Source organism: Varibaculum timonense (assembly GCF_027694345.1).
Lineage (GTDB): Bacteria > Actinomycetota > Actinomycetes > Actinomycetales > Actinomycetaceae > Varibaculum > Varibaculum timonense_A.
In genome coordinates this window covers 230,379-278,505 of record NZ_JAQEVU010000002.1, presented here as the reverse complement: position 1 = coordinate 278,505, position 48,127 = coordinate 230,379, and the positions used below count along the sequence as shown (strand labels likewise).

Here is a 48,127-nt window from a genome sequence, read left to right as displayed (position 1 = left end):
CAACCCCAAGAAAAACGGACACATCTCCTGAAACCACACACTGTCACCCCGACCATTTATTTTTACTGCCAGTACCGTTTTCAGAGTGGCTGGTTATGATAGAAACATGACTGAAATTTCTAAAATCATTAGCGGACGCTGGAGTCCGCGCGAATACGACCCGGATTTTGTTTTGAGCCAAGAGCAAATGAATCAGCTGTTAGAGGCAGCGCGTTGGGCGCCCTCGGCAATGAACACCCAGGAATGGTGGTTTGTGCCGGGAATTCGCGGCGACAAAAACTACGAAGTGTTACGCCGGGCAGTAGCCGGTTTTTCCGATTGGGCACTTGATGCTTCCGGGCTGATTCTAAATATCCATCGGGATTATCCCTCTCGTCACGGCCTGGATTTCGGTCCCTACGATTTGGGCAGCGCAGTACAAAATATGTTGCTCCAAGCTGAGGTCATGGGGCTGCATATGCGGCCTTTCGCCACTTTTGACCGGGAGCTAGTTAGCCGGCAGTTCCAGATTTCCGCTCCCTACACGGCGTTTACTATGTGCAGCGTAGGTAAAGAACCAGCTGGCCTGACTAAAGAGCGGGAACGCAAACCCTTAGAACAGTTACTGTGGGAAAACCACCAGGATTAAGCCTTTAGAGCGAGGCCTCGCACTCATCAAATACCGAGTTGTAGTCCCGTCCCGCACCAGATAGGGACTGCAAATAGCTGCGCGCAAGTTTAGCATTCAGTTCATCTGCGGTCATTTCATCGGCAGTTTTAAAGTCTTCTGAAAGCTCCATACATAGAGTATTACCACGATTTACTTGGCGTTGCCGTATTCACCGGGAACATCTTTTAGAAATAGTTACGGGTTGGTCGGGGATTATTATCCCCGCCCAACCCGTTTGGATTAAGCAGTATTATTTATCCAGGAATTTGAAGGATAAATACTGCTATTTGGCGTACCGCCACGCAACTAGACCTACGCCCGCCACGGTTACTAGCAGCGATAGCGCCGCCAAAGAACCGGCAACGCCACCAGTTACTGGCATTGGCTTAGCGGTTTGTTTTCCGCCAGTCTTAGATTTTGCGTTATCAGCAGGTGCTATCGGGCATCCTTTAGCATCTACTTTGACTCCAGCAGCCGTATTGGGACATTTATCCTTAGCATCAATAATGCCATCTTTATCGGAATCAGTCTGCGCAGGATTAGTTCCCGGCTTCATCGGCTTATCAGTACCTGGCTTCTCCGGATCTGGTTGTCCCGGATCGGGAGTACCCGGATCAGGGTTACCCGGATCTTTAGCAGTCACCGTAATTTTCATATCCAAAGTCAAAGTAGACTGGTCTGGGAAAGTCACGGTTACCTGCGGATGGTATTCACCGGCGGGCACTGCCTCGTCGGGATTCAATTTCCATCCGCCGGGATTATCGGCATCTTCACTAATCCAGGGGAATTTGGTTTTACTATCTGCCGTCAGCTGGAAAGTAGTGTTCGGTGGTAGTTTACCTGCCTTTGCCGTAGGGGAAGCTACCTTACCGCTTTCCCCGGCCATAACCGCTGCATCAGCGTAAGCCAAGTCCTGGTAGGTTTCGTTATCTTTCGGGGTTACGACCGGTTTTTCGGCAATCTTTAGGGTCAGCTCAGCGCTGACCGTTTCTTCAGTTCCCTTGTCACTGGTGTACTTCAAGGTAACCGGAACGGTTTGATCACTGGCAGCTTTCGGAGTGCCAGAGACTATACAAGCGTTCTGGTCTTGGTTCAAAGCTAGCGACAAGCCTTCCGGCAAGGTGCCAGTGCATTCCATCAAGTTCAAATTACCTAAGTTCTCGATTGGTAAAGAAACCTCGTTAATCGCGGTATCAGCGGTTCCGGTAACCGTAGCATTTTCCATCCGGGGGGGAACTGCGCAGCCTTTATTATCGGTAGTTGCGCCTTGCGGACTCTGGGGACATTCATCCTTGGCATCTGGATAACCGTCACCGTCACTGTCTTTATCCGCGATATCGATAGTTGCTTTAGCGGTAACCGAAACAATAGCGTTCTTGCCATCTGTGTAGCTTAGCTTAACGTCTACCTCGCTTTGTCCGGCTTTAGTAGGGGTACCACTAATCACGCAAGCATCATCATCAACCCCGAGTCCCACACTTAGACCAGCGCTTTTAGCTGCATCAACAAATTCGCAAGCCTTTAAGGCTAGTTTGCCCTCGTTAGTAATTGCCATCTTGGTGTTGGCGATTTGCGTTCCCACCTTACCAGTTACGGTTGCAGCTTTTAGGGTAGGCGGAACCGGGCAACCGTTAGTCTCATCAATTTTGACTCCCGCCGGAGTATTGGCGCACTGATCTTTAACAGCCCCAGTTTCGTCCCTGTCCGGAACTCCATCTTTATCGCTGTCTTGCAAAACCGTTATTTTACCAGCGTCGATAGTTTCAAAAGAGGGATTAGACTGCGCATGGTCGGGATAAATAACATCCAAACGCGGCGTGTACTCGGCTTTTCCATTAGTGAAAGCATGAGTAGTCTTAGTGGTATCAATAGTGATTTCGCCAGTGCTGGCATTAATGGGAGCCCAAAAATCTTTAAACCGTTTTACATAACTAAATGTCATGCCTGCGGGGTAAGTCTTGCCAGCGCGTTCCGTTACCTTGGTTTTCGTAGTTTTACCCTCTACGATAACTACGCTAGGAACATGGGAGCTATATCCGGCATATTTTGCACTGGGGGCGGCATAAGCCAAGCTAGCAGCCGGAATTAGCGCCAGAGCTAAAGTCAAACCGAACAGGGCGCTAACGCCCCGCAGGAAGCCCGCTCCTGACCGGCTAATAAAACTATTTCGGGTCATGTCAACCTTTCTGACTAAGAAAACTCATCATAGTTTTGCGTAAACAGTTACCGCCCCATACTAGCAAATAGCATCTGGGCGATGACACTGAGTATTAGTAATAACACCTAAACGCCAAACCCTAGCGTGCCGAAACCGAAGTCTCTTAGCCCCTAAAAGAGCTAGGTAGGAAAGCAATGGGTAAATGCCCAATGCAATTAGGGATAAAGAAAAAGCAGGTTTCCCGCTAGGATAAATCCCTGGCGGGAAACCTTTTGCTTGAACTAGAAGGCAAGATACTTCCTTGCCCCGATAACCAGCAATGCTCTAGGCAGCCTGGTCAAGTTGCAAACCCAAATACTGGGCAGCACGCGAACGTAAAGCCTCATCTGCTAAACCTGCAATCGCTTCACGAACCTGGCAATCCTGGTAAACATCTGCAAACCAAGGACTGATGGCATCAGATATCGAATTCACCAGCAGATTATTTGCTTGACGACCAGTGCCAATCTCAACAATGTTAATTTTTTCCATTTTTGATACTCCATTCACTTCTTCTTCTCACGGGGTTGGCACATTGTTCGCACCGGTAACCCCGGGGTTAAAAACCCTATATTTCAGTTATCTGGATAATGCCGAAACACTGCCCAGAAACCCAGCTTTTAACAAACTGCAAAAAGCTGGACAAGTCCTAAACCCTATTACCGGGACTATAGACCTGTCAAGACCTAGTATAGCTGACTGTAGAAAAAACTAAACGCTGGGGGTAGTAGCTTGACGATAATCAGCCTCTAACCCTACCGTGTGAATCCGCATAAAGTTAGTAGAACCGGGTACCCCGGGAGGCATCCCGCCAATGATTATTACTTTATCTCCCCGCTCTGCAAGATTCTGAGCCTGTAATACCTGGTCAACCTGCCATACCATATCATCAGTATGGGAAACATTAGGCACTCGATAAGTGTTAATTCCCCAAGAAACAGCTAACTGGTTACGGGTGGATTCTAGAGGAGTAAAAGCCAACATGGGAATAGGAGAACGCAAACGCGACATAGTACGTGCAGTTTTTCCGTATTGCGTAAAAGCAATCATGAACTTCAAATCCAACATTTCAGCTGCTCTAGCCGCCGAAACCGATAACACTCCAGCACGATCATGAGTATAGGTGCTAAGCGGTGCAATCCGGTCACCACCGTTTTCTTCTACATTACAAATCACGGAAGCCATCAAACGAACCGCCTCAATCGGGTAAGCCCCCACTGAAGTTTCCCCCGAAAGCATTACCGCATCTGCCCCATCAAGGATAGCGTTAGCGCAGTCAGACGCCTCAGCACGGGTAGGACGAGGATTGTGAATCATAGAGTCGAAAACCTGAGTGGCAACAATAACTGGCTTCGCGTAGCGGCGAGCCAGTTCAATCGCCCTTTTTTGAACCAGCGGTACTGCCTCGAGGGGCATTTCAACCCCCAAGTCACCGCGCGCAACCATAATGCCATCAAAAGCCTGAATAATTTCAACTAGATGTTCGACTGCTTGTGGTTTTTCAATCTTGGCGATAACCGGAATATGAATCCCCTCTTCGTCCATAATCCGCTTCACATCAGCAAAATCATCGGCGCTGCGCACAAAAGACAAGGCAATAATATCGGCTCCCTGTTTAAGAGCCCAGCGTAAATCATCTTCATCTTTAGGCGATAATGCCGGAACCGAAACCGCGACCCCTGGCAAGTTCAATCCCTTGTGGTCAGAAACCACCCCCGGTACTTCTACCTGGGTAATTACATCAGTCTCGGTTACTTCTTTAACCCGAACTTGCACATTTCCATCATCAATTAACAAGGTATCACCAGGGCTGCAATCGCCAGGTAAACCCTTGAAAGTGGTTCCCACTATTTCCTGGTCACCCGGAACATCACGAGTGGTAATCGTGAAAGTATCGCCCTTTTCTAAAGTTTGCGGACCAGCAGCGAAAGTCTCTAAACGAATCTTGGGACCTTGTAAATCAACCAAAACCGCGATGGCATTCCCGCTTTGCAACGCCATCTGTCGAATATTGGAAATAGTTTCTTCCGCTTCCTCTTGAGAACCATGAGATCGGTTAATCCGAGCCACGTTCATACCGGCCTCAGCCAGTTTTTTGATTTGAGACGGAGAATTCGTCGCCGGTCCTAAAGTACAAACAATCTTCGCTCTGCGCATACCTCTATCCTATCTAGTTCCTGCGTCCTTTCCACCTAGAGCAGATAAAAATCTCAGTTAGCCCCTTGCTACCGGGACAATCTGAGAGATATTTACAACCCTGCACTCTCCGCGTTTTCGGTTTTACCTGCCCCAGAAGAACCTTTACCCTCTTGCGAGGACGAGGGCTCTAAACAATCAAAACTCTTCCGATTGCACCAAATGATAAGGAGAATCCCCAAACCAAACACCAGTAGCGAAGTCCAGACGTTAAGGCGCAAACCTAAGAACTGATTCGCCTGATCAATACGCAAGTTTTCTACCCAAAAGCGCCCCATACTGTAGGCGCAAAGGTAGAACCCCATCATCATTCCCCCACGAGGGCGAAAACGTCTCTCTATCCAGATAAGTGCCGCTATAGCTGCCAGATTCCACAACATTTCATAGAGAAAAGTGGGGTGAAAAGTCGCGTATTGTTCAAAACCAAAAGGTCGATGCGATAAATCAATTTCTAACCCCCAGGGCAAAGTGGTGGGGCGACCAAAAAGCTCCTGGTTGAAATAGTTACCGAGACGACCAAAAACCTGACCCAACAAAATAGTTGGGGCAATCGCATCTGCCACCGGAGCAATCTTTAGACCTCGATAACGAAGCACCAGGCAAGCAGTGATACTCCCAGCCAATACGCCACCCCAAATCCCTAGACCTCCATGCCAAATCAAAGGAATCTCACTGGGGTTGCCGTGCGGACCAAAATAGTCCTGCCACTTGGTACATACATGATAGATACGTGCCCCAACAATCCCAATTGGAATAACCCACAGCGCCAAATCTACAATCAAATCCGGATTTCCACCCCGTGCCTGATAGCGCCGAGATGCCCAAAGACAAGCCAAAAAAATCCCCAACAAAATAGCCAATGCATAGGCACGGATAGGGAGGGGACCTAAATACCAAACTCCCTGGGAGGGGGACGGAATAAAAAACGGATTCATTCCAAAACTTTCTAGTCGCGCTGATAATCTTTGCTAACCCGTGATTTGCGAGAAATAGCCAAGGCCGGATGAGAACCGGCAGCGACCATTTCTGCCACCAAAGATTGCGGGTCATTCGACTTTACCAATGCCGAACCAATTAATACTGCATCTGCACCCTGCTGGGCATAATTAAACACGTCATGCGGCCTCGCCACCCCGGATTCTGCCACCGCAACCACCTGTTCGGGGATTACATCAACTATTTGGGCAAAATTCTCCATATTAAAATCAAGCGTTCTAAGGTCTTGCGCATTAACCCCAATTACCCGTGCTCCCGCGTCAAGGGCGCGGAAAGCCTCTAAACGCGAATGCACCTCGACAATAGCGGTAAGCCCCAAAGAATGAGCCCGCTCTACCAAAGAGGTGACTACCATTGGTTCTGCCGAAGTTTGCAGGATCAAAATTAGGTCAGCCCCTAACGCTCGAGCTTCATGCACCTGATAGGGAGTAAGCACAAAATCCTTATAGAGCACCGGGACTTCAACCGCCCTCCGTACCTGCACTAAATCCTCGATAGAGCCACAAAAAAAGTTCTTTTCAGTCGAAACCGAGATTACGGAGGCTCCCCCCGCCTGATAGGCACGCGCCAGAGCTGCCACATCGGGCAAGTCCCTAAGAAAACCCTCCCCTGGGGTAGCCCGTTTTATCTCTGCAATTACTGAAACTGCGCCCTCGGTACGTAACGCCCGCACCCCATCTTTGGGAGTAGGACGCTGAGCAGCCAGCTTTTTAATTTCGGTAAAACTGACCTCAGATTCACGTCGCGCAACCTCTTTGCGCACCCCCGCCAATAGGCGTTCAAGAGCGTTCATTAGAGCATCACCTCTAAGGTCATGGTACGTTTTTGCCTCCCGAAGCCAAAACCCTATCTAGTATCTGGGCGCTTGCCAATCCGTGCGGGCAAGCTCCCCCCGGATTCAAAACAGCTCCGCTTGCCGGTATGACAGGCAGCACCAACTTGTTCTACCTGCACTAGCAACGCATCGCCGTCACAATCAATCTGAACTCCTTTAACATACTGCGCGTGACCTGAGGTATCACCTTTGCGCCAATACTCACGGCGAGAACGCGACCAGAAAGTCACCCGACCGCTGCTGAGAGTGCGACTTAACGCCTCATCATCCATATAACCCACCATCAAAACCTGCCCATTTTGATGGTCTTGAATCACCGCACATATAAGCCCCGCCGCATCACGTTTCAAACGAGCAGCCAGCTGGGGATCTAAACCCTGCCCATTCATCGAACCTCGTACCCCGCTTCCCTTAACGCCGATTTAACCTGCGCTATGGTTAAATGACCGAAATGGAAAACACTGGCCGCCAACACCGCATCCGCCCCGGCGCGCGCCGCTTCGACAAAATGTTCCACCGTGCCCGCTCCCCCCGAAGCGATTAAAGGAACGGATACCCGCGAGCGCACCTGCCCCAACATTTCTAAATCAAATCCCGTCCTCACCCCATCAGCGTCCATTGAGTTCAGCAGGATTTCTCCGGCTCCACGGGAGGTGACTTCACTGCACCACTGCAAGGCATCGATGCCGGTAGAACGGGTTCCCCCATGAGTAGTAAGTTCAAATCCGCTAGCGGTTTCCACTCCGTCAGGGCAGCGCCGAGCATCAACGGAAATAACCAAGACTTGATTACCGAAACGCTTCGCAATTCTATCGACAATATTCGGGTCGGCAATCGCGGCGGTATTAACCCCTACTTTGTCGGCACCCGCACCCAGGAGCTGTTCCACATCTGCCACTGAACGCACTCCCCCGCCCACAGTCAGGGGTACAAAAACTTGCTCGGCGCAGCGCTGCACCGTCTGCACCATAGTTGCGCGTCCCTCTTTGGAAGCCGAAACATCTAGGAAAGTGATTTCGTCTGCGCCCTTGACAGTGTAATGCGCAGCGAGTTCCACCGGGTCACCAGCGTCACGCAAATTTTGAAAATTTACCCCTTTAACCACCCGAGAATGGTCTACATCCAGGCAGGGAATAACCCGAATCGCTACCGCCATTTTCCCTCCTTGCCAACTCTATGTTTTCAGTGTAAAAAACTCTTACCTCAGGCAGCAAAAAGCGTCTTATCTTGGACTTAAAGCGCAATAGACGGCGCAGAAAAGATATTAAACGCCGTCATTCCCCAGCTGCCAAAACATCCATCACAACCGCTAACGCACTATCTCCCGTGGCCTGATCGGCAGGAATAATCGCCAAAATCCGCGAATTTACGCGCAAATCGGTGAGCTGCTCGGCAAGCGACTGGTAAACGCTGTCCCCCAAGATTTCCTGTGGACCAGTCTTTCCCCAGGTGTAGACTCGATTCTTACCCGAATCCAGTTCCCACACCCCGTATTGGGCTATCACTTTTTTCTTTGGATTTAGCTGCTCGGCGTTACCGGGAACCAATACGTAAGTAGCAGCTTCTTTAGGACGAGTTTGTGCGGCTGCCTCAAATTTGGGTAGCCCTTGCGGGAAGCTAAAACTGACCCCCGCAGGCTGTGGAATTTTGATGTCGGTAGTGTAAACCGCGGTCGGCAAAATATCGATAACATCAATTTCCATTGCTGTTTTCCCGTTGCTATTACTAGCTGGACGGCGCAGAACTAAACGAGTTCCTTCTCGTTTGTCTACTACCTCCGATAAAAGTCCTCCCGGCAGAGTCTGGGCATTAGCTTTACCAGCATACAGATGCGGTTTCCCGTTCTTGCAAGCAAACTTGCCGGTATCGCCCTCAAAGACACTGACCATTACCCGCACGTCGCCACTTTGCTGCACAAGCGGACCGGTGCCAGTAATCACGGCGTGAGATTTCGGTAAAGTAAAAGGCAACTGTCCTTCCAGTTCAAGCACCGGTTGTTCTCCCAGATTTCCACTGATTTTCAACTCGGTAGATACCCCGGTCGTAGCCTCTAGGCGATATGCTTCCCACAGGTAAAACCCGGAAATTACCACTGCAGCTACCACAGCTATCGCCACTAAAGCTGACCACCATTTCAAAATATGTAAGGACGCGGAGGGCTTTTTTGCGGTTACCTCAGCTTTTCTAGAGGGAAAACGTCGATAGTTCACCTTAATTGGGGATAGGTGAGGACGTTTAGGCGGAGTCAGCGGGGTTGGTTGTGGAAGTGGGGAGCCAAAAACAGTTTCAGGGGTCTGGGAAGCTTTAGATTCGTCCTCGGAACGGTACGCAGAATCCTTAACCGGCGGTTGATTGTCCATATTCATTCCTGCAGCTCTCCCAGCAGCTTATCTAAAACTTCCCCCTCACTGGCAAAAGGATCGCCCAAGGTGACAGTAGGAAGTTTAGATTCGTTAATTCGTACGTGCAGCCAGTCTACAGAAACATCTTTGCGCTGTTTGGCTGCCGCCTGCAAAATCGTGCCCCGGATATTTGCCCTGGTAGTAGTCGGAGGACAGCTTTTGGCAGTCTCAATCTCTTTGAGTGGGATTAACTGACGCATCAAACCGGCAGTTTCTAAGACCGGCGATAAACCTTTAGAACCAATATCGTGATAGGCCAAATCCAGGCGGGAAATTACCGGAGAATTCATAGCTACTTGCAGGCGCTTAGCGTTTTGCACCAAAAGATTCTTCTTTATAACCCAATCAAGCTCGGTATTTACCGGGCTGAAGTCTTGGGTTTCAAAACATTTGAGCGCCCTCCCCCATAGTTCTAAAGGATCAAGACCCGCAACCGTTATCCGTTCACGGGTGGCTTCCAACTCCCCCGCATCACTTAAAGTATTCATTACTCGCTGATAGATGGAGTTTTGAATCTGAACTGCGTTGGAAGAACCCCCCTGTTTCAGCTGCAACACAGTCATCCCCGATAAATCAGCGTTAATATCGCGAATCGCGTTCATCGGGTCAGCCACCGCCAAATCGTTCAATGTCAATGAACAATCAAGCGCATCAAGTAAAGCTATAGTCATCCCCACTTTCAGGGCAGTGGTGGCTTGACAGATATTGGAGTCCCCAACGATTACGTGCATCCGGCGATACTGGTTCGAGTCCGCGAGCGGTTCATCTCTGGTGTTAATAATAGGGCGTGCCCTGGTGGTGGCAGCCGAAATCGGGTCATAGATTTGATTGCCGCGCTGTGAAAAATGATAGTCGCCATTTTCGTCTATCTGACCTGCTCCCACCAGTATTTGCCGGGTAATAAAAAAGGTAATTAGTCCATCGGCCATGCCCATAAAATCAGCGGAGCGATGCAAAAGATAGTTTTCATGACACCCACAGGAATTGCCCTGGGAGTCGAGATTGTTTTTGAAAAGATGAATGCGCCCATCGATTCCCTCGGTTTTGAGTTCTTGGTTTACTTGTGCCAGCAAATCCGCAAAAAGGGCCTGACCGGCGTTGTCCTGTGCCAATAGGTCGCGCAGATTGTCGCATTCGGCAGTGGCATATTCGGGGTGTGATCCTACATCCAGGTAGAGGCGACCTCCATTTCCTAAAAATACATTGGAGGAGCGGTGGCGATTAACTACCGGTTTGAAGAGGCGGCGGGCTGCCTGTTCCGCATCTAAAGGAGCGTGTCCTTTGGAGGCAGCGCAGGTAATACCGTACTCGGTTTCAATCCCGAAAATTCTTCGCAAGGTTACTGTCCGCCCTTTTGTACAAAGCCCTCTACGAAGGCTTGAGCATCGGTTTGTAGTACCGTATCTATCTGCTCTAAAAGGGCGTCAATAGCGGGTACGTTTATCTGTGCTTGAGCGTTTTGCGAATCTTGCTCGCTGTTTTCACCATTCCCGCCGGGGGCATTTATTTGTTCCTGAACCATTTTGTCCTCCTAATATGGGTTAAGCCTACGATTTTTCTGCGATTTTTTCCCATCACACCTTTTGACCGGCGGTTTTAACAAATGCCAGTGCATCGGCGCTACGCAAGGCCGCTATTTCCTCTTGAGTTACTTCTCGACCCGGGTCTCCTAAGGGAAAACGTAAAAGGTGTTCGCCCCCTAAATCTAGAAGCAGTGATTGCCAAGATCCTTTCTTTACCTGCGGAAGTTTCGCTACTGCCATACCACGCACCCAGGCTCTTCCTGCCTGGGGAGGCTCTAAAACCGCTTGCGATATTTCTTTGGCGCTAAACAGTTGCTCAACCATTCCGGCTGCGCAAAGCTGTTCAAATATTCCCGTCCGCAGCGCTGCCCACTGCAAATCTAATGCCTGGATTTTAGGGTTATCCCACCCGCACCCTAAACGTTCACGCATTCGGGAAAGCAACTGGTATTTTGCTACCCACTCTATTTGGCGAGCAGCTAGCTGGCGATCTGTTCCTAAGGATTTCAAGAGGGCGCGCCAGTTATTAAGGAGGGAAGCGGTGTCCTCATCAGCGCCGCCAGCTTGAACAACCATCGTATCGACCGTCTCTAAAATGGCGTTTTGAATCTCTAAAGCGGTGAGCTGGCCGGAAGCGGTCTGGATACGGTGGGTTAGCGTCAAATCATGAGATACCGCCCAAGTTTCTTCCACCGGGTCAGAAATGATTCTTAAGTTTTCTAGGGCGCCCATTTGGGCAGTACCGGCGTTTTCGATTAACCAAAGAAAAGCAGCGGTAGTACCTAAACGTATATAAGTCGAATAGTGGAAACGGTTCGCGTCCCCGCCAATAATATGCAGCCGCCGCCACCGGCTCGCATCAGCGTGCGGTTCGTCCCGGGTATTAACAATCGGACGGTTAAACGTGGTTTCTAAACCAATATCGTTTTCTACATAATCGGCGCGTTGAGAGATTTGAAACCCGGGGATTTGCGAACGCTGCCCGATACCAACCCTCCCTGCTCCGCAAATAACTGGACGGGTCACTAGGAACGGAATCAAATACTGCGCTAGTTTATGAAAATCGAGGTCACGGCGTACCAGATAGTTTTCGTGAGTGCCATAGGCTGCTCCTTTGCCATCAACATTGTTCTTAAAAAGCTGAATGTTTTCGCCATTTTGCTCTGCCAGCTCCATCGCGCGACGAGCAATCTCGTCCCCGGCCGCATCATAGAGCGCGCCTTGGCGAGGATTTAGGGTTTCGGGCGAGGAATATTCTGGGTGCGCGTGATCAACGTAGAGGCGCGCGCCATTAGTAAGTACACAGGCGCTTGGCTTAGGCATTGCGGCTTCTTGCTGACTTGGACGCGCTACTGCCCTAAGTTCGCGACCGGAAGGCGCCAGCTGCTCGGGATTATTGGTCAGTTGCGAAGGATCCGCTTCCCGGGGACTAATCGAAAAACCCCGCATATCTTGCAGGGGATTTTCTCCGTCGTAATCCCAGCTAACGGCTTCGCCTGGACGCGAATGGTCACGGTAGGCACAAACGATTTGGCTAGAAATCGCTACCGGATTAGCATAAATGTTCCCTGCCTGGATAATCCCAAACTCGGTTTCGGTTCCCATCGGGCGTTTAACAGCACTAACTATCATCCGATTCTCCTATTGCAAGCTGCGTACATCAACGATTCGTCCTCCCCTAACCCCGAGGGTTCTAGCCCACTCTCCCGGGTCATTAGAAGTGCCCAAAGCGGCGGTTTCTCGGATTTCCTCTAAGGCAGCCCATTCAACATGAGCCCAGCTCAAGCCGCTAACTGCCTTGCGTCCTTGCAAAGAGTCTTTAATAGCTGCTTTCTTTGCCCGTTCAACAATAGAGGCAATCATTGCCCCTGAAAGCAAGGACGCCGCATAAATGATTTCGCGTCCCCCATCTTCATAGGCGACCTCGTAAAGCTGGGTACGACTAGATTCCTCCCCCAGCAGCGCCACCAGTTTCTCGCGAAGCTGCTGGCGGGTGCTGCTTGGCGAAGTTTCTTCACCGCTTTGCAGCGGAACCGAGTCCCCTAAATGGATATCAAAGATTTCTCCCGCCTGAACCAGATGGGGGCGGCCAATCCGTACCCGCACATCCAGTCGGCCCGGACGCAGCACCGCCGGGTCAATCATGTCCTCACGGTTGGAAGCCCCAATAACAATCACATTAGATAGGGTGTCTACCCCGTCAATTTCTGCGAGCAGCTGCGGAACAATCATCGTTTCCACATCGGAAGAAATACCAGATCCGCGGGTGCGGAAAAGCGCTTCCATTTCGTCAAAGAAAACAACTACCGGATGCTCATTGCTGGCAAGCTGACGCGCCCTCGAAAAAATAGCGCGAATCTGCCGTTCAGTTTCTCCCACAAACTTAGAGAGCAACTCGGGCCCTTTAATCGACAAAAAATAGGAAGATTTTCCATTAGCGCTGCTCCCCAGGGAAGTGGCTACCGCTTTCGCGATTAGAGTTTTCCCGCAACCAGGCGGTCCATATAGCAAAATACCTTTCGGGGCGCGAAGTCCATATTGGTGGTAAAGCTCCGGGTGGAGAAACGGCAATTCCACCGCGTCCCGGATAGTTTCAATCTGCTTGTCCAATCCCCCAATTTGGCGATAGGAAACATTGGGGATTTGGGGAGCTAAGAGCTGTTCGACTTCTCCTCTTTGAATCTTTTGGATGCCTATCCGGCTGCGAGGGGTAAGCAGAATTGAATCTCCCACCTGAAGCGCTCCCCTTAAGGGTGCGGCCAGTGGCACCACCTCGGTATCAGTATTACTTAACTGCACCAAGGCACGCCCATTAGGCAGAACCTCTCTTACCTGCGCCAAAGTGCCGCTAGTGGGGTAAGACAGGATTTTAGTGACCACCATTTCCGCATTTACCAGCACCTCTAAACCTACTTGCAGCTGGGCGGGGTTAATCTGCGGATGCAGCGGAAGCACCATCGGTTTACCACTCAGAAAAACCCTAACTTCGCCCTTAACAATCGGCGCTTGTGCCACTAGCGCCACAGTTGCTGGAGGTTTAGCTAAAAGCGACAATTGTTGATGCAGCTGCACTACCTGATCGCGAGCCGCAGTCAAAGCTGAGGAAAGTCGCTGATTCTTCCCCTTAAGGGAAGTAACTTCCCTTTTCAGCGCCTGTATATCTTCAGCGCTATCCCTAGGCATTATTTTCCTTTCCCCCAAAGCCTCTCCAGGCTATAAAAAACCCGTAAATCATCATAAATACGCTGTTTAATACCTTAAGAGGGCGCGTGCGAACTAGAAGCCGGTTCCGGGGGTGGGCAATCGTCCTCACCCTGGTTTCCCCGCACCCAATAATCGGCGCGCCTAACCACATCGCGGCGCACCCGGCGGGTTTTACGTTCAGAAGGTCGGCGCTGCCCCAGCTCAACCTCTGACCAGTTAGCTTCCGCTCCCCACTGCCCACCATTTATTTTGGCTTCTTTTGGGGTAGAACCAAGTTTTTTCGGACGTCTACTACCCGCAGATAAACTGCGGGTAGTAACTAAAAACCCGGTGTGACCAACCATGTGATGTTCAGGACGCAGCGCTAGACCCTCGGTATGCCACAGACGCTGCATAGTTTCCTCACTTTGAGTAAACCCGAAACCCCCATGTTCCCTTAGGGACTCTACCAGGGTAGACATCTGGGTAACGGTGGTTACATAGCAACAAAGCACCCCACCGGGAACCAATATTTGATGCAAAATATCCAGATATTGCCAAGGATCTAACAAATCAATGACTGCCCGATCAAAATAGTGCTTTCCGTAAAGGCTCACTAAATCTAGCTGCCCGAGCCTGCCGCGCTGAAGCTGCCAAGCCGGGTGAGAGGTACCAAACCACAAATCCACATTTGCCTGGGCAATGTCGGCAAAATCTTCCCGTGCCTCCAGCGAAACTAGCTGACCGCTATCTCCAATCATCTCCAGCAAAGAAATACTGAGAGCCCCCGAACCAGCCCCACATTCAAAAACGTGAGCACCAGCAAATATATCCGCAGATTGGAGAATTTGAGCCGCGTCTTTCGGGTAAATAATCGCCGCCCCTCGCGGCATGGATAAGGTGTAATCCAAACGGCGAGGACGGAAAGCTAAAAACTCCCGCCCCTCCCGGGAGCGAACCAGGCTCCCCTCTTCACGTCCTATTAACTGCGCCAGGGAAAATGAGGCTTTAGCGGTGTTAAACCAACCTTTCTCGGTGATAGTGACTGTATATAAATCCCCCGCCGCTCCTTGCAGCTGTACCCGATCTCCGAGGCGGAAAACCCCTCGCGAACGGCTGGGGGTTGTCCCCTCAGCTACAGAATGAGGGATTTTGCCGCCCTCTGCTGGTAGTTTAAAGCTCATTTTCCCTATTCTATCTGTTATTAACTATCCAGACCGCGCGCCAGAACGTCCTAGAATAAGGGTATGACTTCCGCTGATCACTCCGCCGCCCTCTCACCCTCTCGTATCGGTACTTTCCGCAACTGTCCCTTGCAGTTCCGATTCCAAGTGATAGATAAACTTCCCGCCAAAGAAAGCCCGGTGCGCCGGCGAGGAACCTTGGTTCATTCAGTTCTAGAAAATCTGTTTGACCTGCCCGCAAAGGAACGCAGATTTGAAAGCGCTGACCAGAAGATTTATGAAATCTGGGAGGACACTATAGATGAAAATCCCGAGCTGTATGCCGAACTATTTAAGGGTGACAAAAGCGAAGAAAATCAATTCCTAGAATCTTGTCGCGAGCTGCTTGCCAACTATTTTTTAATGGAAAACCCCGATAGGTTGAACCCGGCTCACCGGGAAAAATACTTGCGGGTAACCAATAAAGACCATCTGAGGCTGCATGGATATATCGACCGGGTAGATATATCCCCCACCGGGTTGGTACGGATTGTGGACTACAAAACCGGCAAAGCACCCGCCGAACGCTATATCGGTCCCTACCAGTTTCAAATCCGTTTTTACGCGCTAATCTGGTATTTAACCCAAGGAGACTTACCGGCTCGCCTCCAATTGTTATTCCTCAAAGACCGGCAGGTTTACACCTATACCCCCACGATTGCAGATATAGATGCCACCAACGCGGAAATATTGGCTGTATGGGAACAGATTTCTTCCCAAGCGCGCTCCGGGGATTTTCCACCGCGTCGCTCGCCCCTTTGTAACTGGTGTGACTACCGGGCACACTGTCCACTCCTGGGGGCAAACCCGCCCGAAATCTCTGAAGAGGGCGTCCAAAAACTATTATCTACGCAGGTAAACTGACGCTAGCTAGTATCTAAGGACGCAGGGCTGCTTTAAGCTAACAAGCGCTGCACATCGCTTAGCGTCATTTGACCTACCGAGCTAAAACGCGCCGCCTCAATTCCGCTAACTTCCCGTTGCCCTACCAAAGCCAGGCGTGCCCCCGCGTCTTTTCCAGCTTTCAGTCCGGGAGTAGAATCTTCCACCACTAAACACTCATTTATCGGCACTCCCAGTCGTTTAGCTGCGAGCAGATAGGGATCTCCGAACGGTTTTTGCCGGATACCGGGTTCAGAACCAGTCACCATGATGCTCAAGGAACCTTTCGGGGCGCTACGACACACATCCTGAACCAAAATGTCATAGGAAGCCGAAACCAAGGCAGTAGCGATATTTGCCGATGCCAACTCGCCTAATAACGACTTGGCTCCCTCTATCCAAGGTATCCCCTGAGTAACATAGAACTGGTGCATTGCCGAGACCATCATCTCAATCACCGCCTGCGGCGTTAATGGCAGATTCTTGCGTTGAATCATAATACAGGCACTATCAAACAGTGAGTTACCAGTTAAAGCCTGCCCGTCCTCTACACTCCATTCCTGATTGAAACCCGCAACAATCTGTGCTTCTGCACGATGCCACAGCGGTTCGGAATCAATCAAGGTTCCGTCCATATCAAAAAGAACCGCGCCCATAGCTGAAAAATCCCCGTATTTGCTTATGCCAATGCCGATAAAGCGCCAGTAGCCAGCGCCACAGCAACCCCGATACCCAAAAGCAGACGATAAATAACGAAAGGCGTAAAGGTTTTGGTTTCCAAAAGACGCATAAACCAAACAATAACCGCATATCCCACCGCGAAAGCAACTACGGTAGCAAGAATGGTTGCGCCCCAACCGGCAGGATTATTCCCTACTGATTTAGCGGCCTCGAAAAACCCGGAAGCGAAAACCGCCGGCATCGCCAGCAGAAACGAATAGCGGGCCGCCGCCACCCGAGTAAAGCCCATTAGCCTACCAGCAGTAATAGTCCCACCGGAACGGGAAACTCCCGGGATTAAGGCTAGGGCTTGCGCGAAACCAAAAAGGATAGCTTGCAGCCACGACAGATGCTCTAAAGTTTTTTCTTTCTTGCCGTAGCGATCCGCTGCCCCCAAAATTAAAGCAAATATGACCAGCATAGAAACCGTAATCCACATATTGCGAAGCTGGCTTTCGATAAAATCTTGACCTAGCAACCCTAAAATGCCAATCGGGAGGGAGCCTACAATAATCATCCACCCCATGCGCACATCAGAATCAGCTTGAGTTACCCCGCTACGCTTTGGGACGAAAGCTTGAAACCATTTACAAACTATCCGGCTGATATCTTTCCAAAAATAGATAAGAACTGCGCTTTCTGTACCGATTTGGGTAATCGCGGTGAAGGCTGCGCCAGGATCATCACCAAATAATGCCCCTACAATCCTAAGATGCGCCGAGGAAGAAATCGGCAAAAACTCGGTTAAACCTTGAACTAGCCCCATAATTATGGCTTCAAAAATACCCACGTCCACCAAGCCTATAGCCTAGAGACTAAATAGTGGCAGCCACTGTGGGTGTTTTCTCTCACCCCTGGCAGTTTTCGGCAAAAATCGGGGTATTTAGCAACATTGTTTGGGCAGCAAAATCCCTTAAGCCACCGGTTATCCCTATAAAAATCAGCTCGGTAGCTAACAGTTTTTAAGTTTAGTCGCCGTGCCTAAAACATCTAAGACTGATTCCCCTTAACCTGGGGATATGGAAAAGAGAAGACTAGGACGTACCGGACTGATGGTTTCCACCCTGGGGCTTGGCACCCTGACCTGGGGACGAGACACCGATTTTGAGCAAGCAAGTCAGCAGCTTCAAATGTTCCTAGATGCCGGGGGCAACCTGATTGATACCGCCGCCACCTATGGTGAGGGCGAGTCAGAAAAACTCATCGGCAATCTCCTTGAGGAGAAATTTTCCCGCGATGATTTGGTTATTTGTTCAAAGGCAGGGGTGCGACCAGGAGATCCTCCCAGTGTTGATGCCTCCCGCGCAAATTTATTGCGCGGACTAGATCAATCCTTAGAGCGTTTAGGAGTCTCTTATCTTGATGTTTGGTTTGTACACCACTATGACCCGTTTGTGCGGGTAGAGGAAACCCTTACCGCTCTGGAGATGGCACTGCGTTCTGGGCGTGCCCGCTACGTAGGGGTGTCTAACTATCCGGCCTGGGCAATGGCAGAACTGGCAGTATTGCTGGGGCAAGACCGCTACGAGGTTGCTGCTGTCCAAGGGGAATACTCTTTACTTAATCGTCAAGTTGAGGACGAGATTCTGCCGGCAAGCACTCATTTTGATTCTGGTTTTATCGCTTGGTCACCGTTAGGGCGAGGAGTATTGACCGGTAAATATCAAACCAGCGTTCCCCCCGATTCGCGGGCTGCGTCTCAGCATTTACAAGGCTTCGTTGCCCCCTACCTCTCAAAAGAGTACGAACCGATAACCCAAGCGGTATTAGCCGGGGCTGAGGGACTAGAATGGGAGCCCCTAAAATTGGCCTTAGCCTGGGTAAAGGACGCACCGGGAGTTACCAGCGCATTGACCGGAGCACGTAGCGCTGGGCAATTTGCGGCGGTACTTAAAGCAGCTGATGCCCATGTTCCTCACCAAATCCGGGTGGCACTTGATGAGGTTAGTGCCTAAGCCAAAGCAGATAACTGGCGAACTTGAAATAATAGCGGAAACTTCTAAAGCAAGAGCCAGGAAGGGTTAGCGGGAAGGCGCGGTAAGCTAAGCGCGGTAAAGCTAACTAATCTTCGTTTTCCTCGTCCTCTTCGTCAAAGTCGTAGTCTTCAAGGAGGGCTGCTTCAGCTTCATCTAGCTGTTTATCCGAGTCGTCTTCGTCCTCGTAGTCGTATTCTTCATCATCAAAATCTGAGTCATAGTCATCAGATTCTTCATCATCTAAAACTCGGTTAATATGTTCGAAAAGAGTGTCGGAATCAATATCTTCGTATTCAAACACATCTAGGGGAAGATCACAGCCAAGCTGCGAATAGAGCGCTTCATCATAGGTAGAAAAGGCTGATTCTAATGCCTGGCTCGCTTTAGCTACCTGTGGGTCAGAATCTGGGTCAGCTGCTCGCCGGGCAGCTTCTAAATGCGCTTGCAACGCTGCAACAAAACTATCAAAGGTCACCTGTAAATGGTCAGCCACGATAGACTACCCCCTTAGCTTCTATACAACCTTCCTGCTTAGGGTAGGTGAAGTTGCCCGCGAATCATGGTTACCATCAAATCGGTACCCTTGATTTCGGCGGTTTCTTCCGGTCCAACAATCCTAGTTGTACCGTCCGGATCAACCAGCTGTGAGGCCCCGCCATCAGGACCTAACGGCAAAATGACCCACTCCTTACCCGGAGCATAGGTTGTCGAAGGAGTACGCCCCGATAGCTGATCGCGAATATTCGCGATTACCACGCGGGCGTGAGCGCGGGCAGCATCTGCGCGCTTTGATTCTGGCACATCGGTGATGTCACCAACTGCATAGACATTCTCCATGTCTTTAACCCGCAGATGTTCATCTACCATAACGGTGCCATTAGCATGCATAACCTGGGAATAGGATCCGTGTAGGTAGCCGGAGGACGTTTGAGCGCCATAGCACAAGAACCACATATCGGCTTCTACGGATTGTCCCGCGAGGGTTTCCACCTGGAATGTGGAAAGCATACCCACATCGGTGGGAGGCATATAGGCCAAAGGCGCGCCGAGTACCAGTTCAATACCGCGTGCTTCTAGTTGCTTGGTCATGGTTTCGCGCAAAGAATCTAAATATCCAGGAGTGCCCAGGATATAGGGTTCTTTATCCACCATAATGATTTTCATATTGGGGTAGGTGGAGGTTAGCTCGCCCGCGAATTCTACGCCGACAGTACCCGCTCCGACCAGCATTACTCGTTTGGCACGCGCTAAGTTATCGCGCGTTTGATCAAGACGAGCCTTTGCAACCGAAGCTTGGGAAACCATGTGTTTTGCAGGGAATGGGTAGGTAGTTCCGGTTGCTAACACCAGAAAATCAGCTTCGATAGGGTCATGTCCAGCTACATAAACCGTGCGACCATCAACGCGCATACAGGTTCCGTGAACGACCTGCCCCCGTTCAAGTAGCCGGCTGTAGGGCATAAATACGGTGTGTCCCCATACGGAGTCTACTGCCGCCCTGAGCGCGGCGGCGTGATGAACAAACTGGTCTTTCTGTTCGACCAACGTGACATCGGCTACGTCATCTAGCCCACCCGCTACGGTTATACCACCATAACCGCCGCCAATGACTACTACTTTAGCCACGTTACCTCCCTTTGCCCGCTTCAAGTATCCCCATGAAGCAGATGCGAGCCGGATTAGACCGTAACCTGTCAGATGCCACCCTACCGGCAGCAAGACAAGAGGTTAGCAATCTAAAAATCATTCCTTCGGTTTTAGTCTATCTTACGCTATCAAAAAGAAATATTCTTTTGGTCTTAATCCTACTAGGGAATCTGGTGTTTTAGCGCCTTTTTGATGTCAGGAGGAAAAAAATTCTCGCCCTTTAGAACTTTTCCGTCCTCACGGTAAATCGGTTTGCCCGCGCCATCTAGCTTTGACAGGTTGGAAGCCTGCACTTCCCGAAGTACCGCTGGCAGTGAAATCCCACATTCAAGCGCCATTCCATAAATAACGTAGGTAAGGTCAGCCAGAGCATCCGCGGCCTCGATAGTGTCGCGAGTATTGTCATCAGGTAGGGAAGAAATAGCCTCCTCTAGGAGGGCGCGAGCCTTATCCCCATAGACAGCCCCGGTTAATTCACACACTTCCTCAAAAATGAGACGCATCCGCATATGAACCCGCTCGTGATTTATACTGGCCGGCCCGTGCTGAATCGGCAGTCCGTAAACCTCGTGGAATTGGCGCACCAAATCCTCGGGGCGGTGCGAATCAGGCAGGTTTAGCCCCAAGTTAGCCGCATTCGCTGAGGTTCGTTCTTCGTCCTCGTTAATCAAAATTATCCCTTTCTTTATTATTTCCCGAAAGCAAAATGTCCGTAAGCTCTTCCACAGACTTAACCCAGGTAGCTCCCGGGAACTCCGCGGCGGTTCCAGCGCCCCAAGAAACCCCGATTACCTCAATGCCGACATTCTTTGCAGCCCGATAATCGTCCTGGCGATCTCCAACCAGCACTGTCTTTTCCAGCTGGGAAGTATTGCCCAGCTGGGACAGGGCATAGCGAATAACCCCTTCTTTGCCGCGCCGAGTTAGCGGATTAGCAACATCACTAGGATTTTCAGCGCTAGTGCCGGGGGTTTCCCTGGTTCCGGCAATCACATCCAGGTAGGGACTTATCCCACTAGCGCGAGCTATCTCGATTACCAGTTCCTCAAGTTTAGAGGACGCAATCGCCGTTTTTAGACCTGCCGAGTGCAGTTGCGCAAGCATTTTTTTAATCCCCGCAAAGAGCGGAGTCTGCCTCATCCGAGGACGGTAAAAACGCCTGTATATTTCAACAGCTTCATCAAGTCGGTCTTCTTCTAAATCTAGATAGGTTTTAAATCCTAGACGCAGCGGCGGACCTACGAACCGTTTTAGCTGCTGAGGGCTTTGACTGGGAAGATTATAGTGGGAAATAACTTCTCTAATTCCCTGGGTAATAAGGGGAACCGAATCGGTCAAAGTACCGTCCATATCGAACACCACAGTGTCGAAAGTATGCTTTTCCATCCGCTTTTCCGTTTCTATCCCGAGGTAAATAGCTCTAGAACGTGACTCCCTGCCCTATTGTAGGCATTTTTGTGCTTACGCAATTCACAAAGGCTCAGTAAAGCGCTTTTCCATATAGTGTCCCAGCTCATATTTTAGGTTTCATTTTTCATGCAAGCTACAAGGTGTGCTAATCTCTCTGGTGTCCTTGAGCGCGGGTGGCGGAATCGGTAGACGCGCTAGCTTGAGGTGCTAGTGACCAACTTAACGGTCGTGAGGGTTCAAGTCCCTTCCCGCGCACTTTTGGGGTGACCCGAGACAGGTTTCGTTATCTATATCTATTGCGGATGTTTATAAATATCGGTTTTAGTTCAAAATCAGTATTTTCTATTGGTAAAAAATCTCTTAACTAACCTAGAGTAGTTTTATGCATATTGCTAGCGGAGTGAATGCGTAATGTTTGGCATCAGTGGTAGCGAGTTCTTGGTACTGGCGGTGATTGCCGCTTTGGTTTTAGGACCGAAAAATGTTGCGCAAGCTCTGACAGGGCTACGACATTTATTAGCCTCTATACAAGCCTGGTCAGCAAAAATGCGACGGGAGTCTTCTGGAGACTTTAGCGCACTCACCCCTGAAGATTTAGAAAACCTAAAAATGCTGCGCAATATCAATTTTTCTCGCTACAACCCCAAGCAAATGATTCGTCAAACCATACAGGAAGAACTAGATGCCTGGGCACAAGCTGCTAGCGATTCCGGGCAAGCCCTAAAAAATAGCGTCTCCCCAAAACCAGGAGACACCGTTGAAGGAGCTGATTACTCTAAGTAAGCAATCCTGGTTTTAGGTCTTGCCCCTGCTTAAAGCGCTACCCCCGCCTCTAGGTCTCTAGAGCTAATCCACCTAAAAAGAGGGAGGAAAGCGGATAGATAGCCGGTAATAACCAGCCTTGGTGGGCGATACTGGACTCGAACCAGCGACCTCTTCCGTGTCAAGGAAACGCGCTAACCAGCTGCGCCAATCGCCCGAGGTGGGTACGGGATTCGAACCCGTGTACACGGCTTTGCAGGCCGCTGCCTAACCACTCGACCAACCCACCATAATCAAAGAGCGCCGCGCTTGGCGACGCCCTTTAAAACGAGCGGATGACGAGACTCGAACTCGCGACCCTCACCTTGGCAAGGTGATGCTCTACCAACTGAGCTACATCCGCGTTGCGTATGAAAGTATATCTATAAAGACCTTAGATTTGCCAAACTGGCTTTGCGTGGGGCTGCTCACAGCCGCCCTTACCTTGGATTATTCACCTATTATCATTCAATACCGGCTGAGCCTGGGAGAAACTACCGTAGTGAAACTGCACGCGGGAAAAAGAACCTAGTTTGATATTCTGCAATTGTCCGTATGAAAACTCGTTTTAAAGGAGAACGCGCTTGTTCCAAACATTAAATGCAATCTTTGCTCAGAGCAGTACGCACACAATCATTATCGTCCTTGTTCTTCTCCTGCTGGTCTGCCTATTGTTCTCAGCTATTTTCATCGTTAAGCAACAAACCGAAGCCATAATCGAGCGGTTCGGAAAATTCAAACGAGTTTGCAGCCCTGGGCTTCATATCAAAATCCCAGTTATTGACCGAATCGCAAAGAAAGTAGAACGGAGAATCCAGCAACTTGATTTGGTGGTGGAAACCAAAACCAAAGACAACGTGTTTGTGTCTATTCCGGTATCAGTACAGTTCCAGGTGCAAGATTCGGCGGCCTCGTTCTATTCCTTATCCAACCCTAACCAACAGATTACTTCCTACGTTTTCGACCGGGTACGTTCCTCCCTCTCCCAGCTGAACTTAGATGAAGCATTTTCCTCTAAAGACACGATTGCCCAAGAGATTGAGATTTCTTTGGGAGAGCAGATGGCACGTTACGGATTCAAAATCGTAAACTCACTGGTTACCGACATAAATCCCGATCAACGGGTTCGGGAATCTATGAACTCTATCAACGCGGCACAGCGTGAACGGGAAGCGGCTATCCAACTAGCAGAAGCCGATAAAATCAAACTGGTTAAACAAGCAGAAGCGGACGCCGAATCGAAACGTCTCCAAGGTGAAGGAATCGCCCTACAAAGGCGCGCTATCGTAGAAGGCTTGGTTGAACAGTACGAATCTTTGCGCGATGCCGGCATTGGGGATCAGGCACAGCAAATCCTGTTAATGACGCAATACTTCGACACCTTGGCTGAGGTCGCAAAATACTCCAAGTCCCAAACCTTGATGTTGCCCTCCAATCCAAATGGAGTTACTAACACTATGGAAGAAATCCGTAACTCCCTAGTAGCAGGCATAAAAGCTGCTGGTCAAGGGGAATAATGCCGGATATTACCTAAAAAATTCACAGTTAGCGGGAGGTTTGGCTATAGACCTCCTGCTAGCTGCCAAGAACCCGCTAGCACTAAAACTACCGATATAAAAGCAAGGAAAGGACGCATCCACAGTTTCCAGGCTTCTAGGGGTTCAGCAACTATTGCCACCTTATCGCCCCCGCCTATACCAGCTGCTTTACTGGATGCTTTCCCACTCGCTTTTGTTTTCAGGCGCTCCCAAGCAGGTTTAACTAGATAGGTTTCAGCGGCATTTACTGAACAGTCATCCTCCAAATTTGAAGAATCGGTAAAACCCAGTCCCACAACCGGTTTCTTTTTAGAACTTGCCGGAGCTATCGCCCCCGCTTCAGTTACTGCGACTTGGGGAGCAAACGAAGATGGTCGTTTACTACCCGCAGGAGACGCCCCGAAAAGTGAGGGCTTTTCCGTCTGAATGACCAGGGGATTACCCGCCCTATGCAATAGCGAATTTTTCCCCCTCAAAGCGCCAGGATTCCCCCTTGGGTCAGGAAGTGCTTTTTTAGCTTCAGAAAACGGGCTATTACTAGGTTTAGCGGGCACAAAGGAGAAAGTTTTGGGTATAGCAGCTGGCTCTAAAAGGTTTGCGGCATCTTTTTCAAGCGCACCCTGAGCGGGTAAATCCTGGAGATTCTCCCGTAATCTTGGCGAAGAACTATCACCCACCAAAACAGTAGAGTCTAAAACGTTAGCAGTGCTTTCTTTCCGAGCAGAACCCGATGCCAAAAACATAGACTTTTCTATCTCCCTGCCCTTGGAAGGAGGTTTCGCAATTGCGTCCTCGCCTCCTCCCTTTCCAGTTCTTAAAACTGGTCGCAGCAGCCAGTTCTTTCCTTGCGCGTCTTCTATGAGATGCGGACAGGGAAAATGCGGTTTTCCGCTCGGCACTATCTGTTGCAAAATCGATAAGGCATTAGTATCGACGGAAATGGCAAGCCATTGTCTGCCCGATTTATCCGTCCTAATTTCTTGTTCCCTAACTTTGGGGTTAGCGGCATTTTTGAGTATGCATCTAGTTTCCATACCCTCACCCCAGCAGATTCGATTCCTGCTGTCACCTTGTTTTCCACAGGCTCCAGTAGCGCTCACAGCAATCAGTGCCTGGGGATTACTTCGCTAATACCAGAATTCCCAATTTTTTCGATAGGCTTAGACCATCATGACTACACAAAATAACCCGCAGAAAAAGAAACACTGGTGGAATAACCTCGCGGACATTTACCGCGTAACTAAACGTTCCTATTCCTGGATTGGCTGGGCACTGCTCGCCATAATTGTGTCAGTACCCCTAATAGTGCTGGTAATCTGTCTAATCAGCTCACTAAGCGTCGGTCGCACCATTTTTTATATGGTTATCGCCCTGTCGCTGGGAATGCTGCTAGCTACTACCCTGCTCACCCGGCTAGCTAATAGCGCCATGTACAAACAGCTAGAGGGAGTAAAAGGCAACGTTTATGCGATTTTACGTTCCATTAAACGCGGCTGGATTGTAGAGGAAGAACCGGTAGCCTTTAACCGTAAACAAGACCTGGTATATCGATTAGTAGGCAGACCGGGTATCGTATTAATTTCGGAAGGCCCCTCCTCGCGTGCCAGTGAACTGCTAAATGAGCAAGAACGCAAATGCCACCGGGTAGCCCCCTCCGTACCGATTCATAAAGTCCAATCCGGCTCGGGCAAAAACCAAGTTCCTCTAGCTAAACTGCTAAAAACTATTAATCGCCTAAAGAAAGAAATCAGTAAGGACGAAGTGCCGGTCGTTGCCCAAAGGCTTCAATCCTTACAGAACAAGGCATATCGCCTACCTGGTGGGGTTGATCCGGCAAAAACTAAGATAAACCGGAGAATGCTGCGCGGAAAATAAGCTAAATAGGCTTTTCGCGCGAAATTAATAGTCGCATATCTGCCCGCTAAATCAAGAACTGAAAAACTGGGCAGCCCCAACTGGTCTTACCTATTTTCCAGGCGTTTTGGGGCTGCCCAGCAGTTTATCCAATAGTTCTTTTGAAGTTCGCAGCTGCGTAAGGTTCTCATCTACCTGCCACTGCTCTACCGGACGCGAAGACCAAATCCGAGCAGAAAAGCGCCCCGGCTCGCCCTCGAAAACAGATAAAGACGCATTAGAAACCGGTTTCGTAGCCGCAAGGGCAAAAGTAACCTCCGGGGTATTCATATAAGCCCAGTAACGAATAATAGCCCCGTGCGCAATAACTAGCGCACAGCCATCACTAGCTACCTGCTGCGCGACCTTAGCAATTACCCGATTAAAGCGAGTCAAAGTTTGAACACCGGTTTGTGCCCCCTCCATTTGTAAATCGGTCTGCCCCTGCATCCAGGAGCCAATCGTGCGCACATATTTCTCAACCGATTCCATATCGGTAGCCATTTCCAAGTGCCCCGCCTGAATCTCGTTCGCATCTGCACTTTCCACGTGGACAAGACCGAAACGTTCTTCAAAGGGTAACGCACTTTGATGGGTGCGAATCAGATTAGAAGTCACAATAAGTTGAGGGTCTGGCAGACCGAGTTCTCCCCAAGTCTTTACTGCTGCTTGCACCTGCTTTTGTCCCGCCGCATTAAGTGGGAAACCTGGTTCGGCAGTATCAAGCGCACCAGTAATATTGGCGTTAGTTTGCCCATGACGCATTAACACCAGTTTCATAACCGCTCCTTTACGAGTTGTAAAACACTCTTTCCATTACCGCGCGAGCCCGGCGCGCCCGGCGTAAATAATCTTCCCGTAAATCATTTTCGGTTCCCGGACAATATCCGAGCAGCCGAGCCAAAGCATGAGCATATCCGGCTGCCGTAGGTAAATAATCAAGTTTATTGCCACTGATACGGTTAGTTACCAGCACATTACCGCAGCGAACTCGGCACGCCATCATCCAAGCATCCCGCAAATAAGAACCGGCAGACTCAGATATTAAACCTTGCGCCCTGGCTGCTTCTAGTGCCTGTAAAGTACCGGTTACCTGCAAGCTGGGACAAGAAGCTGCATTTTGTAACTGTAATAATTGGGCAATCCACTCCACATCACTAAGCCCTCCCGGACCGAGTTTCACATGCAAAGAAGCGTCTTGCCCTCCCGGAACCCGTTCATTTTCCATACGTGCCTTGAGTAGGCGAATCTGCCGAATGCCACCCTCGTCTATTGCCGTTCCGTAGCGAATCGGATTAATAATTTTGGTGAAACTATCCATTAAATCCCGATCCCCGCAAAATACCCGAGCTCGCAGCAAGGCTTGCAACTCCCAGGGCTCAGCCCAACGTTCATAATAGTCACGCAAAGCATCCAAAGAACGAGATAAAGCCCCATCAGCTCCCTCGGGGCGCAGCGAATAATCAACTTTTAAACTGGGAGAAGTAGATGAGCGATTCATCTCCTCTTGCAAACGGGTAGCAAACAAAGCGGCAATTCTAGCAGCCTCCGGAGCAGGAAGTTTAGCATTTGACCGCAAGACAGTGGGAGATTCCCCCGGGGTCAAAATAGGAGCCAAAGTAGAAGTCACCGCCCCCTGGCTACTCCAACGTGAATCAATCAGAGGGGAATGAACCACCAAAAGATCAGCATCTGAGGCATAGGCGCATTCGCGTCCTCCCCCGCGCCCCATCGCCACCAGGGCAATGCGAGGTAATAGCTTTTCTTTCTCCGCCAGCTCTCGCAAAATAACTTCACTAGCGCTAGCAATAGTGGCATCGTTAATGTCAGTAATCGCTGCCTGGGAAGAAATCGGATCTAGACAATCCACAACATCTCTAAGGGCGCAACGCAACAACTCCCGTCCCCGAGCTTGCCTAATCCGATCAATAGCCTCACCAGTAGTTTGGTGACGGCGCGAAAGCGCCTCCATCTCGGTGAAAAGCTGGCTAAAAGTGCGCGGAGTGAGCTTTTCATCATCGTCTAGCCACTGCACCGCTTCCGGAACATGTTCCAGACGCTCGGCAATATAAGGACTGAGCGACAAAATGATACACAAGCGGTGGGCAACCCGGGAAGAATCACGCAAAAGGCGCATATACCAGTGAGATTCCCCAATAGATTCCGAAAGACGGCGAAAACGTAGTAACCCGGCATCAGGAGAAGGACCTTCCGCCAACCAACCAAGTAACACCGGCAAAATGTGTCGTTGGATTTGGCTACGTCGCGAAACCCCACCGGTGAGCGCTCCAATATGCCCCAGAGCGCCCCGCGGATCTAGATAACCGGCAAGCCGTAGACGATCGGTGGCCGCTTGCGGATTCAAAGCAGCTTCCTCTTTAGATAAACCAGCAGTTGCCGGCAGCAAAGGGCGATAAAAAATATCTTGCTGCAAAGCACGTATTTGCGGTTTCAACTTTTCCCAATACTTGCTAAGTTGCCCCCGTTTACCGAAGCGGTCTATTCCCAAAGACCTGCCTACCCGGCGTTCATCCTGGGGGTTTTGAGGAAATAAATGGGTACGGCTCATTCTCTGCATCTGCATTCGATGCTCTACAACCCGCAAGAAACGATAGGCATCTGCTAGCTTGCGCGCAGAATCCCTGCCGATATATCCCCCCTGCGCTAAAGCATCTAAGGCTTGCAAAGTGGGGCGAACCCGTAGGCTCTCATCAGTTCTCCCATGAACCATTTGCATCAGCTGCACCGAGAACTCGATATCTCGCAGCCCGCCAGGCCCTAATTTTATTTCCCGACCAGCAGTTTCGGCAGGAATAGAGTCTTCAACCCGCCGTCTCATAGCTCGAGTGTCGGTAAAAAAGCCCTCCCGTTCGACGGCACTCCACACCATTGGCCACACCGTGTCGATATAGGCTTTCCCCACTCTTTTATCCCCGGCGGCCGCTCTAGCTTTCAGTAGTGCCTGAAACTCCCAGGTCTTAGCCCATTTTTTATAGTATTTTTCGTGGGCAGCTACCGTGCGACAAGTAGCCCCATCCTGCCCCTCGGGACGCAACGCTAAATCGATTGGCCACAGTGGCATCTCGATTCCCGGGCCGCAACAGGCAGCCGAAATCCCAATCGCCATACGAGACGCAACCCTAAGCGCTTCATCCTCACCCAGATTGCTGCAAGCAGCCGGTTCGGCAACATAAATCAGGTCAATATCACTGTGATAGTTAAGCTCCCCCGCCCCGGTTTTCCCCAGGGCAATCACCGCAAAATCTACCTCTCCTTGCGAATCATATTGGCTACGCGAAAGCGCCAGAGCCCCCTCTAAGGTAGCGTCAGTAAGAGCGGCAAGTTTAGCGGCAACCACTGAAAAGAAAGCTAACGGGTCGGGGTGTAGCGCGTCCTCGGCAACAATCTGTAATAGCTGAAAGCGATAAGCCCGCCGCAAATCATTAAGGTCGCATTGCGTCGCCACCCAAGTATCTTCCCGGATTTCTCTAGCCCCAACCGCGCGCAAAATATATTCCCGGGCAGTCTCGCGGAACCGAGACACCATAGCAAGCTCTTGCTCTACCAGGTAACGTTCCCCGTCCCAGTAACTCTGCAAGGATTTGACTTGAAGTTTCTCTAGCAGCGAGGGGTGCGCAATCAGGTAGTCTGCACAATACCTAGATAAACCACATAAAGCAATAATTAGGGAAAGCTGCTGAGGGTTATCACCCAAGAGACTTTTCGCTGAATCTACTGCCTCGAAAAGGTTCATTAAACAAAGTAATACCTGGTCAGGTTGCGCACAGGCAGCCAGGTCATGCCAGAAATCTTCGCGCTCGACTAGAGGAGCCAATCCGTTGCTAGCAAGCCACTTTTCAGCGCGTTCGACCTCGCTGACCCCGCTAGCTCGCAGCCTTGAGGCTAAAGTAACTTCCCTGACCATGCCTGCCCGCTTTACACCCGCAAGAACTTTGCCAACTCTCCGCGAGTTATCTGCGCCGAGTATTCACGCCATTCCCGCTCTTTATTTCGCAGTACATACGCGTAAACTTCCTCCCCCAGTACCTTCGCCATAAACTCAGATTGACGCAGTTCCCCGATGGCTTCCTCTAAAGTTAAAGGCAAAGCCGGGATTCCCTGGGCGCGTCGTTCCGCGTCCGAAAGCCGCCACACATCATCTTCTGCTTCTAAAGGAAGCTTCATCTCTTTTTCAATCCCGTCTAACCCGGCAGCTAGCAGACAGGCACAAGCCAAATAAGGGTTAGCGGCCGGATCGGTTGCGCGATACTCGATACGGGCATCACCAGCCTTTTCAGGTTTATATAGGGGCACGCGCACCAGGGCTGAACGGTTATTATGCCCCCAACAGATATAGGAGGGCGCCTCTGATCCTCCCCACAAACGCTTATAGGAATTAACGTGTTGATTCACTATCCCCGAGTACTCGCGAGCATGAGCAAGCAAACCGGCCGTAAAGGCTTGCCCAGTATCGGAAAGCTGATAAATATCGCTGCCCGCGTTATAAAAAGCGTTTTCTTCGCCCTCGAATAAAGACATATGGATATGCATTCCACTGCCCGCCTGACCAGCCATCGGCTTTGGCATAAAGGTAGCCAGCAGGTTTTCTTGCATCGCGATTTCTTCAATCAGAATCCTAAAAGTCATGATGTTATCGGAACCGGTGAGCGCATCACAGGCACGCAAGTCAATTTCGTTTTGTCCCGGACCGTTTTCATGATGGGAAAACTCGACCGAAATCCCCATTTCTTCCAGCATCGCCACTGCCCGCCGCCTAAACGAGTTATCCCCGCCGTTTGGTACATGATCAAAATAGGAGGCATTATCGATAGGACGCAGGGGCTCATCTAACGAAGTGAGCGGTTTAAACAGGTAAAACTCTATTTCCGGGTGAATGCGAAAGGTAAATCCCAAATCGGCGGCGCGCTCAAGTTGGCGTTCTAATACCCGGCGCGGATCTGAGCGAGCAGGGCGCAAATCAGGGGTATAAACATCGCAAAACATTCTTCCGACTTCACCATCGTCCCCGCGCCAAGGCAAGATTTGGAAGGTAGAGGCATCAGGGCGTAGCAACATATCAGATTCGTAAACCCGGGTAAATCCCTCGATAGCGGAACCATCGAACCCGATACCCTCTATAAAGGCATCCTCAAGTTCTGCCGGATCAATCGCTACCGATTTTAACGAGCCAGACACATCGGTAAACCACAGGCGTATGAACTTTACGCCAAGTTCAGCAATTTTTTGTAATACATCCTCTTGTGCTGAATCCATTATTTTTAACCTTTTCGTTTGCTATTTACTAGGTTTATTTCCGGCTGGATTTTTATATTTGACACTGTGATTATCTCTTCACCGAGCGTGCGCCCACCAGCGGTTATTATCTCCACGTCCACATTTTAAAGGCAAGGAGAATGCTTTAGAAAGCTGCTCACTGGTCAGCACCTCATCTATTGCACCCGAATCGATGATTCTTCCCGCTTTCATCAGGGCTGCCCGGTTAAAAGAAGCTGGGATTTCCTCTAAATGATGCGTGACCATCACAATTTGGGGAGATTTTGGATCGGAACTGAGTTCATCTAGGGCGCATAGCAAAAGCTCGCGAGCCTGTAAATCAACTCCAGCTACCGGTTCATCTAATATCAAGATTTCTGGGTCTGCCATCAAAGCCCGAGCAATCAAAACCCGCCCTCTTTCCCCATCAGAAAGAGTAGATAGACAGCGATCTTGGAGATTATCTACTCCAAATAGTTCCATCAAATTAGCGCGGCGCTGATAATCAATGTCCTCGAAATCGTGATTGCGTCCCCGGACTATAGTGCCGTAAGCAGCCGATAGAATCAGTGCCTTTACCGTTTGTTGTCCGGGAATCAGACGCAAAACATCAGAAGAGCAATACCCTACCCGTTCATGTAACTCTTGTACCGGCACGTTACCTAAGGGATGCCCCAAGATTTTTGCTGTCCCCCGCGAGGGATAGTTACGAGCTGCCAAAATAGAAACCAAAGAGGTTTTGCCCGCCCCATTAGGGCCTAGGATTACCCAGTTTTCGCCCTCTTCAGTCTGAAAGGAAACATCATCAAGTATCTGATTTCCCCCACGCATAAAATTCACGTGTTTTAATCGCAGCAGAGTATCCATAACCTAATCTTAACTATTGGAGGAAGTAATTCAGGGGCAAGGGCGAGCAGCTTCCCCAAAGGCTCGCCCTACTTAAAACCGTCCCGCAGCTGAAAACTACAAAAGCGAACGATAAAGCGCTACGGTTTTATCGGCTACCGATTGCCAAGAAAACTTCTGCTCTACTCGAAGCCGTCCCGCTTTACCCATTTGTTTTGCCCGATCTGGGTGCTCAATCAAATCTGTGATTCTCTCGGCCATATCTCGGTGGAACTTAGCGGGATTAGTGGGAGTACCGCTGCCATCAGTTAGCTGGTCAATAGGCACTAAATATCCGGTCTCGCCCTCGGCAATACAATCCGGAATCCCCCCGGTAGCGGTTCCCACTACCGGAAGTTCCATGGCGGCGGCCTCTAAATTGACAATCCCCATTGGCTCGTAAATCGAAGGGGTGACGAAAACATCCGCGGAGGACAAAATATGTACCAAATCATCGTGTGGCATCATGTTTTCAATCCACACTATCCCCGAACGTTGCCCACTAAGCTGGTCTACCAGCTGCCGCACCTCTTTTTCTATCTCTTTAGTATCCGGCGCACCCGCGCAAAGCACTACTTGGGTGCTAGCCGGAATCTGTTTCACTGCCTGTAAAAAGTGAGGTAGCCCCTTTTGTCTGGTTATCCGACCTACAAATACCACAGTAGGTAAATCCGGGTCGATGCCGTATTTAGTTAGGGTGTGGGAAACCAGCTGAGAATCACTCGGCAACTGCCAGTCCGCCAAATCCAGTCCATTATGGATTACATGCACCTTATCGGGGTCTATCTGCGGGTAGGAGCGCAAAATATCATCCTTCATCCCATGAGAAACCCCGATTACCGCATCCGCCGCCAGATAGGCAGTCTTTTCTGCCCAGGAGGAGAGGTTATAGCCGCCCCCTAATTGTTCCCGTTTCCAAGGACGCAGCGGCTCTAAGGAATGAGCGGTCACCACATGCGGGATTTCATAGAGATTTTTTGCCCAATGACCAGCCATATTGGCATACCAGGTATGGGAATGCACCAGGTCAGCCTGGTCGCAATGCTGCGCCATCTGCAAATCAATCCCCAAGGTTCTAAGCGCCGGATTAGCGCCCTCTTGCTCGGAGCAATACTCGTATCCTTTAACTATTATTTTCTGCTCATCTGCCGGACGCGCTCCCTCAAAACAATGCACCCCCACTTCGATTCGTTCAGCTAGCACTTTCGCTAGCTCAGTAACGTGAACACCAGCCCCTCCATAGACATGAGGGGGATACTCGCGACTTAGCAAATCGACACGCATGGGAACGCCTTTCTAAAAAACGATTTAAGAGCTATTTACTAGACTAATAGAATCAACATTTACAGGGGCGGGAACGAAGTGTTGATTCCAAACCAGCCCCCAAAAGAAATAATGTGTCCTATCCTAAAAATATGCGTAAGAACAATGTACTGGTCATGATTCTAGCCGGTGGCGAAGGTAAAAGACTGATGCCACTAACCTTAGATCGCGCGAAACCCGCGGTTCCTTTTGGGGGAATCTATCGTCTCATCGATTTTGCCCTTTCCAATGTGGTCAATTCGGGGTATTTACGCTCGGTAGTCCTAACTCAATATAAATCCCATTCTTTAGACCGCCACTTGGCGACCACCTGGAGAATGTCGGATTTGCTCAGCAACTATATAGCCCCGGTTCCAGCCCAGCAAAGGCGGGGAAAACACTGGTATTTGGGCAGTGCAGACGCTGTTTATCAGTCTCTCAACATCGTTCGCGATGAAGATCCGAAATACCTGGTTATTATCGGTGCCGATAACATCTATCGGATGGATTTTTCCCAAATGGTAGATGATCATATTAAATCTGGTTTACCCTGCACGGTGGCTGGTATCCGTCAGCCAATCGAACTGTCAAGCAGTTTCGGGGTAATAGACCAGGACGGTGGCACGGTTAGGCGTTTCCTAGAAAAGCCAGATACCTGCGAAGGACTGCCGGATGACCCAACTAAGTTCTTGGCCTCTATGGGGAATTATGTTTTCACTACTAAAGATTTAGTAGCCGCGCTGCAAGCGGATGCGCAAAACGAAGAATCCAAACACGACATGGGTGGAGATATAGTTCCCTATTTCGTCGAGCATGGCGGGGTTAATTGCTATGACTTCATTAAGAACCAGGTTCCAGGTGCGACCGACCGCGACCGCGATTACTGGCGGGATGTGGGTACGATTGATGCCTTTTATGATGCTCACCAAGATTTACTCTCGGTGTCGCCAGTTTTTAACCTCTACAACTATGAATGGCCAACTTTTACCAAACTAGATGCCTGGTTACCTCCCGCTAAAAGCACTTTTAATGATGCGAGTCGGCGCGGTGAGGCTCTAGACTCTATTGTGTCCCCTGGGGTTATTATTTCGGGTGCTCTGGTGGAGCGTTCCATGCTTTCCCCGATGGTGCATTTACATTCCTACTCACATGTTGATGGTTCGGTACTAATGCATGGGGTAGATATTGAACGCTCCGCAGTGATTCACAATGCTATTTTAGATAAGAATGTCCGAGTCGGATCCGGGGTACAAATCGGTGTCGATCACGATAGAGACCGCGAGCGGGGCTTTATCGTTTCCGAGGGCGGAATCACGGTAGTCCCCAAGGGAACAGTGGTAAACGAATAGCCCATTTAACGCTAGCAATAGCTAATGGGTGGGGCAGATATGGTTTCATATCTGCCCCACCCATTTTTGATTGGTCTACCAGATTTTAGGGATAATACCCAGGCTATTGCCCGTTTTCTTGCCAGATAGTTAGCCGATTTTTAGCTTAGATACCACTGCTCAAAGAGCCGATAATTGCAAAACTGAAAATATAGAAAGCTACGGTTAGAACCAGACCAGCGATAAAACCGTTACGGCATTGGGTTGCCGTCTTAGGCTTGGTATTTTTCCACACCAACCAAAGAACCAACCCTGCAATGGGAATAAAGAACCCCAGAACTGCCCAGCCGAAACTACCGGTGTCTTCGGCATTCGGACTTGCTACTCCCCCACTTTGATAACCCTGTATAGGAGCTTGTGGCAGGGGCTGCCCGTAGCTAGGTTGCTGCCCCACCTGAGGCTGCGTCGGCGAGCTTGGCGGGTAGGGATTAGAGCTATTATTTGGATTGGGATTGGGGTTAAATTGACTCATTATTATTCATCCTTTAGATAGAAAACTCAGAATTATTTTCCTGTAAAACCCGGACAACTAGCAAATTTTAGGCTTGACTGAATTTTGATACAGAAATTTATTCCAGTACTGAAGACGCTTCTTTCAAGTCCTCTGTACCGCTTTCAGCACCTCTAACTGCTAAATAATTTCTTCAATTCTCTAATACTTCCCAATTAAACCCAAGACTATTGGCGCAGCGGGGCGTGGAAAACCCCGGTTATCTGCCCGCTACCAGAGCCAAGATTATTAAAGGAGCGAACGTGAAATGCAATAGCGGTAGCGGTGGATACTCCATAGGGAACGCTGGCGTTGTCTGGGGTTAACAGTTGGGCAGTCATCGAGATAATCGGTTCATGTCCCACTACCAAAATGGTTTTACCGCCTGTCGGTCCATACTCTTCCACTAGGCGCAGCAGCCGCTCCGGGGAGCAATGGTAAAGCTCGTCCTCTGCCAGTAGTTGAACGCCTTGGTAGAATTGTCCCAGCTGCCTCGCAGTTTGAGTGGCGCGAGTCGCCGTAGAATGCAATATCAGCTCGGCTTCAACGCCCTCTTTAACCAATAACGTCCCCAGCTCTCGCGCCTGCCGCACCCCAGCCGGGGTTAAAGGACGAGAGTGGTCGCCGTGGCCGTAACCAGCCTGCGCGTGTCGTACCAGGGTTAATTTGTAGCTCATACTTCCATCCTAGCTAAGCCTCTAGAATGAAAACTAAGGACAAGGAGGAACATGGCTTTAGCTAAAGGACCAGAAGACAATATCTGTTCAGCCCGCCGGTGCGAAAACCCGGCAACCAAAGCGGTATTGTGGCGCAACCCCAAGATTCCCCGCCCCGTACATAAAACCTGGCTGACTTGCGATGAACACGCTGATTTTTTGCGGCAATATCTGGCGTATCGCTCTTTTCCCACCAAGGTAGTTCCCTTTAGCGAGATCGAGACGGCAACTTTGGATTAGTCCCCGAATTACCCACTAGCCCCAGCAAGATTACGAGTAAGGCCGGCTGCTAGCTAAGTCAGTTCCACCAGATCCAGGTAATCATCGCTCCATAAATCTTCATCCCCATCGGGCAGCAGCAACACCCGCTGCGGATTGAGCGCCTCAACGGCACCCGGATCGTGGGTCACCAGCACCACTGCCCCCTCGTATTGGTCGAGGGCGTGCAAGATTTCTTCCCGAGACGCCGGATCCAAGTTATTGGTAGGTTCATCTAGCAGCAGCACATTGGCGCCACTTACTACCAGGGTGGCTAAAGCGAGACGGGTTTTTTCTCCCCCCGACAGCACGCTAGCGGGCTTAAAAGCATCTTCCCCGGAAAATAGGAACTGTCCCAAAATGTTACGCACATGGGTTTCATCCAGGTCGGGCGCCGCCGCGGTCATATTTTCATAAACCGTGCGAGCCGGATCCAAGGTTTCGTGTTCTTGGGCGTAATAGCCCAGTTTGAGGCCGTGCCCGGGAACAACTTCCCCCGAATCTAGTTCTTCAATCCCGTTTAATAGGCGCAGCAACGTGGTTTTACCGGCTCCGTTTTCCCCCAAAACCACCACTTTGCTGCCGCGATCGATTGATAAATCTAGGCCGGAAAATACCTCTAGGCTGCCATAAGATTTCGCGAGGCCGCGCGCATTCAGCGGTACTTTGCCGCAAGCTAGCGGAGTAGGAAAACGCAGGCGAGCAACCTTTTCGGCCTTGGTTTCGCTCCCGGCCTCTTTTACTAGTTCTTCGGCTCGGCGCAGCATTTGTTGCGCCGCGACTGCCTTAGTGGCTTTAGCCCGCATTTTCTCGCCCTGTTCGCGCAATGCCTGTGCTTTCGCCAAGGCGTTTTGGCGCTCGCGGCGCCGCCGCGCCTCATCTTGGGCGCGTTGCTTCAGGTAGGCATCCCAACCCAGTTTGTATTGGTCGATCACTGCCCGGGAGGCATCCAGATACCAAACCTGGTTTACAGTGTCTTGTAGCAGCGCCGTGGAGTGGGTAACCATGACAAAGCCGCCGGCATAGGTGCGCAGAAAATCGCGGAGCCAAATAATGGAGTCATGATCTAAGTGGTTGGTGGGCTCATCTAAAAGCAGTACATCTGGTTGGGAAAACAGTACCCGCGCCAGTTCTACCCGGCGGCGCTGCCCTCCCGAAAGCGTGGCGAGTGGCTGAGTTAGTGCGTCTTGGTCAAGCCCTAAGTTATGAGCGATCTGCATAGCCTCGGAGCGGGCGGCATAACCTCCTAGGCGAGTAAATTCTTCATCCAGCCGGGCGTATCTTTCTATCGCCCTGGCCTGGGTTTCCCCGCTGGTGGTAGACATTTTTTCTTGAGCGTTCTCGATTGCCCGCAAAGTGCGATCCAAATCCCGCACCGCCATGATCCGGGAAATCCCGTCCTTTTGTTTCACCCCCACTGCCGGGTCTTGTGACAAGTACCCTACCGACCCGGAGGAAGTAACTTTGCCTTGAAAATCGATATTATCGATTAATTCTTGGGCTTCGTCCTCGCTAAGAGATCCGCTAGAGCGATGTTTACCGAGAGCAACTAGCGCCGCGATTAGGCGCATAGTAGTGGTTTTACCAGCGCCATTGCGCCCCACTAGACCGATCCGCATCCCTTTATCAATCCGCAAATTGGTGCGGGAGACCAAGAGCCGCTGCCCGATCCGCACTTCCATATCTTGCGCATTAATCACCCCGCGATTCTACCCAGGAGCTGGCCGTAGTTAAAACCGATACGGCTATTGCTTGGTCCGCTACTATCCCGTATTTTCGAGGATAGGAGTAGGTCGAAGCAGATACCGAACCTCAGATATGAAATAGCTAGATTACAGATTTAACAGACCAGAAATAGATGTCTTTGCCCGTTAAAATAAGGATATGAGCGATATTAGTGAATTGCGTAAACCCAAAGCCTGGATGACCGATATGGATGGAGTGCTGGTGCACGAATCCGTGGCGCTACCAGGAGCATGCGAGTTTATTGAAACCCTGAAAAAGAAAAATATCCCGTTCCTGGTACTAACTAATAACTCTATCTTTACTAACCGTGATTTAGCTGCACGATTAAAAACCTCGGGATTAGAGGTTCCCGAAGACCGCATCTGGACTTCGGCTAACGCTACTGCCGAATTCTTAAATAGCCAGTCCCCTAACTCGACCGCGTTCGTCATTGGAGAAGCGGGACTTACCACCGCAATCCATGAAACCGGTTATATTATGACTGAAACCAATCCGGAATATGTGGTTCTAGGTGAAACTCGCTTCTACGATTTCGTCAATATTACCAAAGCGATTCGACTAATCGAAAAGGGCGCGAAGTTCATTTGCACCAACCCGGACACTACCGGTCCTTCCGAGGACGGAACTCTGCCCGCGGTGGGGTCAGTAGCCGCGATGATTACCAAGGCTACCGGGCGGAGGCCCTATTTCGTGGGTAAACCGAATCCGGTGATGTTCCGGGCGGGACTCAATAAGCTGGGCGCCCACTCCGAGGACGCGGCCATGGTTGGTGACCGCATGGACACTGATATTCACGCCGGTGTAGAAAGCGGTATGGATTCCTACCTAGTGTTATCAGGTTCAACTTCCCGCGAGGACATCCAGAAGTTCCCCTATCGCCCCAAGGCGGTATTCAACGGGATCGGGGATCTACTACCTCTACTTGGATAGTCTGGTTAGTACACCTCTCTGACTGTTAAATCATTGGGGAGGCGCCCGGCCATTGGCCGGGCGCCTCCCCTTTCAGTACCTGATTATTCTAGTCAGTTAGCGTCCCCAAAGTAGCTACCATCACGGCTTTAATGGTGTGCATCCGGTTTTCTGCTTGGTCAAACACTACTGAGCGTTCCCCACAGAACACCTCATCGGTAACTTCTAAGGCATCGAGACCAGTTTTTTGGTAAATATCCTCCCCCACGGTGGTGGCGCGGTCATGGAAAGCAGGCAGACAGTGCAAAAACTTTGCCTGCTGACCGGCTTCCGCCATTAGCTGGGCATTCACCTGGTAGGGCAAGAGCAGCTTAATCCGCTCATCCCAGACTTCTTTCGGCTCCCCCATCGAAACCCAAACATCGGTATACAAGAAATCCGCACCCTTAACCCCAGCAGCCGGATCATCAGTGTGGGTGATTCTCGCGCCGGTTAGAGCCGCAATTTCATGGGCTTTATCAATCCAGCACTGTTCATTCCACAGCTGCTTCGGTCCGATAATTCGCACATCCATGCCCATCATTGCCCCGGAAATCAGCAGCGAATTCGACATATTATTGCGAGCATCACCCAGATAGGCAAAGGAAATATCCTGCAAGTCGCGTCCGGAATGCTCCATCATAGTTAGCTGGTCACAAAGCATTTGCGTGGGATGCCATTCATCGGTCAAGCCGTTCCAAACCGGCACCCCCGATAGGCGCGCCAAAGTTTCTACGTCCTCTTGACGCCGTCCTCGAAACTCAATGCCATCATAGAAGCGCCCCAATACCTGCGCCGTGTCCGCCATAGATTCCTTATGCCCAATCTGGGAGGCCACCGGGTCGAGAAAAGTTACATGGGCACCCTGGTCGTAGGCAGCTACTTCAAAAGAGCAGCGCGTGCGGGTAGAAGTTTTTTCAAAAATTAGGGCGATGTTTTTACCTTTCAAATAAGGCTGTTCACTTCCCGCCCGTTTGGCTGCTTTTAGCTGCGCCGCCAAATCCAGCAGATACCGCCATTCCTCGGCGGTGAAATCAAGTTCTTTTAGAAAATGGCGACCAGATAGTAATGCCACAGTTTAACCTTTCTATTTTTTTCTTACTATTGAGCTAAATCTGTTTCCCCGATTCAGACCCCGCTATTTATTCAACAGCTGCTCGCGATAACGGACAGGTCATACAGCGCGGCCCGCCGCGCCCGCGCCCCAGCTCTGCACTAGGAACTTCTAAAACCTTTACCCCTTGGGAGCGCAAGTAGTCGATGGTTTGCCAGTTGCGGTCATAGGAGGTAACCACGTTTTCGCGAAGTGCCAGCAGGTTACAGGCATCATTCCATTGTCCGCGTTCGGCACCACTATCGGATTGCGGGGTTTGCAGAATATTAACCGCGCTTACTCCTGCCGCCTGGGCAAGAATCTCATGCATTTCGGCTTCCGGATGCAGCTGCCAAGAGATTTGACCGTCTGCGCCTCGGCGAGCAGTAACACTCGCCAACATTCCCAAGTTCTTGTATTTATAAAAAGTATCGCGATTAATCATCGTCAGCACCGTATCTAAATGCATTTGGGCTCGCTCCATCGGCATCAACAACCCGGTAACCATATTTATTGCTGAGGACGAGTCTAGGAGTAAGCGGGAAGCAAGGCGCTCGAAACCTGCCGGGCTGGTACGTTCCGAAATCCCTACCAGTACCGAGTGTTCCGAGAGTATTTCTACATCCCCTCCCTCGGTGGAGGCGGGGCTGTCAGCTACGCCTGCGCCAAACTGGGTAAGATTATCGCTAAAATCTGGATGGAACCGGTAGATAGCCTGCAAGTTTAAGGTTTCACGGCGACGGGCAGTCTTTTTCATGGCCGAGAGCATAACTCCCCCGCCAATCCAAGCAGAAGTATCGCGGGTAAATAAATGGTTAGGTAATGCCCCCAAAACCAAATCCTCAACACTAACCCGGGCTAAAACCACTGAGGAAACTTTTCCCAGCTGTTCCTCAATTTCTTGGCGCGTAAGTCCACAGAGCAAAATCTGTGCTAAACGTGAGCTTTCTTGCGTATCCAAATACTGGCGTAACCCTTCGCTAAGCGAAACTCCGAAATGACGTTCATTAATTGTTTCCGCCAGCAACCATTTACGCGCTGCCTCTATATCTAAAGTTTCCGCCAATAAATCCGCTAAGTAAACCACCTCGGCATTTTCGGCGCTAAGAATAGCGGTGAAAGTATCGTGATCTTCACGCGCCTTTTCTAGCCATAAAATATCGTCGAACAGCAGTTCGTCTCGATTAGAGGGGGTGAGGCGATTGAGCTCTTTACCTGGGCGATGTACTAAAACTCTCTGCAATCTACCAACTTCAGACCAGACCCCAAGTGTCATAGACTTCCCCCTGCTAGATTTCTCTAACAGCCTATGTTACCTCATTAAACGTTAAAGCCGAGAGCCCGCAGCTGTTCGCGTCCGTCCTCGCTAATGCGATCTGGTCCCCAAGGTGGCATCCACACCCAGTTGATTTGAACCCGAGACGCCATCGCCGAAAGCACCCACTGAGTTTGCTCTTCCAACACATCGGTGAGTGGACAGGCGGCTGAGGTAAGTGTCATTTCGAGAACCACTGTCCCATCTTCTTGCAGTTCAACCCCATAAATCAGCCCTAAATCCACGATATTAATCCCCAGTTCGGGGTCAATAACATCTTTCAGTGCTTCCAGTATTTCCTCTTTGGTGGGGAGCGCATTTTGCGGGGTGAGCGGGGAAGGCTCGGCAAACTCTTGTGAGGAATGCTGGGGGGCAGCTCCGTACCTTGTCGCTCTGCCCGATTTATCGGTATCTAAGTGTCCGTTTTCGCTATCATGCCCATGGACATGGGTTTTCGAGGGGAGATAGGGACCGGCATTTTCATTACCAGCAGCCACTGCCTGAAAGCGCTGGGGCACTTCAGCGGTGTTTTCCCAGGGACGTTCTTCACTCATGTTCTTGCCTCGCTTGCGTTTTGGCGATTGATTCTCTCAGCGCCATCCACCCTAAGAGGGCGCATTTAACTCGGTTGGGAAACTTGGAGGTTCCTTGCAGACTGGCGGCATCTTCTAGGGAATCTAGCACTTCGTCAGGAAGTTCCAGTCCCCGCGAATGCATCATTTGGTCGAAATTATTCCAAAGCTGTTCCACTTCCGCCAAAGATTTTCCCGCTACCAAGTCATTCATCATTGATAGTGATGCCTGGGAAATGGAACAGCCCTGCCCCTGCCAGGCAAGATCGGCCAGAGTATCGCCCTCTAAAGTAACTGCTAAAGTAACTTCATCCCCGCAGGTAGGATTAACTTGATAGGACGAGGTATCTGAAGGCGTTACTGGAGAGCTGCCGTGTTTTTCCGCGGCATGATCCATAATCACCTGCTGATATAGCTGATCAAGAGCCGAAACCATTATTCCCCCCTTTTAAAGAAACTACGTACGGTTTCTAAACCATCAATTAGGCGATCAATATCTTCGCGCGAAGAAGTAAGCGAAAGAGATGCCCGACAAGAGGAACGTAAACCATAGTGGGCGTGCAGCGGGAGGGCGCAGTGATGCCCTACCCGAATCGCCACGTCCTCGGCATCTAATACCTGCCCCACGTCATGGGGATGGATACCAAAGAAATCGAAAGCCGCGAGTCCTACCCGTTCGCGGTAATCTGTAGGTCCTAGCAGCCGCAGACCTTTAACGCTCGCTAAGCCCTCCAATAGATACTGAGTTAGGAACAGTTCATGCTGACGTATCCGTTCCATTCCCACTTTCTGTAAATAATCAAGTGCCACCGCCCAAGCGTGAATCTGGGCTACCGCTTGCGAGCCGGCCTCGAATCGCTCGGGGACAGGTTGGAAAGTGGTTTTGTCCATGTTTACATCGGCAATCATGGAGCCACCTGCCAGGAAAGGCGGCAATTGCTCTAGCAATTCCCCCCGGCCATATAGCGCCCCAATACCGGTGGGACCTGCCATTTTATGCCCGGAAAAGCAAGCAAAATCCGCGCCCAGGATTTTAATATCTAAGGGCATATGAGCGCTGGACTGGCAGGTATCTAACACTACCCAAGCCCCCACCGCGTGAGCCGCCTGGATAATAGGTGCTATATCAGTAATCGCCCCCGATACATTCGAGGCATGAGTTACTGCCACTACCTTGGTGTTCGTAGTGATAACGTTCAGGGTTTCCAGGTCAATCCGACCTTCATCATCCAAATCCAGATAGGCGAACTCGCAGCCGGTGCGCTGGCTAAGTAACTGCCACGGTACCAAGTTGGCGTGATGCTCTGCCCGCGTAGTAACCACCCGATCACCCTTGCCTATGAGGGGAGCCCCGCCATCAATCCCGGGGTTAGACAGGCCATAGGCCACCAGATTTAGCGCCTCGGTGGCATTCTTTGTCCAGACAATTTCGCTGGGATTTGCTCCGATAAAGGAGGAGAGGACGCAACGCGCATCCTCGAAATACTGGCTAGATTCATCAGCTAGCAGGTGAGTACCCCGATGCACCGCTCCATTAGAGTTTTCGTAAAAACTACTTTCGGCTTGCATCACTGAACGCGGTTTTTGAGAGGTGGCGGCCGCATCCAAATAGACAATCGGTTTCCCTCCCCGTCCGGTGCGGGAAAGAATCGGAAAATCGGCGCGCAAACGCGTCAGTTCCGAATCGGAAAATGGCGATTGCACTGGCAGCATCCTCTCAATAACTAATGAAACAGGGCTTTATGGTCGGAGATTGTTTACAGATAGGAGTCGTATCCGCTGGTCTCCAGCTTGTCAGCCAGCTCGCTCCCCCCAGAGTCCACAATCCGCCCTTTGGCAAATACGTGCACAAAGTCCGGCTTAATGTAGTTCAAAATCCGCGAATAGTGCGTGATTACCAGCAGCCCGCAACCAAGATTCTCGTGAGCATGATTTACCCCCGCCGATACGGTGCGCAAAGCGTCAATATCTAGACCAGAGTCAGTTTCGTCAAGAATAGCGAACTTGGGGTGAAGGATTTGCATCTGCAAAATCTCTAGGCGTTTCTTTTCCCCACCAGAAAAACCGGCATTGAGGTCGCGACTAGCGAACTTTGGATCTACTTTTAAATCCTCCATGGCGGCTTTTAGTTCCTTTACCCAAGTACGTACCGGCGGAGCTTGCCCATCAACCGCAGTCCGGGCGGTACGCAAGAAGTTAGACACCGTGACTCCGGGAACCTCCACCGGGTACTGCATTGCCAGGAATAAGCCGGCACGTGCCCTTTCATCTGGGGAAGATTCCAGGATATTAACCCCATCTAGGAGCACTTCCCCGCCCTCGATATGGTAACCGGGGTGACCGGCAATCGAATAGGCCAAAGTAGATTTACCCGAACCATTCGGTCCCATAATCGCATGCTTTTCCCCGGAATTCACCGTTAGGGAGGTACCTTTCAAAATCTGCTTTATCCCGTCGGGAGTTTCTACCGAAACCTGTAGGTCTTTAACTTCTAGTTTCCCCATTTATTCATTTCCTTTACTGCGGCTACAGGCAGAAACATAAACCGCCTGTCCTTTGATTTCAAGCTGATAACACTTAACTGGCTGGGTAGCAGGCAAGGTAGGCTGCCCGGTATTCAAATCGAACTGGGCACCATGTCCCCAGCACTCAATTGCGCATCCTTCTACCTCGCCCTCATCTAAAGCTATGTCCCCGTGAGTACACAGGGCATCTATCGCGTGCCAGCCGCCTTCCTCGTCACGCACAACGGCGATTGGAATCCTTTTACCCTTTTCATCGGTTATTTCTGCGCGTAGTGCTTGTCCGGCTTCTAGCGCGTCCACTTCACAGACTTTTTCTAGGCTCATAGCGCACCCGAGCCTTGTTCTAACCGCGCGTCAATCACCTGTAATAGGCGTTCTTCAATCTCGTTGATTCCAATCTGGCGGATAAGTTCAGCAAAAAATCCATGTACCACCATTTTTCGGGCGGTAGCTTCCGGAATACCGCGCGACAACAAATAGAAGAGCTGTTCGTCATCAAAACGCCCGGTGGCAGAAGCATGTCCAGCTCCCGCGATTTCTCCGTTTTCAATCTCTAGGTTAGGTACCGAATCAGCTTTTGCTCCCGGGTTTAACACCAGGTTACGGTTTTGCTCATAGGAATCGGTATTGAAAGCCTGTTTGCCAATCAGCACATCCCCAATCCAGACCGCATGTGCCTGCGTTCCTTGCAGCGCTCCTTTATAGTGCACATCGGAACGGCAATTTTCAGCAATGTGATTGACGAAAAGGCGGTGTTCTTGATGCTGGTCAGTGTCGGTAAAGTAGACACCTAACATTTCGACTTCCCCGCCCGGTTTATCTAAATCGATATCAGGGCAGATTCGTACCAAATCGCCCCCCAGGGTGACTACGATATGTTTCAGCTTTGCGTCTTTTTCCACGTTCATGCGGTGATTAGCCGCGTGTACTGCCGAGCGTTCCCATTGCTGAATCGAAACTATTTCTAGCTCGGCTCCGCTTTCAACATTTATCTCAACCCCCTGGTTGAGTTGGGCATCACCGCTGTGTTCCAAAATTAGCAGGGCTTTAGCCTGTGGTTTCACATCTATGCAGATATGTTGGGCAGCCGGAGTCGGGTTTTCCCCAATTATTTTGATTCGCAATGCTTCGGGAAACTGGTCAGCAATAACTAGGTTTACTATTTCCTGGTGGTTATTCCATTCGACAACGCTCGCCCGATCTCCGGGAGCCCCGATTTTACCGTGAATATCGCTGTCGGTAGCTATTTCGATATACGAGGACGCGCCCAGATTTAGGCGTTTACCTGAGTTTAAAACCTGCCCCTCAACCTCAACTGTAGGAGAACTTCCCTCTAAAGTCTCTGTAAGCAGCATCTTTATCCGCTCTAGCGGGGTAAAGCGCCAATCTTCTTCCCGCCCGGTCGGCATAGGAATATCAGAAAGATTAAAAGAGGTGGGACGGTCAGCTCGGGAAGAAGCTGCGACTACTTTATGGTCTGCCTGTTTTAGCATCTTTGCCATTACCCCACCGATCCTTCCATTTGCAGTTCGATTAGGCGATTAAGCTCCAGGGCGTACTCCATGGGTAGTTCTCGCGCGATTGGTTCAATAAAGCCACGCACAATCATCGCCATTGCTTCAGTCTCGCTAAGTCCCCGACTCATCAGATAAAATAGCTGGTCGGCACTAACTTTAGACACCGTAGCCTCGTGTCCCATCTCGACATCATCGGTTTGAATATCCACATAAGGATAGGTGTCAGTACGCGAAATTTGGTCTACCAGCAGCGCATCACAAACCACTGATGCTTTGGAATGTTTAGCCTGCGGAGCAACGTGTACCAGCCCCCGATAAGACGAACGCCCCCCGTTACGGGAAATAGATTTCGAGACAATTGAAGAGGACGTATTGGGCGCTAGATGCAACATTTTTGCACCGGTATCCTGGTTTTGCCCTTCGCCCGAGAATGCCACTGATAGCGCCTCTCCGCGCGCATTTTTCCCGTTCAAATAGACCGAGGGGTACTTCATATTAGTTTTTGACCCCATATTTCCGTCTACCCATTCCATAGTGGCGCCCTCTTCGCAGATGGCGCGCTGGGTTACCAGGTTATAGACGTTGGTAGACCAGTTTTGAATGGTGGTGTAGCGTACCCGAGCATCTTTGAGACAGAAAATTTCTACAATCGCAGAGTGTAGCGAATCCGATTTATAAATCGGGGCGGTACACCCTTCCACGTAGTGAACGTAAGAGCCCTCGTCAGCAATGATTAGGGTGCGCTCGAACTGCCCCATATTTTCGGTGTTGATCCGGAAATAGGCCTGCAGGGGGATTTCGACCTGTACTCCCTTGGGAACATAGATAAAAGATCCCCCCGACCATACCGCGGTATTTAGAGCCGCAAACTTGTTATCACCAGCAGGAACAGCTTTCCCGAAGAAGCGTTTGAACAGGTCTTCGTGTTCGCGCAGTGCGGTGTCGGTATCTAGGAAGATAACTCCTTGTTCTTCCAAATCGCCGCGAATCTGGTTGTAGACCACTTCGGATTCATATTGAGCCGCCACCCCAGAAACCAGGCTTTCGCGTTCTGCTTCCGGAATCCCTAGCCGGTCATAGGTTTTCTTGATGTCCTCGGGCAAATCTTCCCAGGAGCTGGCTACCTTGTCGGTCGAGCGCACGAAATATTTAATCTGATCCATTTGCAAATCAGATAAATCAGGTCCCCAGGTAGGCATCGGCTTACGTTCAAAAACTTTGAGGGCTTTTAGTCGGCGTTTAAGCATCCATTCGGGTTCGTCTTTCTCGGCAGAGATGAAACGTACTACTTCCTCGTCAAGACCACGCCTAGCGCTTTGACCAGCTGCATCGGAGTCGTGCCATCCGTACTCGTATTGAGTGCCAATCGAGTCTATAACCTGCTGGTCAGCAGCTTCTTTTTGTTCTTTAGTGGCAATCACCGGTGGTGATGATGTCATTTGTGTGTCAATCCCTCTTTTGTTGTTTCCTTGTGCTCTACTGTGTCATGTTTAGCGGTTAATAGGGAATTTAGGAGTGGGCAGAGCTATTGGCACCGAGGTGGTACATACATGCTCCCCATCCGCCAAAGTCGCCAAGCGTTGCACATGTACGTCCAAAAGACGGGAAAACGCTTGAGTTTCCGCCTCACATAGTTGCGGAAACTCACCCGCAACTTCTTGCACCGGGCAGTTTCCTTGGCAAAGCTGTACTGCAAAACCGCCATTGCCTACCTCGCGCACCGTAGCGGCATACCCATCGGCGGTTAAGGCATCGGCGAGGGCGCGGGCACGCGACCTCGGGTCTGTACCAGCTTCTTTTATCAAAGGCGCGTAACGACGTTCAATATCGCGCGAATGAGCAGCAGCGAAACTGTCTATTCCATCCGGACCGGCGACTTGCTCAATAAATCCCAGAGCCCGACTTGCAAGTTTTGAGTAATCCTCGCTAAGCCCTTCCCGTCCTTTACCGGTAGCGATGTAGTGACGCGCCGGCCGACCACGCCCCCGTTTGGTCTGTTGTCCACTTTCGTATACTGCAATCATCTG

At 50.5% G+C, this 48,127-nt stretch carries 47 protein-coding genes, 4 tRNA genes and 1 pseudogene (1 of these 52 running past the window's edge); 10 read left to right on the top strand and 42 right to left on the bottom strand.

The features are described 5' to 3' along the window. Nucleotides 1-106 precede the first annotated feature (106 nt). Entirely contained in the window at nucleotides 107-628 is a 522-nt protein-coding gene (locus PG728_RS02810; RefSeq protein ID WP_270625660.1) for a nitroreductase family protein, read from the top strand. Between the two features lie 4 nt (nucleotides 629-632). Here PG728_RS02810 and PG728_RS02805 read toward each other — a convergent pair whose 3' ends face one another. The 14 genes from PG728_RS02805 to PG728_RS02740 form a co-directional block, all read right to left on the bottom strand. Continuing rightward, entirely contained in the window at nucleotides 633-779 is a 147-nt protein-coding gene (locus PG728_RS02805) for a hypothetical protein (protein WP_270625658.1), read from the bottom strand. A 153-nt stretch (nucleotides 780-932) separates the two neighbouring features. After that, the gene (locus PG728_RS02800; RefSeq protein WP_270625656.1) at nucleotides 933-2,825 is read right to left on the bottom strand and encodes a Rib/alpha-like domain-containing protein; all 1,893 of its coding nucleotides are present in this window, start codon (nucleotides 2,823-2,825) and stop codon (nucleotides 933-935) included. 306 nt (nucleotides 2,826-3,131) lie between these two features. Continuing rightward, on the bottom strand, nucleotides 3,132-3,338 hold the full coding sequence (locus tag PG728_RS02795; RefSeq protein ID WP_270625655.1) for a hypothetical protein: 207 nt from the start codon (nucleotides 3,336-3,338) through the stop codon (nucleotides 3,132-3,134). A gap of 219 nt (nucleotides 3,339-3,557) precedes the next feature. Then, a complete protein-coding gene (pyk, locus tag PG728_RS02790; protein WP_270625653.1) occupies nucleotides 3,558-5,003 on the bottom strand; it encodes a pyruvate kinase in 1,446 nt (481 codons plus the stop codon). A gap of 92 nt (nucleotides 5,004-5,095) precedes the next feature. Next, nucleotides 5,096-5,977 (bottom strand): prolipoprotein diacylglyceryl transferase, encoded by an 882-nt coding sequence (lgt, locus tag PG728_RS02785; protein WP_270625651.1) that lies wholly within the window; start codon nucleotides 5,975-5,977, stop codon nucleotides 5,096-5,098. Between the two features lie 11 nt (nucleotides 5,978-5,988). Continuing rightward, on the bottom strand, nucleotides 5,989-6,831 hold the full coding sequence (locus PG728_RS02780; protein WP_270625649.1) for an indole-3-glycerol phosphate synthase TrpC: 843 nt from the start codon (nucleotides 6,829-6,831) through the stop codon (nucleotides 5,989-5,991). A gap of 53 nt (nucleotides 6,832-6,884) precedes the next feature. Next, nucleotides 6,885-7,262 (bottom strand): phosphoribosyl-AMP cyclohydrolase, encoded by a 378-nt coding sequence (gene hisI, locus PG728_RS02775; protein WP_270625647.1) that lies wholly within the window; start codon nucleotides 7,260-7,262, stop codon nucleotides 6,885-6,887. Continuing rightward, on the bottom strand, nucleotides 7,259-8,029 hold the full coding sequence (gene hisF / locus PG728_RS02770) for an imidazole glycerol phosphate synthase subunit HisF (RefSeq protein ID WP_270625644.1): 771 nt from the start codon (nucleotides 8,027-8,029) through the stop codon (nucleotides 7,259-7,261). Before hisF ends, hisI begins: the two co-directional genes overlap by 4 nt. A 118-nt stretch (nucleotides 8,030-8,147) precedes the next feature. Continuing rightward, nucleotides 8,148-9,233 carry a hypothetical protein gene (locus PG728_RS02765; RefSeq protein WP_270625642.1) on the bottom strand — a complete coding sequence of 362 codons (1,086 nt, stop codon included), beginning with the start codon at nucleotides 9,231-9,233 and terminating at the stop codon, nucleotides 8,148-8,150. Nucleotides 9,234-9,235: 2 nt separating this feature from the next. Beyond that, nucleotides 9,236-10,612, bottom strand: a complete 1,377-nt coding sequence (pafA, locus tag PG728_RS02760) for a Pup--protein ligase (RefSeq protein WP_270625640.1) — start codon at nucleotides 10,610-10,612, stop codon at nucleotides 9,236-9,238. A gap of 2 nt (nucleotides 10,613-10,614) precedes the next feature. Next, nucleotides 10,615-10,797 carry a ubiquitin-like protein Pup gene (locus PG728_RS02755; protein WP_270625638.1) on the bottom strand — a complete coding sequence of 61 codons (183 nt, stop codon included), beginning with the start codon at nucleotides 10,795-10,797 and terminating at the stop codon, nucleotides 10,615-10,617. Nucleotides 10,798-10,849: 52 nt separating this feature from the next. Then, nucleotides 10,850-12,430: a depupylase/deamidase Dop gene (gene dop, locus PG728_RS02750; RefSeq protein WP_270625636.1), complete on the bottom strand. Its 1,581-nt coding sequence runs from the start codon at nucleotides 12,428-12,430 to the stop codon at nucleotides 10,850-10,852. Between the two features lie 9 nt (nucleotides 12,431-12,439). Continuing rightward, nucleotides 12,440-13,981, bottom strand: coding sequence for a proteasome ATPase (gene arc, locus PG728_RS02745; RefSeq protein WP_270625634.1), 1,542 nt, complete (start codon nucleotides 13,979-13,981; stop codon nucleotides 12,440-12,442). 74 nt (nucleotides 13,982-14,055) lie between these two features. Further along, the gene (locus PG728_RS02740) at nucleotides 14,056-15,165 is read right to left on the bottom strand and encodes a tRNA (adenine-N1)-methyltransferase (RefSeq protein WP_270625632.1); all 1,110 of its coding nucleotides are present in this window, start codon (nucleotides 15,163-15,165) and stop codon (nucleotides 14,056-14,058) included. Between the two features lie 63 nt (nucleotides 15,166-15,228). Between PG728_RS02740 and PG728_RS02735 the strand changes: the two genes are divergently transcribed. After that, nucleotides 15,229-16,068 carry a RecB family exonuclease gene (locus PG728_RS02735; RefSeq protein ID WP_270625631.1) on the top strand — a complete coding sequence of 280 codons (840 nt, stop codon included), beginning with the start codon at nucleotides 15,229-15,231 and terminating at the stop codon, nucleotides 16,066-16,068. Between the two features lie 32 nt (nucleotides 16,069-16,100). On the opposite strand, the gene PG728_RS02730 is transcribed toward PG728_RS02735, so the two are convergent. Continuing rightward, on the bottom strand, nucleotides 16,101-16,742 hold the full coding sequence (locus PG728_RS02730) for an HAD family hydrolase (protein WP_270625628.1): 642 nt from the start codon (nucleotides 16,740-16,742) through the stop codon (nucleotides 16,101-16,103). A 23-nt stretch (nucleotides 16,743-16,765) separates the two neighbouring features. Beyond that, nucleotides 16,766-17,596 (bottom strand): undecaprenyl-diphosphate phosphatase, encoded by an 831-nt coding sequence (locus PG728_RS02725; protein ID WP_270625675.1) that lies wholly within the window; start codon nucleotides 17,594-17,596, stop codon nucleotides 16,766-16,768. Between the two features lie 229 nt (nucleotides 17,597-17,825). On the opposite strand from PG728_RS02725, the gene PG728_RS02720 reads away from it, so the two are divergent. Beyond that, the gene (locus PG728_RS02720) at nucleotides 17,826-18,761 is read left to right on the top strand and encodes an aldo/keto reductase (RefSeq protein ID WP_072509450.1); all 936 of its coding nucleotides are present in this window, start codon (nucleotides 17,826-17,828) and stop codon (nucleotides 18,759-18,761) included. Between the two features lie 106 nt (nucleotides 18,762-18,867). On the opposite strand, the gene PG728_RS02715 is transcribed toward PG728_RS02720, so the two are convergent. The 4 genes from PG728_RS02715 to PG728_RS02700 all read right to left on the bottom strand — a co-directional run bounded on the left by PG728_RS02715 (nucleotide 18,868) and on the right by PG728_RS02700 (nucleotide 21,815). After that, nucleotides 18,868-19,275 (bottom strand): hypothetical protein, encoded by a 408-nt coding sequence (locus PG728_RS02715; RefSeq protein WP_079985834.1) that lies wholly within the window; start codon nucleotides 19,273-19,275, stop codon nucleotides 18,868-18,870. 38 nt (nucleotides 19,276-19,313) lie between these two features. Then, nucleotides 19,314-20,408, bottom strand: a complete 1,095-nt coding sequence (locus tag PG728_RS02710; protein ID WP_270625626.1) for an FAD-dependent oxidoreductase — start codon at nucleotides 20,406-20,408, stop codon at nucleotides 19,314-19,316. 182 nt (nucleotides 20,409-20,590) lie between these two features. Then, nucleotides 20,591-21,100: a nucleoside triphosphate pyrophosphohydrolase family protein gene (locus PG728_RS02705; RefSeq protein ID WP_270625624.1), complete on the bottom strand. Its 510-nt coding sequence runs from the start codon at nucleotides 21,098-21,100 to the stop codon at nucleotides 20,591-20,593. After that, nucleotides 21,093-21,815: an HAD family hydrolase gene (locus PG728_RS02700; protein WP_270625623.1), complete on the bottom strand. Its 723-nt coding sequence runs from the start codon at nucleotides 21,813-21,815 to the stop codon at nucleotides 21,093-21,095. The genes PG728_RS02705 and PG728_RS02700 overlap by 8 nt, the downstream gene beginning before the upstream one ends. A gap of 191 nt (nucleotides 21,816-22,006) precedes the next feature. Here PG728_RS02700 and PG728_RS02695 point away from each other — a divergent pair. Both PG728_RS02695 and PG728_RS02690 read left to right on the top strand, forming a co-directional pair. After that, a tRNA-Leu gene (locus tag PG728_RS02695) sits at nucleotides 22,007-22,094 on the top strand. A gap of 156 nt (nucleotides 22,095-22,250) precedes the next feature. Next, complete coding sequence (locus tag PG728_RS02690) at nucleotides 22,251-22,622, top strand: Sec-independent protein translocase family protein (protein WP_270625622.1); 372 nt, start codon at nucleotides 22,251-22,253, stop codon at nucleotides 22,620-22,622. Nucleotides 22,623-22,741: 119 nt separating this feature from the next. Here the strand turns inward: PG728_RS02690 and PG728_RS02685 are convergent. From PG728_RS02685 to PG728_RS02675, 3 genes are all read right to left on the bottom strand, one after another. Further along, a tRNA-Val gene (locus tag PG728_RS02685) sits at nucleotides 22,742-22,818 on the bottom strand. A gap of 1 nt (nucleotide 22,819) precedes the next feature. Further along, nucleotides 22,820-22,890, bottom strand: a tRNA-Cys gene (locus PG728_RS02680). 41 nt (nucleotides 22,891-22,931) lie between these two features. Next, nucleotides 22,932-23,004: transfer RNA gene (locus PG728_RS02675), tRNA-Gly, on the bottom strand. A gap of 220 nt (nucleotides 23,005-23,224) precedes the next feature. Between PG728_RS02675 and PG728_RS02670 the strand changes: the two genes are divergently transcribed. Beyond that, nucleotides 23,225-24,157, top strand: a complete 933-nt coding sequence (locus PG728_RS02670; protein ID WP_079985832.1) for an SPFH domain-containing protein — start codon at nucleotides 23,225-23,227, stop codon at nucleotides 24,155-24,157. 44 nt (nucleotides 24,158-24,201) lie between these two features. Here the strand turns inward: PG728_RS02670 and PG728_RS02665 are convergent, their stop codons facing one another. Beyond that, nucleotides 24,202-25,212, bottom strand: a complete 1,011-nt coding sequence (locus PG728_RS02665) for a hypothetical protein (protein WP_270625621.1) — start codon at nucleotides 25,210-25,212, stop codon at nucleotides 24,202-24,204. A gap of 136 nt (nucleotides 25,213-25,348) precedes the next feature. Between PG728_RS02665 and PG728_RS02660 the strand changes: the two genes are divergently transcribed. Then, nucleotides 25,349-26,053 carry a DUF4191 domain-containing protein gene (locus tag PG728_RS02660; protein ID WP_072509445.1) on the top strand — a complete coding sequence of 235 codons (705 nt, stop codon included), beginning with the start codon at nucleotides 25,349-25,351 and terminating at the stop codon, nucleotides 26,051-26,053. A gap of 90 nt (nucleotides 26,054-26,143) precedes the next feature. On the opposite strand, the gene PG728_RS02655 is transcribed toward PG728_RS02660, so the two are convergent. The 5 genes from PG728_RS02655 to glgA form a co-directional block, all read right to left on the bottom strand. After that, nucleotides 26,144-26,851 (bottom strand): histidine phosphatase family protein, encoded by a 708-nt coding sequence (locus PG728_RS02655; protein WP_270625620.1) that lies wholly within the window; start codon nucleotides 26,849-26,851, stop codon nucleotides 26,144-26,146. 10 nt (nucleotides 26,852-26,861) lie between these two features. After that, nucleotides 26,862-29,996, bottom strand: coding sequence for a bifunctional [glutamine synthetase] adenylyltransferase/[glutamine synthetase]-adenylyl-L-tyrosine phosphorylase (locus tag PG728_RS02650; protein WP_270625619.1), 3,135 nt, complete (start codon nucleotides 29,994-29,996; stop codon nucleotides 26,862-26,864). An 11-nt stretch (nucleotides 29,997-30,007) separates the two neighbouring features. Beyond that, the gene (locus PG728_RS02645; RefSeq protein WP_072509442.1) at nucleotides 30,008-31,345 is read right to left on the bottom strand and encodes a glutamine synthetase family protein; all 1,338 of its coding nucleotides are present in this window, start codon (nucleotides 31,343-31,345) and stop codon (nucleotides 30,008-30,010) included. A 78-nt stretch (nucleotides 31,346-31,423) separates the two neighbouring features. Further along, the gene (locus tag PG728_RS02640; protein WP_072509441.1) at nucleotides 31,424-32,212 is read right to left on the bottom strand and encodes an ABC transporter ATP-binding protein; all 789 of its coding nucleotides are present in this window, start codon (nucleotides 32,210-32,212) and stop codon (nucleotides 31,424-31,426) included. 96 nt (nucleotides 32,213-32,308) lie between these two features. After that, complete coding sequence (gene glgA / locus PG728_RS02635; RefSeq protein ID WP_072509440.1) at nucleotides 32,309-33,514, bottom strand: glycogen synthase; 1,206 nt, start codon at nucleotides 33,512-33,514, stop codon at nucleotides 32,309-32,311. A gap of 131 nt (nucleotides 33,515-33,645) precedes the next feature. On the opposite strand from glgA, the gene PG728_RS02630 reads away from it, so the two are divergent. Beyond that, entirely contained in the window at nucleotides 33,646-34,881 is a 1,236-nt protein-coding gene (locus PG728_RS02630) for a glucose-1-phosphate adenylyltransferase (protein WP_072509812.1), read from the top strand. A gap of 145 nt (nucleotides 34,882-35,026) precedes the next feature. Here PG728_RS02630 and PG728_RS02625 read toward each other — a convergent pair whose 3' ends face one another. Both PG728_RS02625 and PG728_RS02620 read right to left on the bottom strand, forming a co-directional pair. Next, nucleotides 35,027-35,392 carry a hypothetical protein gene (locus PG728_RS02625; RefSeq protein ID WP_270625618.1) on the bottom strand — a complete coding sequence of 122 codons (366 nt, stop codon included), beginning with the start codon at nucleotides 35,390-35,392 and terminating at the stop codon, nucleotides 35,027-35,029. Between the two features lie 206 nt (nucleotides 35,393-35,598). Beyond that, nucleotides 35,599-36,087, bottom strand: a complete 489-nt coding sequence (locus tag PG728_RS02620) for a SixA phosphatase family protein (protein WP_072509439.1) — start codon at nucleotides 36,085-36,087, stop codon at nucleotides 35,599-35,601. A 51-nt stretch (nucleotides 36,088-36,138) separates the two neighbouring features. Here PG728_RS02620 and PG728_RS02615 point away from each other — a divergent pair, with 51 nt between their 5' ends. Then, on the top strand, nucleotides 36,139-36,366 hold the full coding sequence (locus PG728_RS02615; protein WP_270625617.1) for a hypothetical protein: 228 nt from the start codon (nucleotides 36,139-36,141) through the stop codon (nucleotides 36,364-36,366). 53 nt (nucleotides 36,367-36,419) lie between these two features. On the opposite strand, the gene PG728_RS02610 is transcribed toward PG728_RS02615, so the two are convergent. Further along, nucleotides 36,420-38,084 carry an ABC-F family ATP-binding cassette domain-containing protein gene (locus PG728_RS02610; RefSeq protein ID WP_270625616.1) on the bottom strand — a complete coding sequence of 555 codons (1,665 nt, stop codon included), beginning with the start codon at nucleotides 38,082-38,084 and terminating at the stop codon, nucleotides 36,420-36,422. A gap of 184 nt (nucleotides 38,085-38,268) precedes the next feature. On the opposite strand from PG728_RS02610, the gene PG728_RS02605 reads away from it, so the two are divergent. Then, a complete protein-coding gene (locus PG728_RS02605) occupies nucleotides 38,269-39,060 on the top strand; it encodes an HAD-IIA family hydrolase (RefSeq protein WP_072509436.1) in 792 nt (263 codons plus the stop codon). Between the two features lie 88 nt (nucleotides 39,061-39,148). Here PG728_RS02605 and argF read toward each other — a convergent pair whose 3' ends face one another. The 10 genes and pseudogenes from argF to PG728_RS02555 form a co-directional block, all read right to left on the bottom strand. Then, nucleotides 39,149-40,153: an ornithine carbamoyltransferase gene (gene argF, locus PG728_RS02600; RefSeq protein ID WP_270625615.1), complete on the bottom strand. Its 1,005-nt coding sequence runs from the start codon at nucleotides 40,151-40,153 to the stop codon at nucleotides 39,149-39,151. A gap of 67 nt (nucleotides 40,154-40,220) precedes the next feature. Further along, nucleotides 40,221-41,447 (bottom strand): arginine deiminase, encoded by a 1,227-nt coding sequence (locus PG728_RS02595; protein WP_270625614.1) that lies wholly within the window; start codon nucleotides 41,445-41,447, stop codon nucleotides 40,221-40,223. Nucleotides 41,448-41,491: 44 nt separating this feature from the next. Beyond that, nucleotides 41,492-41,842: pseudogene (locus PG728_RS02590) on the bottom strand (metal-sulfur cluster assembly factor); the annotation flags it as partial. Between the two features lie 190 nt (nucleotides 41,843-42,032). Continuing rightward, the gene (gene sufU / locus PG728_RS02585) at nucleotides 42,033-42,494 is read right to left on the bottom strand and encodes a Fe-S cluster assembly sulfur transfer protein SufU (RefSeq protein ID WP_270625613.1); all 462 of its coding nucleotides are present in this window, start codon (nucleotides 42,492-42,494) and stop codon (nucleotides 42,033-42,035) included. Continuing rightward, nucleotides 42,494-43,762, bottom strand: a complete 1,269-nt coding sequence (locus PG728_RS02580) for a SufS family cysteine desulfurase (RefSeq protein ID WP_270625612.1) — start codon at nucleotides 43,760-43,762, stop codon at nucleotides 42,494-42,496. The genes sufU and PG728_RS02580 overlap by 1 nt, the downstream gene beginning before the upstream one ends. A gap of 53 nt (nucleotides 43,763-43,815) precedes the next feature. Then, a complete protein-coding gene (gene sufC / locus PG728_RS02575; protein ID WP_072509431.1) occupies nucleotides 43,816-44,562 on the bottom strand; it encodes a Fe-S cluster assembly ATPase SufC in 747 nt (248 codons plus the stop codon). Further along, nucleotides 44,563-44,907, bottom strand: a complete 345-nt coding sequence (locus PG728_RS02570) for a non-heme iron oxygenase ferredoxin subunit (protein WP_072509430.1) — start codon at nucleotides 44,905-44,907, stop codon at nucleotides 44,563-44,565. Then, nucleotides 44,904-46,085, bottom strand: coding sequence for a Fe-S cluster assembly protein SufD (gene sufD, locus PG728_RS02565; protein WP_270625611.1), 1,182 nt, complete (start codon nucleotides 46,083-46,085; stop codon nucleotides 44,904-44,906). Before sufD ends, PG728_RS02570 begins: the two co-directional genes overlap by 4 nt. Beyond that, nucleotides 46,085-47,539, bottom strand: coding sequence for a Fe-S cluster assembly protein SufB (gene sufB, locus PG728_RS02560; protein WP_072509428.1), 1,455 nt, complete (start codon nucleotides 47,537-47,539; stop codon nucleotides 46,085-46,087). Before sufB ends, sufD begins: the two co-directional genes overlap by 1 nt. Nucleotides 47,540-47,590: 51 nt before the next feature. Further along, on the bottom strand, nucleotides 47,591-48,127 hold the 3' portion of the coding sequence (locus tag PG728_RS02555) for a helix-turn-helix transcriptional regulator (RefSeq protein WP_072509427.1). 141 nt of this gene lie beyond the right edge of the window; 537 of the gene's 678 nt are visible here — the last part of the coding sequence; its start codon lies beyond the right edge, outside the window; its stop codon occupies nucleotides 47,591-47,593.

Bases quoted from the DNA above. Each gene is read 5' to 3' on its own strand.
- PG728_RS02810 (WP_270625660.1), top strand. From the start codon at position 107: ATGACTGAAATTTCTAAAATCATTAGCGGACGCTGGAGTCCGCGCGAA.
- PG728_RS02805 (WP_270625658.1), bottom strand. From the start codon at position 779: ATGGAGCTTTCAGAAGACTTTAAAACTGCCGATGAAATGACCGCAGAT.
- PG728_RS02800 (WP_270625656.1), bottom strand. From the start codon at position 2,825: ATGACCCGAAATAGTTTTATTAGCCGGTCAGGAGCGGGCTTCCTGCGG.
- PG728_RS02795 (WP_270625655.1), bottom strand. From the start codon at position 3,338: ATGGAAAAAATTAACATTGTTGAGATTGGCACTGGTCGTCAAGCAAAT.
- pyk (WP_270625653.1), bottom strand. From the start codon at position 5,003: ATGCGCAGAGCGAAGATTGTTTGTACTTTAGGACCGGCGACGAATTCT.
- lgt (WP_270625651.1), bottom strand. From the start codon at position 5,977: ATGAATCCGTTTTTTATTCCGTCCCCCTCCCAGGGAGTTTGGTATTTA.
- PG728_RS02780 (WP_270625649.1), bottom strand. From the start codon at position 6,831: ATGAACGCTCTTGAACGCCTATTGGCGGGGGTGCGCAAAGAGGTTGCG.
- hisI (WP_270625647.1), bottom strand. From the start codon at position 7,262: ATGAATGGGCAGGGTTTAGATCCCCAGCTGGCTGCTCGTTTGAAACGT.
- hisF (WP_270625644.1), bottom strand. From the start codon at position 8,029: ATGGCGGTAGCGATTCGGGTTATTCCCTGCCTGGATGTAGACCATTCT.
- PG728_RS02765 (WP_270625642.1), bottom strand. From the start codon at position 9,233: ATGGACAATCAACCGCCGGTTAAGGATTCTGCGTACCGTTCCGAGGAC.
- PG728_RS02755 (WP_270625638.1), bottom strand. From the start codon at position 10,797: ATGGTTCAGGAACAAATAAATGCCCCCGGCGGGAATGGTGAAAACAGC.
- dop (WP_270625636.1), bottom strand. From the start codon at position 12,430: ATGATAGTTAGTGCTGTTAAACGCCCGATGGGAACCGAAACCGAGTTT.
- arc (WP_270625634.1), bottom strand. From the start codon at position 13,981: ATGCCTAGGGATAGCGCTGAAGATATACAGGCGCTGAAAAGGGAAGTT.
- PG728_RS02740 (WP_270625632.1), bottom strand. From the start codon at position 15,165: ATGAGCTTTAAACTACCAGCAGAGGGCGGCAAAATCCCTCATTCTGTA.
- PG728_RS02735 (WP_270625631.1), top strand. From the start codon at position 15,229: ATGACTTCCGCTGATCACTCCGCCGCCCTCTCACCCTCTCGTATCGGT.
- PG728_RS02730 (WP_270625628.1), bottom strand. From the start codon at position 16,742: ATGGGCGCGGTTCTTTTTGATATGGACGGAACCTTGATTGATTCCGAA.
- PG728_RS02720 (WP_072509450.1), top strand. From the start codon at position 17,826: ATGGAAAAGAGAAGACTAGGACGTACCGGACTGATGGTTTCCACCCTG.
- PG728_RS02700 (WP_270625623.1), bottom strand. From the start codon at position 21,815: ATGGAAAAGCATACTTTCGACACTGTGGTGTTCGATATGGACGGTACT.
- PG728_RS02690 (WP_270625622.1), top strand. From the start codon at position 22,251: ATGTTTGGCATCAGTGGTAGCGAGTTCTTGGTACTGGCGGTGATTGCC.
- PG728_RS02665 (WP_270625621.1), bottom strand. From the start codon at position 25,212: ATGGAAACTAGATGCATACTCAAAAATGCCGCTAACCCCAAAGTTAGG.
- PG728_RS02660 (WP_072509445.1), top strand. From the start codon at position 25,349: ATGACTACACAAAATAACCCGCAGAAAAAGAAACACTGGTGGAATAAC.
- PG728_RS02655 (WP_270625620.1), bottom strand. From the start codon at position 26,851: ATGAAACTGGTGTTAATGCGTCATGGGCAAACTAACGCCAATATTACT.
- PG728_RS02650 (WP_270625619.1), bottom strand. From the start codon at position 29,996: ATGGTCAGGGAAGTTACTTTAGCCTCAAGGCTGCGAGCTAGCGGGGTC.
- PG728_RS02645 (WP_072509442.1), bottom strand. From the start codon at position 31,345: ATGGATTCAGCACAAGAGGATGTATTACAAAAAATTGCTGAACTTGGC.
- PG728_RS02640 (WP_072509441.1), bottom strand. From the start codon at position 32,212: ATGGATACTCTGCTGCGATTAAAACACGTGAATTTTATGCGTGGGGGA.
- glgA (WP_072509440.1), bottom strand. From the start codon at position 33,514: ATGCGTGTCGATTTGCTAAGTCGCGAGTATCCCCCTCATGTCTATGGA.
- PG728_RS02630 (WP_072509812.1), top strand. From the start codon at position 33,646: ATGCGTAAGAACAATGTACTGGTCATGATTCTAGCCGGTGGCGAAGGT.
- PG728_RS02625 (WP_270625618.1), bottom strand. From the start codon at position 35,392: ATGAGTCAATTTAACCCCAATCCCAATCCAAATAATAGCTCTAATCCC.
- PG728_RS02620 (WP_072509439.1), bottom strand. From the start codon at position 36,087: ATGAGCTACAAATTAACCCTGGTACGACACGCGCAGGCTGGTTACGGC.
- PG728_RS02615 (WP_270625617.1), top strand. From the start codon at position 36,139: ATGGCTTTAGCTAAAGGACCAGAAGACAATATCTGTTCAGCCCGCCGG.
- PG728_RS02605 (WP_072509436.1), top strand. From the start codon at position 38,269: ATGAGCGATATTAGTGAATTGCGTAAACCCAAAGCCTGGATGACCGAT.
- PG728_RS02595 (WP_270625614.1), bottom strand. From the start codon at position 41,447: ATGACACTTGGGGTCTGGTCTGAAGTTGGTAGATTGCAGAGAGTTTTA.
- sufU (WP_270625613.1), bottom strand. From the start codon at position 42,494: ATGGTTTCGGCTCTTGATCAGCTATATCAGCAGGTGATTATGGATCAT.
- sufC (WP_072509431.1), bottom strand. From the start codon at position 44,562: ATGGGGAAACTAGAAGTTAAAGACCTACAGGTTTCGGTAGAAACTCCC.
- PG728_RS02570 (WP_072509430.1), bottom strand. From the start codon at position 44,907: ATGAGCCTAGAAAAAGTCTGTGAAGTGGACGCGCTAGAAGCCGGACAA.
- sufD (WP_270625611.1), bottom strand. From the start codon at position 46,085: ATGGCAAAGATGCTAAAACAGGCAGACCATAAAGTAGTCGCAGCTTCT.
- sufB (WP_072509428.1), bottom strand. From the start codon at position 47,539: ATGACATCATCACCACCGGTGATTGCCACTAAAGAACAAAAAGAAGCT.